The sequence below is a fragment of the Pseudomonas sp. BF-R-26 genome (assembly GCF_019947395.1).
Classification (GTDB): domain Bacteria; phylum Pseudomonadota; class Gammaproteobacteria; order Pseudomonadales; family Pseudomonadaceae; genus Aquipseudomonas; species Aquipseudomonas farris.
The window spans coordinates 57,672-113,986 of sequence record NZ_JAGYGK010000003.1; the positions used below are offsets into that span (position 1 = coordinate 57,672).

General features: G+C 60.0%; 53 protein-coding genes, 1 tRNA gene and 1 pseudogene (2 of these 55 cut by a window edge). 45 read left to right on the forward strand and 10 right to left on the reverse strand.

Annotated features, from left to right (window positions below; all coding sequences use genetic code 11):
- The 5 genes in view from KGB18_RS04445 to KGB18_RS04465 are tightly spaced (at most 41 nt apart) and all read left to right on the forward strand, a layout consistent with a single transcriptional unit that may run on beyond the window.
- Positions 1–2,365, forward strand: the 3' end of a protein-coding gene (locus KGB18_RS04445; RefSeq protein WP_223569451.1) for an Ig-like domain-containing protein. Its footprint begins 5,495 nt before the window's first position; the window shows 2,365 of its 7,860 coding nt (coding positions 5,496–7,860); its start codon lies off the left edge, out of view; the stop codon is at positions 2,363–2,365.
- 41 nt (positions 2,366–2,406) lie between these two features.
- A complete protein-coding gene (locus tag KGB18_RS04450) occupies positions 2,407–3,921 on the forward strand; it encodes a TolC family protein (protein ID WP_223569452.1) in 1,515 nt (504 codons plus the stop codon).
- A complete protein-coding gene (cysC, locus tag KGB18_RS04455; RefSeq protein WP_123719044.1) occupies positions 3,905–4,510 on the forward strand; it encodes an adenylyl-sulfate kinase in 606 nt (201 codons plus the stop codon). The genes KGB18_RS04450 and cysC overlap by 17 nt, the downstream gene beginning before the upstream one ends.
- Entirely contained in the window at positions 4,507–5,292 is a 786-nt protein-coding gene (locus KGB18_RS04460) for an aspartyl/asparaginyl beta-hydroxylase domain-containing protein (RefSeq protein WP_223569530.1), read from the forward strand. The genes cysC and KGB18_RS04460 overlap by 4 nt, the downstream gene beginning before the upstream one ends.
- A complete protein-coding gene (locus tag KGB18_RS04465) occupies positions 5,280–6,257 on the forward strand; it encodes a sulfotransferase family protein (RefSeq protein ID WP_223569453.1) in 978 nt (325 codons plus the stop codon). Before KGB18_RS04460 ends, KGB18_RS04465 begins: the two co-directional genes overlap by 13 nt.
- Before the next feature lie 44 nt (positions 6,258–6,301).
- On the opposite strand, the gene KGB18_RS04470 is transcribed toward KGB18_RS04465, so the two are convergent.
- Both KGB18_RS04470 and KGB18_RS04475 read right to left on the reverse strand, forming a co-directional pair.
- A complete protein-coding gene (locus KGB18_RS04470) occupies positions 6,302–7,060 on the reverse strand; it encodes a slipin family protein (RefSeq protein WP_123719046.1) in 759 nt (252 codons plus the stop codon).
- 2 nt (positions 7,061–7,062) lie between these two features.
- Positions 7,063–7,611: an NfeD family protein gene (locus KGB18_RS04475; RefSeq protein ID WP_123719047.1), complete on the reverse strand. Its 549-nt coding sequence runs from the start codon at positions 7,609–7,611 to the stop codon at positions 7,063–7,065.
- A gap of 212 nt (positions 7,612–7,823) precedes the next feature.
- Here KGB18_RS04475 and KGB18_RS04480 point away from each other — a divergent pair, with 212 nt between their 5' ends.
- From KGB18_RS04480 to pgaD, 14 genes are all read left to right on the forward strand, one after another.
- Positions 7,824–8,291 (forward strand): aminoacyl-tRNA deacylase, encoded by a 468-nt coding sequence (locus KGB18_RS04480; protein WP_123719048.1) that lies wholly within the window; start codon positions 7,824–7,826, stop codon positions 8,289–8,291.
- 135 nt (positions 8,292–8,426) lie between these two features.
- Positions 8,427–8,672, forward strand: coding sequence for a DUF2789 domain-containing protein (locus KGB18_RS04485; protein WP_030128603.1), 246 nt, complete (start codon positions 8,427–8,429; stop codon positions 8,670–8,672).
- A gap of 89 nt (positions 8,673–8,761) precedes the next feature.
- A complete protein-coding gene (locus tag KGB18_RS04490) occupies positions 8,762–9,007 on the forward strand; it encodes a type II toxin-antitoxin system Phd/YefM family antitoxin (RefSeq protein ID WP_201061645.1) in 246 nt (81 codons plus the stop codon).
- A gap of 126 nt (positions 9,008–9,133) precedes the next feature.
- Complete coding sequence (locus KGB18_RS04495; RefSeq protein ID WP_223569454.1) at positions 9,134–9,562, forward strand: MarR family winged helix-turn-helix transcriptional regulator; 429 nt, start codon at positions 9,134–9,136, stop codon at positions 9,560–9,562.
- Positions 9,559–11,631 carry an FUSC family protein gene (locus tag KGB18_RS04500; protein ID WP_223569455.1) on the forward strand — a complete coding sequence of 691 codons (2,073 nt, stop codon included), beginning with the start codon at positions 9,559–9,561 and terminating at the stop codon, positions 11,629–11,631. The genes KGB18_RS04495 and KGB18_RS04500 overlap by 4 nt, the downstream gene beginning before the upstream one ends.
- Complete coding sequence (locus KGB18_RS04505) at positions 11,628–11,837, forward strand: DUF1656 domain-containing protein (protein WP_030128598.1); 210 nt, start codon at positions 11,628–11,630, stop codon at positions 11,835–11,837. The genes KGB18_RS04500 and KGB18_RS04505 overlap by 4 nt, the downstream gene beginning before the upstream one ends.
- On the forward strand, positions 11,834–12,721 hold the full coding sequence (locus tag KGB18_RS04510) for an HlyD family secretion protein (RefSeq protein WP_223569456.1): 888 nt from the start codon (positions 11,834–11,836) through the stop codon (positions 12,719–12,721). The genes KGB18_RS04505 and KGB18_RS04510 overlap by 4 nt, the downstream gene beginning before the upstream one ends.
- Positions 12,718–14,166, forward strand: a complete 1,449-nt coding sequence (locus KGB18_RS04515) for an efflux transporter outer membrane subunit (protein ID WP_223569457.1) — start codon at positions 12,718–12,720, stop codon at positions 14,164–14,166. The genes KGB18_RS04510 and KGB18_RS04515 overlap by 4 nt, the downstream gene beginning before the upstream one ends.
- 81 nt (positions 14,167–14,247) lie before the next feature.
- Complete coding sequence (locus KGB18_RS04520; protein WP_123357223.1) at positions 14,248–14,883, forward strand: NADH:ubiquinone oxidoreductase subunit N; 636 nt, start codon at positions 14,248–14,250, stop codon at positions 14,881–14,883.
- Positions 14,884–15,165: 282 nt separating this feature from the next.
- The gene (locus KGB18_RS04525) at positions 15,166–16,677 is read left to right on the forward strand and encodes a YdgA family protein (protein WP_223569458.1); all 1,512 of its coding nucleotides are present in this window, start codon (positions 15,166–15,168) and stop codon (positions 16,675–16,677) included.
- Between the two features lie 410 nt (positions 16,678–17,087).
- On the forward strand, positions 17,088–19,568 hold the full coding sequence (pgaA, locus tag KGB18_RS04530) for a poly-beta-1,6 N-acetyl-D-glucosamine export porin PgaA (RefSeq protein ID WP_223569459.1): 2,481 nt from the start codon (positions 17,088–17,090) through the stop codon (positions 19,566–19,568).
- A 12-nt stretch (positions 19,569–19,580) separates the two neighbouring features.
- Positions 19,581–21,578 (forward strand): poly-beta-1,6-N-acetyl-D-glucosamine N-deacetylase PgaB, encoded by a 1,998-nt coding sequence (gene pgaB, locus KGB18_RS04535; RefSeq protein WP_201061636.1) that lies wholly within the window; start codon positions 19,581–19,583, stop codon positions 21,576–21,578.
- Between the two features lies 1 nt (position 21,579).
- Complete coding sequence (pgaC, locus tag KGB18_RS04540; RefSeq protein WP_223569460.1) at positions 21,580–22,935, forward strand: poly-beta-1,6-N-acetyl-D-glucosamine synthase; 1,356 nt, start codon at positions 21,580–21,582, stop codon at positions 22,933–22,935.
- The gene (gene pgaD / locus KGB18_RS04545) at positions 22,932–23,459 is read left to right on the forward strand and encodes a poly-beta-1,6-N-acetyl-D-glucosamine biosynthesis protein PgaD (RefSeq protein WP_223569461.1); all 528 of its coding nucleotides are present in this window, start codon (positions 22,932–22,934) and stop codon (positions 23,457–23,459) included. Before pgaC ends, pgaD begins: the two co-directional genes overlap by 4 nt.
- Positions 23,460–23,488: 29 nt before the next feature.
- Here the strand turns inward: pgaD and KGB18_RS04550 are convergent, their stop codons facing one another.
- Positions 23,489–25,018, reverse strand: a complete 1,530-nt coding sequence (locus tag KGB18_RS04550) for an FAD-dependent oxidoreductase (RefSeq protein WP_123719059.1) — start codon at positions 25,016–25,018, stop codon at positions 23,489–23,491.
- 141 nt (positions 25,019–25,159) lie between these two features.
- Here KGB18_RS04550 and KGB18_RS04555 point away from each other — a divergent pair, with 141 nt between their 5' ends.
- The 5 genes from KGB18_RS04555 (at position 25,160) to KGB18_RS04575 (ending at position 29,056) form a co-directional block, all read left to right on the forward strand.
- Complete coding sequence (locus tag KGB18_RS04555) at positions 25,160–25,720, forward strand: YbhB/YbcL family Raf kinase inhibitor-like protein (protein ID WP_223569462.1); 561 nt, start codon at positions 25,160–25,162, stop codon at positions 25,718–25,720.
- 86 nt (positions 25,721–25,806) lie between these two features.
- Positions 25,807–27,552 carry a vWA domain-containing protein gene (locus KGB18_RS04560; protein WP_223569463.1) on the forward strand — a complete coding sequence of 582 codons (1,746 nt, stop codon included), beginning with the start codon at positions 25,807–25,809 and terminating at the stop codon, positions 27,550–27,552.
- Positions 27,553–27,569: 17 nt separating this feature from the next.
- Positions 27,570–28,151: an RNA polymerase sigma factor gene (locus tag KGB18_RS04565; protein ID WP_095054474.1), complete on the forward strand. Its 582-nt coding sequence runs from the start codon at positions 27,570–27,572 to the stop codon at positions 28,149–28,151.
- A complete protein-coding gene (locus KGB18_RS04570) occupies positions 28,148–28,768 on the forward strand; it encodes a hypothetical protein (protein ID WP_123719062.1) in 621 nt (206 codons plus the stop codon). Before KGB18_RS04565 ends, KGB18_RS04570 begins: the two co-directional genes overlap by 4 nt.
- A 21-nt stretch (positions 28,769–28,789) precedes the next feature.
- Positions 28,790–29,056, forward strand: coding sequence for a hypothetical protein (locus KGB18_RS04575; RefSeq protein WP_207189013.1), 267 nt, complete (start codon positions 28,790–28,792; stop codon positions 29,054–29,056).
- Positions 29,057–29,135: 79 nt separating this feature from the next.
- Here KGB18_RS04575 and KGB18_RS04580 read toward each other — a convergent pair.
- Positions 29,136–29,212, reverse strand: a tRNA-Arg gene (locus tag KGB18_RS04580).
- Positions 29,213–29,561: 349 nt separating this feature from the next.
- Between KGB18_RS04580 and gabD the strand changes: the two genes are divergently transcribed.
- On the forward strand, positions 29,562–31,004 hold the full coding sequence (gene gabD, locus KGB18_RS04585; RefSeq protein ID WP_052962928.1) for an NADP-dependent succinate-semialdehyde dehydrogenase: 1,443 nt from the start codon (positions 29,562–29,564) through the stop codon (positions 31,002–31,004).
- 175 nt (positions 31,005–31,179) lie between these two features.
- On the forward strand, positions 31,180–32,457 hold the full coding sequence (gene gabT / locus KGB18_RS04590) for a 4-aminobutyrate--2-oxoglutarate transaminase (protein WP_008068635.1): 1,278 nt from the start codon (positions 31,180–31,182) through the stop codon (positions 32,455–32,457).
- Positions 32,458–32,742: 285 nt separating this feature from the next.
- Here the strand turns inward: gabT and KGB18_RS04595 are convergent, their stop codons facing one another.
- Positions 32,743–33,732, reverse strand: coding sequence for a GGDEF domain-containing protein (locus KGB18_RS04595; protein WP_223569464.1), 990 nt, complete (start codon positions 33,730–33,732; stop codon positions 32,743–32,745).
- A 238-nt stretch (positions 33,733–33,970) separates the two neighbouring features.
- Positions 33,971–35,155: a delta-9 fatty acid desaturase DesA gene (desA, locus tag KGB18_RS04600; RefSeq protein ID WP_007899628.1), complete on the reverse strand. Its 1,185-nt coding sequence runs from the start codon at positions 35,153–35,155 to the stop codon at positions 33,971–33,973.
- Positions 35,156–35,302: 147 nt separating this feature from the next.
- Here desA and KGB18_RS04605 point away from each other — a divergent pair.
- The 6 genes and pseudogenes from KGB18_RS04605 to KGB18_RS04630 form a co-directional block, all read left to right on the forward strand.
- Positions 35,303–35,965: pseudogene (locus KGB18_RS04605) on the forward strand (EAL domain-containing protein); the annotation flags it as partial.
- A 301-nt stretch (positions 35,966–36,266) separates the two neighbouring features.
- The gene (oscA, locus tag KGB18_RS04610) at positions 36,267–36,449 is read left to right on the forward strand and encodes a sulfur starvation response protein OscA (protein WP_123719066.1); all 183 of its coding nucleotides are present in this window, start codon (positions 36,267–36,269) and stop codon (positions 36,447–36,449) included.
- Between the two features lie 144 nt (positions 36,450–36,593).
- Positions 36,594–37,607 carry a sulfate ABC transporter substrate-binding protein gene (locus KGB18_RS04615; RefSeq protein WP_123719067.1) on the forward strand — a complete coding sequence of 338 codons (1,014 nt, stop codon included), beginning with the start codon at positions 36,594–36,596 and terminating at the stop codon, positions 37,605–37,607.
- Between the two features lie 238 nt (positions 37,608–37,845).
- Positions 37,846–38,664, forward strand: coding sequence for a sulfate ABC transporter permease subunit CysT (gene cysT / locus KGB18_RS04620; protein WP_033058556.1), 819 nt, complete (start codon positions 37,846–37,848; stop codon positions 38,662–38,664).
- Between the two features lie 12 nt (positions 38,665–38,676).
- On the forward strand, positions 38,677–39,546 hold the full coding sequence (gene cysW / locus KGB18_RS04625) for a sulfate ABC transporter permease subunit CysW (RefSeq protein ID WP_052962920.1): 870 nt from the start codon (positions 38,677–38,679) through the stop codon (positions 39,544–39,546).
- Positions 39,547–39,549: 3 nt separating this feature from the next.
- A complete protein-coding gene (locus KGB18_RS04630; protein ID WP_123357244.1) occupies positions 39,550–40,539 on the forward strand; it encodes a sulfate/molybdate ABC transporter ATP-binding protein in 990 nt (329 codons plus the stop codon).
- Between the two features lie 90 nt (positions 40,540–40,629).
- Here the strand turns inward: KGB18_RS04630 and KGB18_RS04635 are convergent, their stop codons facing one another.
- A complete protein-coding gene (locus tag KGB18_RS04635) occupies positions 40,630–41,148 on the reverse strand; it encodes a DUF962 domain-containing protein (protein ID WP_050682814.1) in 519 nt (172 codons plus the stop codon).
- Positions 41,149–41,233: 85 nt separating this feature from the next.
- On the opposite strand from KGB18_RS04635, the gene KGB18_RS04640 reads away from it, so the two are divergent.
- Together KGB18_RS04640 and KGB18_RS04645 are read left to right on the forward strand one after the other, a co-directional pair.
- Positions 41,234–41,920 (forward strand): Crp/Fnr family transcriptional regulator, encoded by a 687-nt coding sequence (locus KGB18_RS04640; protein WP_123719068.1) that lies wholly within the window; start codon positions 41,234–41,236, stop codon positions 41,918–41,920.
- Positions 41,921–42,038: 118 nt separating this feature from the next.
- Entirely contained in the window at positions 42,039–42,404 is a 366-nt protein-coding gene (locus KGB18_RS04645; RefSeq protein ID WP_030131593.1) for a response regulator, read from the forward strand.
- Between the two features lie 153 nt (positions 42,405–42,557).
- Here the strand turns inward: KGB18_RS04645 and KGB18_RS04650 are convergent, their stop codons facing one another.
- On the reverse strand, positions 42,558–43,562 hold the full coding sequence (locus KGB18_RS04650) for an AraC family transcriptional regulator (protein ID WP_223569465.1): 1,005 nt from the start codon (positions 43,560–43,562) through the stop codon (positions 42,558–42,560).
- Between the two features lie 100 nt (positions 43,563–43,662).
- Here KGB18_RS04650 and KGB18_RS04655 point away from each other — a divergent pair, with 100 nt between their 5' ends.
- Entirely contained in the window at positions 43,663–44,748 is a 1,086-nt protein-coding gene (locus KGB18_RS04655) for a fatty acid desaturase (RefSeq protein ID WP_123719070.1), read from the forward strand.
- 36 nt (positions 44,749–44,784) lie between these two features.
- On the opposite strand, the gene KGB18_RS04660 is transcribed toward KGB18_RS04655, so the two are convergent.
- On the reverse strand, positions 44,785–45,096 hold the full coding sequence (locus KGB18_RS04660) for a hypothetical protein (RefSeq protein WP_052962914.1): 312 nt from the start codon (positions 45,094–45,096) through the stop codon (positions 44,785–44,787).
- Between the two features lie 657 nt (positions 45,097–45,753).
- On the opposite strand from KGB18_RS04660, the gene KGB18_RS04665 reads away from it, so the two are divergent.
- The 7 genes from KGB18_RS04665 (at position 45,754) to KGB18_RS04695 (ending at position 51,987) form a co-directional block, all read left to right on the forward strand.
- Complete coding sequence (locus KGB18_RS04665) at positions 45,754–46,335, forward strand: alpha/beta hydrolase (protein ID WP_030131588.1); 582 nt, start codon at positions 45,754–45,756, stop codon at positions 46,333–46,335.
- A gap of 67 nt (positions 46,336–46,402) precedes the next feature.
- Positions 46,403–47,335, forward strand: coding sequence for a sigma 54-interacting transcriptional regulator (locus KGB18_RS04670; protein ID WP_123719072.1), 933 nt, complete (start codon positions 46,403–46,405; stop codon positions 47,333–47,335).
- A 258-nt stretch (positions 47,336–47,593) separates the two neighbouring features.
- Positions 47,594–48,376 (forward strand): MetQ/NlpA family ABC transporter substrate-binding protein, encoded by a 783-nt coding sequence (locus tag KGB18_RS04675; RefSeq protein WP_123719073.1) that lies wholly within the window; start codon positions 47,594–47,596, stop codon positions 48,374–48,376.
- Positions 48,377–49,024: 648 nt separating this feature from the next.
- On the forward strand, positions 49,025–49,690 hold the full coding sequence (locus tag KGB18_RS04680; protein WP_201061610.1) for an amino acid ABC transporter permease: 666 nt from the start codon (positions 49,025–49,027) through the stop codon (positions 49,688–49,690).
- Entirely contained in the window at positions 49,671–50,330 is a 660-nt protein-coding gene (locus tag KGB18_RS04685) for an amino acid ABC transporter permease (RefSeq protein WP_223569466.1), read from the forward strand. Before KGB18_RS04680 ends, KGB18_RS04685 begins: the two co-directional genes overlap by 20 nt.
- The gene (locus KGB18_RS04690; RefSeq protein ID WP_223569467.1) at positions 50,327–51,109 is read left to right on the forward strand and encodes an amino acid ABC transporter ATP-binding protein; all 783 of its coding nucleotides are present in this window, start codon (positions 50,327–50,329) and stop codon (positions 51,107–51,109) included. The genes KGB18_RS04685 and KGB18_RS04690 overlap by 4 nt, the downstream gene beginning before the upstream one ends.
- Entirely contained in the window at positions 51,106–51,987 is an 882-nt protein-coding gene (locus tag KGB18_RS04695) for a transporter substrate-binding domain-containing protein (protein ID WP_123719077.1), read from the forward strand. The genes KGB18_RS04690 and KGB18_RS04695 overlap by 4 nt, the downstream gene beginning before the upstream one ends.
- Before the next feature lie 271 nt (positions 51,988–52,258).
- Here the strand turns inward: KGB18_RS04695 and KGB18_RS04700 are convergent, their stop codons facing one another.
- Positions 52,259–53,455, reverse strand: coding sequence for an AAA family ATPase (locus KGB18_RS04700; RefSeq protein WP_123721725.1), 1,197 nt, complete (start codon positions 53,453–53,455; stop codon positions 52,259–52,261).
- Positions 53,456–53,762: 307 nt separating this feature from the next.
- On the opposite strand from KGB18_RS04700, the gene KGB18_RS04705 reads away from it, so the two are divergent.
- The 3 genes in view from KGB18_RS04705 to KGB18_RS04715 are tightly spaced (each overlapping or abutting the next) and all read left to right on the forward strand, a layout consistent with a single transcriptional unit that may run on beyond the window.
- Complete coding sequence (locus tag KGB18_RS04705) at positions 53,763–54,866, forward strand: efflux RND transporter periplasmic adaptor subunit (protein ID WP_223569468.1); 1,104 nt, start codon at positions 53,763–53,765, stop codon at positions 54,864–54,866.
- Entirely contained in the window at positions 54,863–55,930 is a 1,068-nt protein-coding gene (locus tag KGB18_RS04710; protein WP_223569469.1) for an efflux RND transporter periplasmic adaptor subunit, read from the forward strand. The genes KGB18_RS04705 and KGB18_RS04710 overlap by 4 nt, the downstream gene beginning before the upstream one ends.
- Positions 55,927–56,315 carry the beginning of an efflux RND transporter permease subunit gene (locus KGB18_RS04715; protein ID WP_223569470.1) on the forward strand. 2,665 nt of this gene lie beyond the right edge of the window, so the window shows 389 of its 3,054 coding nt (coding positions 1–389); its start codon is at positions 55,927–55,929; its stop codon lies beyond the right edge, outside the window. The genes KGB18_RS04710 and KGB18_RS04715 overlap by 4 nt, the downstream gene beginning before the upstream one ends.

Here is a 56,315-nt window from a genome sequence, read left to right on the forward strand (position 1 = left end):
GGTGCTGCCGACCGCCACCATCGTCGTTGCCGACAATGCGTTGAGCATCGGTGAAACGTCGCTGGTAACCATCACCTTCAGTGAAGCCGTCAGCGGTTTCAACAACGCCGACCTGACCATCGCCCACGGCACCTTGACCTCCGTGACCAGCAGTGATGGTGGCATCACCTGGACCGCAACCTTTACGCCGACCAATGCCATCTCCGATACCAGTAACGTCATCACCCTGGATAACAGCGGTGTGCAAAACGGCTCGGGCAACGCCGGTAGCGGCACCACCGATTCCAACAATTACGCCATCGACACCGTGCGTCCGACGGCCACCATCGTGGTCGCGGATGCAGCGCTGGCGGTGGGTCAAACATCGGTGGTGACCATTACGTTCTCGGAGGCGGTGACCGGGTTTACCACGGCCGACCTGACGGTCAGCAACGGTACCCTGAGCAATCTGAGCACTAGCGATAACATCACCTACACCGCAACCCTGACGCCGACAGCGAGCGTCACCGATTCGACCAACCTGATTACCCTGGACAACACCGGAGTGATCGATGGGGCCGGCAACACGGGCGCCGGCACCACCGATTCGAATAACTACGCCATCGACAGCCTACGTCCGACCGCCACCATCGTGCTGAGCGATACGACGCTGAAACCGGGCGAAACTGCGTTGGTGACCATCACCTTCAGCGAGGCGGTGACAGGTTTCGACAACAGTGATTTGAGCATCGCCAACGGTACCTTGAGCGCGGTGAGCAGCAGCGACGGAGGCATCACCTGGACCGGGACCTTCACCCCGACGGCCGGGATTACCGACACTAGCAATATCATCACCCTGAGTAACAGCGGCATCTCGGACGTGGCCGGCAATACTGGGGCGGGCACCACCAACTCGGCCAACTATGTGGTGGAAACCCAGGTACCGACCGCTACCATCGTGGTTGCCGACAATGCCCTCAAGGTCGGTGAAACTTCGCTGGTGACAATTACCTTCTCTGAAGCGGTCAGCGGTTTCAGCAACGCCGACCTGACCGTAGCCAACGGCACTCTTAGCAGTGTTTCGTCCAGCGATGGCGGCGTGACCTGGACCGCAACTTTTACACCTACGGCCAGCGTGACGGACACCACTAACCTGATCAGTCTGGACAACAGCGGTGTAACCAACGCGTCGGGCAACAGCGGCGTCGGCGTGACCGATTCCAACAACTACGCGATTGATACCGCCCGCCCGACCGCGACCATTGTGGTCGCGGACAATAAGCTGGGCATTGGTGAAACCACCACGGTGACCTTTACCTTCAGCGAAGCGGTGTCCGGTTTCGATTTGTCGGACCTCAGCGTGGCCAATGGTGTGCTGTCCAACCTGGTCAGCAACAACGGCGGTGTGACTTGGACCGCCACGCTCACGCCAACCGCGAACCTCAACGATGCGACCAACCTGATCCTGCTCGACACTGGCAATGTGCTCGACGCGGCGGACAATGCCGGCGCCAGCATCGCCATTTCCAACAACTATGCGCTCGATGCAACTCGCCCGACCGTCACCATCGTGGTTGCCAACCCGAACCTGGGCATTGGCCAGACGACGCTGGTGACCTTCACTTTCAACGAGGCGGTCAGTGACTTCGATTTGTCGGACCTGAGCGTGACCAACGGCGAGTTGACCAACCTGGCCAGCAGCGACGGCGGCAAGACCTGGACCGGGACCTTCACGCCCACCGCGAATATCACCGACCCGAGCAACTTCATTGCGCTGGACACCAGCAATGTGACGGACCTGGCGGGCAACATAGGCGACAGCGTCGCGGTCTCCAACAACTACACGATCAACACCGTGCCGGCGTTTGTGGTCTTACCACCTGTCACCGTGCCCGCTCAGCCTAACGTGCCATTGCAGCCAATCGTCTTTACCCCACCCACTGGCGATCTTGGCTCGCCGCTGAGCTTTTCCCCGCTGTTTGAACAACGGGTGATCGGCAATGGCATTCGCCCTCTGGGCGACATATTCATGAACCACGGGGCGCTGACGCCTAGCTTTATCGCGCAGGTGTTCAGCAGCAGTGAAAGCGGTGGCGATGGCTCAGGCCACGGCTTCCTCGGTTTTGGCGGGGGGGACGGCGGGGTCTTTGGCAGCAGCACGCTGTCGAATCTGTTCAATCAGGACACTGGCAGCGAAGGGGATTCGCTGAGCACCTTCGGCAATAACTCAATCAGGACAGGAGATGCTTCCCAAGGGCTGCGCGGCGTGTTTGGCGCACCGAGTCTTGGTCAGCAATTACAACAACTCAAAGACACCGAGCAGCGGCAGGTCGAAAGCCTGGCCGCGGCTTTGCAACAGGTCGGCATCAGTGAAATGCAGGCCTGAAAAAACCATTAAAAGCAGGGCGGCACCTGGGGGCTCCAAGGATGAAGAGAAGTCAGAAGTTATTCGGCGCCAGCCTGCTGGCGCTGGCGATCAGCGGGTGTGCAGTCACCAGTGAACCGATCGAACGCAGCGTCAGCCAACAGCGCGCCAAAAGCGATCTGCAAAACATGTACACGGGGCAGGAGCCTCTCAGCGGCCCACTGACCCTGCACCAGGCCATGGCCCGCGCGGTGAAGTACAACCTCGAAGGCCGGCTCAAGATCATGGAAGAGGCCTTGGCCAAGCGCCAACTCGACCTCGCCAGTTTCGACATGCTGCCACGCATGGCGCTGGACGCCGGGTATGTGGGGCGTAATAACGTAAACGCTTCCAGCAGCCAGAGCGTGGAAACCGGCACCCAGTCTTTGGAACCGTCGACCTCCCAGGACCGCGACCGTGAAGTGGCGGACCTGACCATGGTCTGGAACGTGCTCGACTTCGGCGTCAGTTACATCAGTGCCAAGCAGCAGGGCGATCAGCGGCTGATCGTGCAGGAGCGTCGGCGCAAGGTGATCAACACCATCGTTCAGGACGTACGCTCGGCCTATTGGCGAGCCATGGCCGCCGAACGTTTGCTCAAGCAGATCGACAGCCTGATGGCCCGGGTCGAAACCGCTCGCAACAATAGCCAGAGCATGAGCGAACAGCGCATCGGCGATCCGATTCAGTCGTTGGGTTATCAGCGCTCGCTGATCGAAGCCACTCGGCAACTGGAAGAGCAACGCCGCGCACTGTCGCTGGCGAAAACCGAACTGGCGACCCTGATCAACCTGCCTCCGAGTACCAATCTGACGCTGGCGACCCAGGACGATTACGTCATTCCGGAACTCAAGGTCGACCTCGCCAGCCTGGAACAGGAAGCCCTGACGAGTCGGCCGGAATTGCGAGAGCAGGATTACCAGACCCGCATCAGCGCCGCCGAAACCCGCAAAGCCATGCTGCGTCTGCTGCCGGGGCTGGAGTTTTCCGCCGGTGGGCATTACGACAGCAACTCGTTTTTGGTGGAGCAGGGCTGGGCGGATTACGGGGTGAAAGTCACCTGGAACCTGTTCAATGTGATTTCCGCGCCCGCCGCGATCGACGTTGCCAAGGCCGGTGAAGAAGTCGCCACGGCGCGTCGACAAGCGATGTCGATTGCCATACTGGCGCAGCTTTACGTGGCCAACGCCAACTATCGCGAGGCGATGCGGCAGTTCAAGACCAATCAGCAACTGTCGGACATCGATGGGCAAATCGTCGGCCAACTGCGCAATCGCTATCAGGCGGCCGGGCTGGGCGAACTGGATCTGATCCAGGGCGAGCTGAACACCTTGCAGGCCGATCTGCGTCGTGACCTGTCTTACGCTGACTTGCGCAACGCTTACGGGCAAATTTTCGCCAGCGCCGGTCTCGATCCGCTGCCGGATGAAGTGCAATCGACCGAAGTCCAGTCCATCGCCACCGCCTTGGCCAATCGCGAAGAGGCGTGGGCGGCGGGCAACATCTCAATGCCGGTGACCCATGCCCCGGTCCAATAACCTGCTGGCGCCGACGGCGAGCATCAGCCGCGCCCAAAGGGAGACCCGCAACGGCCATCGTGGCGCGGCGATTCTGCTGACCGGTTTACCGGCCGCGGGCAAGTCGACATTGGCCCAGGCACTGCACGCCGAGCTGTTCGAACACGGTGTGCAGAGTGTGGTGCTCGATGGCGACGGACTGCGGGTCGGGCTCAATCGCGATCTGGGGTTTACCGACAGCGATCGTCTGGAAAACATCCGCCGCGCCAGCGAACTCGCGGCGCTGTTGGTCGAGAACGGGCAGATTGTCATCCTGGCGATGATCGCGCCCTTGGTGGAGTTGCGTGAATTGTTCGCCCGACGGTTGGGCGAGGATTACCGCGAAGTCTGGTGCAACGCCTCGTTGGCGGTGTGTGAACAGCGTGATCCCAAAGGTCATTACGCCCGGGCTCGACGGGGTGAGTTGGCGGGGTTTACCGGTGTCTCCGCGCCTTACGAACCACCGCCGTCTGCGTCGCTAGTGCTCGACACGGGCGCGCAGTCGGTCGAGGCCTGTCTCGATCGTTTGCTGACCTGGCTCGGCGAATGCGCGGTGCTGCCGAAACGATGAGTCGGCCGGCCTTCTCCCGGTTGCCGGTGGCGGTGGATTTGCCGTTGCTGCTGCAGGCACTGGCAGCGATTGGCGAGGACGACTGGCACGGCCACTTCAATAGCGATTATTACGCTGGCGACTGGAGCGGCGTGGCGCTGATTTCCGCGGCCGATGCCTTGACTGAATTGTCGCCCGGTCGCGGCGAGACTCTGTTGCGTGCGCCCTGGCTGCAAGATGTTCGATGGCAGCAAGGGCTGCGGGATCTGCCGCTGCAGATCGTCTGCGCGCGTCTGCTGCGGCTCGGCCCGGGCGGGCGCATCCACGAGCATCGCGACTATGACCTGGGCGAGCCGGACGCTGATTTGCGTCTGCATATCCCGCTGCTCAGCCCGCCTCAAGTGGACTTTCTGCTGGACGGCCAACGCATGCCGATGGCCGCTGGCGAATGCTGGTTTCTCGACCTGTCGCGGCCTCATCGCGTGGACAATCGCGATATTCAGGCACGGATTCATCTGGTACTCGATTGCCGGCCTGGTGCCTGGCTCGAGCAGGCGATTATCGACGGGCTGGCAACCACGCCGTTGCCGGAACTCGGTCAGGACGCTTTGGCGCAGTTCAAGGCGTTGGTGGCCAGTGATCCGCAGCTGTGCAAGTCCTTGCAGGGTGTGCAGGACAACCAAGCCTTTATCGTCCGTACTTTGGAACTGGCCGCCGAGCGTGGACTTGCGTTCACCCGTGAAGAACTGCGCGCGGCGATGCGCGACGGTCGTCGCCAATGGAATGAACAATGGAGTGCCTGAACCTCGAAGGCTGGTTGCCGATCCGCGTCTGGCAAGAGGCCGGGCAATGGCAAGTCGACTGGTGCTGGTTCGGTGACACGCGGCTGCATCAGCCGTTTTTTCGTGATGCGGTGGAGGATGCGCTGCGGCTGCCGTTCAATCAGGCGTTTCGCCGGAAAACCGCACTGTCGACCCTTGCTGACTGGCAGGTTTGCAGCCCCGGCCTGACGCCGAGCGCCTTTATCTTTCACGCCTCCCGCTGCGGCTCGACCCTGATCAGCCAGATGCTGGCGCAACTCGACAATCACATCGTCATCAGCGAGCCACCGCCGCTGGATGCGTTGCTGCGCAGTGATTTGCCCGCCGTCGAACGCTGTGCCGCCATCAAAGGGTTGCTGTCTGCCTACGGGCAACGTCGGCTTGGCGTGGAGCAACGGCTGGTGATCAAACTCGACGCCTGGAACATCGGTGAACTGCCGTTGCTGCGCGAGTGTTTTCCTGAAACACCGTGGTTGTTTCTTTATCGCGATCCGCTGGAAATTGCTGTCTCGCATTTGCGTCGTCCGGGCATGCACATGGTGCCGGGGATGATCGGGGCGAGCATGCTGGATGAGGAATTTCCGTTCAGCAGTCGTGAGGATTACATCGCCCGGCGGTTGGGGCGATTGCTGGCGTCGGGGTTGGCGCAATGCCAGGCGTTTGGCGGATGGGCGGTGAATTACAGCGAACTGCCGCAGGCCATGGCGGGACGGTTGGCAACGTTCTTTGCGTTGGATCTCGAGCAGCGCAGGCAAGTGTTTGCGGCGGTGGGGCAACATGCCAAGCAGCCGTCGCAGGTGTTTGTTGGTGACAGTGATGGCAAGCGTCGTGAAGCCACGATGCTGCTTCGTGATCGGGTGGAACACTGGGCGCGGGAGCCTTATGAGGCATTGGAAAAAGATCGCAGCCTTCGGCAGCTCCTACAGGTGTACCCCGAGCTTTTGTAGGAGCTGCCGAAGGCTGCGATCTTTTGGGCCGGCAGATTAATGCCTCAGGATTTCGACGACAAATCCGCCATCCCCTTAAGCAACTCGATCGGCAGCGGGAAGACGATGGTCGAACTCTTGTCCCCGGCAATCGAACTCAGCGTCTGCATGTAACGTAATTGCATGGCTCCCGGCTGACGCCCGAGCATTTCAGCAGCCTGCATGAGTTTTTCCGAGGCCTGCAATTCGCCTTCAGCGTGGATCACCTTGGCCCGACGTTCCCGTTCGGCCTCGGCCTGTTTGGCGATGGCGCGAATCATCGATTCGTTGAGGTCCACGTGCTTGATCTCGACGTTGGCCACCTTGATCCCCCAGGCATCGGTCTGCGCATCGAGCACTTGCTGGATGTCGACGTTCAGGCGTTCCCGTTCGGCCAGCAATTCATCGAGCTCATGTTTACCGAGCACCGCCCGCAACGTGGTCTGCGCCAGTTGGCTGGTGGCCATGAGAAAGTCTTCGACCTGAATGATCGCCTTTTGCGGATCGAGCACGCGGAAATACAGCACCGCATTGACCTTGACCGAGACGTTGTCGCGGGTGATCACGTCTTGTGGCGGCACGTCGAGCACCACGGTACGCAGGTCGACGCGAACCATTTGCTGAACCACCGGAATCAGCAGGATCAGGCCGGGGCCTTTGACCTGCCAGAAGCGTCCGAGTTGGAACACCACGCCGCGCTCATATTCGCGCAGGATGCGGAAGGTCGACCCCGCCAGTGCAATCAGCAATAACAGCAGCGCGGCAAAACCCAGTTGCAGGCCCATAACTATTCTCCGCCATCATTGTTCATTGCGGGCGCCGCGTCAGCCGCGGCCACTTCCAGCAGTAGACCCTTGCGTGCCACCACCCGGACCTGTTGACCCGGTTGAAGCGGTGTTTCGCTCAATACCTGCCATTGTTCGCCTTGCAGATGCACCCAGCCGATATACGCATCGCCAGCCTGCAATGACGTTACCGGCGTCACGCTGCCGAGTAATGCGTCATCGCCGCTGACGTTGCGGCGCGGTCGGGTTTTCAAGGCGTGGATCAGCAGGAAAGTCAGCAGCAAGGCACTGATCAACCCCAGGCCGATCATCAAGGGAACAGGGACCTCGGTATTGGTCAGAATCACCGCGCCGATCACGAACATCACAATGCCGCCCAGACCGACCACGCCGTAATTGGGCAAGGCCGCTTCGGCAATCAGAAACGCTATGCCGAACGTGATCAGCCAGATCCCGATAGGGTTGGGAACCAGCAGGACGACGGTGTCCGCTGCGAAAACCGATCCGCTCAAGGCCAACAGCAGCGCAATTGCACAGCAACGAGTGTTCACTTGACCCTCCGGGAGAGTCATCCGTCCGCGAGCCGTTCATGACTCTGTATACAAGTTTAGTTGAGCCTGCACTTGTATGAATTTTGATCAGTTGTCGACAGCGTCCGACGGGCGGATTTCCCGCCGGATCCCACCAGCGGGCCTAGACTTTTAAGGGAGACCAAAAGCTAACCACCGTCCGCGATTCGTTGCTGCGGACACCGAGGTGCATCATGCGTATGGCAAAAACCGTGCAGAACAGCCTGGAAAAGGCTCACTGCGAATATGACATCGTTTCCCACCCGCACTCGGCCAGCAGCCTTGAAACGGCTCGGCTCGCGGGCATTCCCGCCGAACGGGTCGCCAAATCGGTGATTCTCGACGATCGCCACGGGCATTACTTAATGGCCGTGCTACCCGCCAGCCGTCATCTGGACCTGAGCAAAGTACGTGGTAGCAGCGAATGGCAAATCACCCGTGAAAGCAACCTGCCGCACCTGTTTGACGATTGCGAACGCGGTGCCGTGCCTGCACTGGGTGAATCCTACGGGATGGACATGGTCATCGACCCACAGCTGACCCGGCAGAAAGACATCTACCTCGAAGCCGGCAACCACAACAATCTGGTACACATGAGCGTGCCGGAATTTCTGAAAATGGTGCCGCATGCCGAGGTGTGCGAGTTGAGTCAGTCGGCGTAGCGTCGACATAACTGCCATCATCGCGGGCAAGCCTCGCTCCTACAGGAATTGCGAAAACCCTGTGGGAGCGAGGCTTGCCCGCGAATAGCCGCGCCACGGTCACCCATCCAACACGCAATCACGAAGGAGCCAGACATGGAATCCCCTACCCACAGCCTCCCATCTCTCTTCAAACAACTCGGCCTGCCTGATGACGCCGAAAGTATCGATAAATTCATCGCTACCCATTCACCGCTCAAACCCGAACTGCACCTGGCGGACGCGTTCTTCTGGAACGAGAGCCAGGCAGAGCTGCTGCGTGAGGAGATTCTGGATGATGCAGATTGGGCGGAGGTGGTGGATCAGCTGGATGTGCTGCTGAGGAAGGGGCGGGGTGTGTAAACGAAAAACCTCGTCACAGGTTTCTTCTGGGTCTTATTAACTTGGTTCAAGTAGCTTCCATGGCGACAAATCCAAGATGAGATTGACCCATGCAATATGTTTTGGCCGAAAGAATCATCAGCATCTCCGAGTTTGCGAAAAACGTCGGTGCTGTCTTGCGGGATACACAAGCCGGGCCAGTCGCGGTAGTGGATAACAATCGAATCAGGGCGTATCTGGTTTCGGCGGATCTCTACGAAGCGATGCTGGACCGCCTGGATGATGTCGACCTTGCAACTCTCATACGCGCTCGCAATCAGGAGACTGGCGAACCAATCAGTCTTGAGGACCTGTGAAAACTCATTGCCAGCATGAGAATTGTTTCAAAACTTGACCAACTTTCCCCTCCAATGCCATATTGATAGTTAGCAAACTAACAGTGTGTGCATCCCCTCGTGCCAAAGAACCTCGACGCTCTCCAGATGAACATCAGCAGCTCCATGGTGGTGGCCGCCAGGCATTGGCGGAAGATCTGTCAGAACACGCTGGTCAACTATGGAATCTCCGAAGCCTGTGCCGTGCCGTTGTTGATGATCGGGCGTTTGGGCGAGGGTGTGCGGCAGGTGACGGTCGCGCAGGCGGCGGGGATGGAGAGTCCTTCTCTGGTGCGTTTGCTGGATCAGCTGTGTCATGCCGGTTACGTTTGCCGTACCGAAGACACCCAAGACCGCCGCGCCAAATGCCTGAGCCTGACCGAGACCGGTCGCGAACTGGTGCAGGCAGTCGAAGTCGAGTTGGTGCGTTTGCGCCATGAAGTGCTCGAAGGGATCGCCCCGAGTGATCTGGAAGCGGCGCTGCGGGTACTGAAAGCTTTCGAAGCGGCCAATCATCCAGCGGTAGCTCAACCTTGAGCGGATTTTTCACCGGCGTGCCCCCGGCGCGGGACTGGTTCTACGGTGTGCGCACATTCGCGGCATCGATGATCGCGCTGTACATCGCCATGCTCATGCAAATGCCCCGTCCGTATTGGGCGATGGCCACGGTGTACATCGTTTCCAGCCCGTTCGTCGGTCCTACCAGCTCCAAGGCCTTGTACCGCGCCGTTGGCACTTTGCTCGGTGCGGCGGCGGCGGTTTTTTTCGTGCCAATGTTTGTGCAGAGCCCTTATGTGCTGGTGGTGGTCATCGCGCTGTGGACCGGGATTTTGCTATTCCTGTCCTTGCACCTGCGCACTGCCAACAGCTACGCCTTGATGCTCGCCGGTTACACCTTGCCGCTGATCGCCCTGCCGGTGGTGGATAACCCGCTGGCGGTGTGGGACGTGGCCGAGGCGCGCACCGAAGAGATCTTTCTCGGCATCGCCTGCGCGGCAGTGGTCGGCGCCATGTTCTGGCCGCGGCGGCTGGCGCCGGTGTTCAACGATTCGGTGAACAAATGGTTCGTCGATGCCTCGACCTACAGTCTGCGCTTCCTCAGTCGCAACGTGCAGCCGGACGAAGTCAGCGCCCTGCGTTCATCGATGGTGGCGAACTTCAACAGCCTGGAGTTGATGATCGGTCAGTTGCCCCACGAGGGCGCGCGGCCGCAGACAGTGCGTAATACCAAGGAACTGCGCGGGCGAATGATCCATCTGCTGCCGGTGATCGATGCCCTCGACGACGCACTCTATGCCCTCGAGCGGCGCACGCCGGAGCTTGTGGATAAGTTCGCGCCACTGCTGACCGCGACCGCCGAATGGCTCGACCATAAAGACGCTGACCTCAACCTCTGGCAGGCCCTGAAAAACCAGCTCGAAGCGCTGCAACCGAGTGCCGAGGCGCTGGATGACCGCAAGCAGTTGTTGTTCTCCAATGCCCTGTATCGCCTCGGCGAATGGATCGATGTGTGGCAAGACTGCCGCAGCCTGCAATACGCCATTCAGTGCGAGAGCCAGGACAGTTGGCGCGCGGTGTATCGGCACTGGCGCCTCGGTCGGCTGTCGCCGTTTCTCGACCGTGGCTTGATGCTCTATTCGGCCGCGTCCACGGTCACCGCCATCATCGTCGCCTCGGTGCTGTGGATTCTGCTCGGCTGGACCGACGGCGGTAGTGCGGTGATTCTGGCGGCGGTGGCGTGCAGTTTTTTCGCTTCGATGGACGACCCGGCGCCGCAGATCTACCGGTTCTTTTTCTGGACCGCGATGTCGGTGCTGTTCGCCAGCCTCTATCTGTTTCTGATCCTGCCGAACCTGCATGACTTCCCGATGCTGGTGCTGGCATTCGCCATCCCGTTCATCTGCGTTGGCACCCTGACGGTGCAGCCGCGTTTCTACCTGGGCATGCTGCTGACCATCGTCAACACGTCATCTTTCATCAGCATTCAGGGCGCCTACGACGCGGACTTCCTCAGCTTCGCCAACTCCAACCTGGCTGGTCCCATGGGTTTGCTGTTCGCGTTCATCTGGACCCTGATCGCCCGGCCATTCGGCGCGGAATTGGCGGCCAAGCGCCTGACCCGTTTCAGCTGGCGCGACATCGTCAGCCTCACCGAGCCGGCTTCGTTGGCCGAACACCGGCAATTGGGCGTGCAGGTCCTCGATCGCCTGATGCAGCACTTGCCGCGGCTGGCCATGACCGGCCAGGACACCGGGATCGCGCTGCGGGAAGTACGCGTGGCGTTGAATCTGCTCGACCTGCTGGCCTATACGCCGCGTGTGGTGGGCGTGCCGCAGGTGCTGCTGCAGCAAGTGGTGGCCGAAGTCGGTGAGTACTTCAAGGCCTGTCTCAAGGCCGACGAACGTCTGCCAGCGCCGAGCCCGTTGCTGATGACTCTCGACCGCACCCGTCGCGCCCTCGATACCGAGTGCGACGACGGCGCCCGTCTGCATTTGCTGCACGCCCTGAGCGGCTTGCGCCTGGCCTTGCTGCCGGGTGTGGAGTTCGTCGGCACAGGCGAGCTCGAAGAACCGCTTCCCCATGGCATCGATGGAGCGCCTTTATGATCGGTGATCTGGATATCAGCGGGGTGTTCCTGCCCACGCTGCTGGTGCTGATGGGCATTACCTACGTGTTGTACCTGTTGGTGCACGGGTTGCTGACGCGCCTGCACTTTTACCGTCTGGTCTGGCACCGGGCATTGTTCAACGTGGGTCTCTACGCCTTGCTCCTCGGCGCCGTGGATTCACTCAGTCGATACCTGATGACATGAAAAAACCTTTTTTGACCCTCGGCCGCGTGGTCTTGACGCTGTTGATCGTGACCTTCGCCGTTGTCGTGGTCTGGCGCATGGTCATGTATTACATGTTCGCGCCCTGGACCCGGGACGGGCACATCCGCGCCGACATCGTGCAGATCGCCCCGGACGTGTCGGGACTGATCCAGCAGGTGGAGGTGCGCGACAACCAATGGGTGAAACGCGGCCAGGTGCTGTTCAGTATCGATCAGGACCGTTTCAAACTGGCGTTGCGCCAGGCAAAAGCGGCCGTCGCCGACTGCCAGGAAACCCTGGCCCAGGCTCAGCGCGAGGCCAAGCGTAACCGTGGCCTCGGCAACCTGGTCCCGGCCGAACAACTGGAAGAAAGCCAGTCCCGTGTCGCCCGCGCCGAAGTGGCGTTAATGGAGGCGCAGGTGGCGGTGGACAGCGCTCAGCTCAACCTTGACCGCTCGCTGATCCGCAGCCCGGTGGATGGCTACGTTAACGACCGGGCGCCGCGTTCCCAGGAGTTCGTCACCGCCGGGCGGCCGGTATTGTCGGTGGTGGACAGCAACTCGTTCCACATCGATGGATATTTCGAAGAAACCAAATTGGACGGCATTCATGTCGGCCAGAGCGTCGATATTCGGGTCGTCGGCGACCGCGCTCGGCTGCGCGGGCATGTGGAAAGCATCGTCGCCGGTATCGAAGACCGCGACCGCAGCAGCGGCAGCAACCTGTTGCCCAACGTCAATCCGGCGTTCAGCTGGGTGCGGCTGGCGCAGCGGATTCCGGTACGAATCGCTTTCGACGAGGTGCCAGCGGACTTCCGCATGATTGCCGGCCGCACGGCCACGGTGTCGATCATCGACGATCAAGCCGGGGAGCCGGCGCAATGAGCAGGGCCTCTGGATTGGCGGTGGCCGGGTTAGGGCTGCTGCTGTCGGCCTGTCAGGTGGTCGGGCCTGATTATCACTTGCCGGACGAGGCCGCCGTGCACCGTGACGACTTTCAGGGCGATCTGGCGGTGAACGGCAAAAATGTCGTTTCGGCACCGGTGCCCAGCGATTGGTGGCGGTTGTATCAGGATCCGCGTCTGGACCAATTGGTGCAGCAGGCCATGGCCTCCAACACTGATTTGCGGGTGGCGGCGGCGAATCTTTCGCGGGCTCGCGCTCAGGTCGACGAAGCGCAGGCGGCGGGCGGTTGGAGCGGTGGCGTGAAAGTCGGTGCCCAGCGTTTGCAAGAGTCTGGCGAGGCGTTCTTGCTGGCGGATAAAGTGCCGGTGGCCAACGTCGGTGATATCGGCATCACCACGTCCTATCAGTTCGACCTGTTTGGTACATTGCAGCGCGGCATCGAAGCGGCCAAAGCCAATGCCGATGCGACTCAGGCGGCAGCGGACACCGCGCGCATCACGCTGGTGGCCGATGTGGTGCGGGCTTACACCCAAGTCTGCGCGGCCAACGAAGAGCGGGAGATCGCTCAGCATTCCCTCGACCTGCAAGCCCAGAGCACCACGCTGACCCAGCGCTTGCGCGATGCCGGGCGCGGCGATGAAACCCAGGTCACCCGTTCACAAACCCAATTCAAATCCTTGCGCGCCGAATTGCCGCGTTATGAAGCGGCACGTCAGGCCGGACTGTTCCGCTTGTCGATGCTGCTGGCCAAACCGGTCGAGCAATTGCCTGCAGGTACCAGCGACTGCGCTGAGCTGCCGAAAATTGCGCAATTGTTGCCGGTGGGTGACGGCGCCACGCTGCTAAAGCGTCGACCCGACGTGCGGCAGGCCGAGCGCAGATTGGCGGCCGCGACGGCCGGTATCGGTATTGCAACCGGCGAGTTGTACCCGGACATCAGCATCGGCGCGACCGTTGGTACGGTCGGGATTCTGGAAAACCTCGGCAAACCGGCGACCAATCGCTGGGGCTTCGGCCCGTTGCTGAGCTGGACCGTGCCGTCCAACGGCTCCCGCGCGCGAATCCGTGAGGCCGAGGCCGCGACCCAAGGCGCGCTGGCGCATTTCGATGGCGTGGTGCTCAACGCCATCCGCGAAACTCAGACCGGCCTGGCGCAATATTCCGCGCAGCTTCAGCGCCGCGATGCGTTGGCAGATGCCGAGCAATCGGCGCAACTGGCGGCCGACCAGACCCACCGCTTCTTTCAGGCCGGCCGCGCGTCGTTTTTGGCTGACCTGCAAGCCACCCGCACCTACACCGACGTACGGGCGCAACTGGCCTCGGCCAGCACCCAAGTCGCGATGAGCCAGATCGATTTGTTCCTTGCTTTGGGTGGCGGCTGGGAAAGCGGACGAACGCAAGGGTCACAACCCGGCAAACCCTGAGGCCGTTGCTATGCTTTGATTTGATGGGGGCGCGCGGCGAACCCGTCGATCAAGGCTTGCGTTGGTCATGGGGATCTAATAATGAAAAACCCTTACGCTCCCGGCTTCTGGTGCGCCATTGCAGCATTGGTTTTGCTGTCGGCCACCTATTTCTACGGCGTCATGCTGGCCCACCAGCTCGACACGGCGCTGATATTCCTCGACAGCGCAGTGGCGTTGATCGCCGTGATGGCTATCGTGGTGGTCGCCTGGGCTTCATTACAGGGCCAGCGCATCAAGAAACGACAACTCGAACAAGGCAAAACCCTGGTGCTGATCTGGGACACCAAGGTGGCTTTGCGTCGCGTCGAAACGGTGTTCGACCGGTATTTCTGGGGCAGTTACTGGCAACCGGGGCGCACCTTCCAGGAAGTCATGGGCGAACTCACCGGCACGCCGCTGGAAAAAAGCCTCGAAACCTTGAAGAAACAATGCCTGGCGCTGGACAAGCAAGTGGCCGACGAGGGGTGGCACTGGCTCAACAATGCGCGAGAGCTGTCTGATGTCGCCAACGCCATGGCCCGCGAACGCTATCAGCTGGATTTCTGCGACCCGCGCGCGGAAGTGACCGGCGGGGCGGTGATCAATCGGGATTTTGAAGTGCTGGTGTATACGTGGACAGCGCGGCTCAAGAGTTTTGATCATCAATTGGATGAGATTGAGGTTCAGTATTCCTGAATTGAGGTTGGCTGGACTGACGCCATCGCGGGCAAGCCCGCTCCCACAGGTTCAGCGCAATCCTTGTGGGAGCGGGCTTGCCCGCGATGGCAATCTTACAGCCGCTGAAACTATCGCCCCTTCTGCGCGATCCATAGACACTCTTTCACCTTTAATCATTGAGCCGCTTTGCGGCGCAAATGCTAATCTCCATCCCACTTTTAGCGCAGTCGTGACCGCAACCTGTCATGGGTTCAGGGAAGACGACCACACTTTCAACAACGGACACTGAACGGGTACTTCATGAATAAATCAGCAGGCGTGCTTCTAGGAATTGTCGTGGCCATCGGTGCAATCAGCGCTGGCGGTGCGTGGTACACCGGCTCCAAACTCGATGGGGTGCTGAACACCTCGATCGCCGACGCCAACAAAGAGCTGCAAGCCGCGCTGGCTGGTTCCAACGGTACGGCATCGCTGGAGCTGGTGTCGCTGGACCGCCATGTGTTCAGCAGCACCGCGCACTACCGCCTCAAGGGCGAGGGCGAGATGTTTGGTGAAGCGCCGGTCGAGTTGCTGTTCGTCGACCGCATCGAACACGGCCCGCTGCCGTTTTCGCGTCTGGTATCGCTGAAGTGGTTGCCGGTCCTGGCCACCAGTCACTACGAGTTGGAAAAGACTCCGCTGACCGAGAAGTGGTTTGCGGCCGCCAAGGACAATTCCCCGGTCAAAGGCGTGGTCAACATCGGCTACGACAACTCCACGAAGGGCACCCTCGAATTCCTGCCGCTGGAAACAGCACTGGATGACAAATCCAATCTGACCTTCTCCGGTATGAAACTCGACGTAGCCGCCAGTGCCCAGGCGCAAAAGGTCAAGGCTGACGGTTACATGGACAGCCTGAAGCTGACCACCGTGGCCGAAGATCAGACCCCGGTGCAGGTCGAGCTCAACGGCTTGACCGTGGCCAGTAACCTGAACAAAAGCACGTACGGCTATTACACCGGCGAAAACACCATCGAGCTGACCAACAGCAAGACCACCTTCGGCGCCAAACAGTCGATACTCGGCGTCAAGAACTTTGAAATGAAGAACAAGACTGAGGAATCGGGCACCAACGCTTCAGGGCGTGCCGATTACAAGGTTGGTGAAGTGTCCTTGAACGGCAAAGTTATCGGCTCTGCGCAGATGGCCATGAGTCTGAAAAACCTCGACATCCCGTCAACGATGTCGCTGATGCAGATCTACCAGACCAAACTGCAACCGTACGAGAAGGCCGCCGCTGAAGCCGCTGCCGCTGGTCTACCGGCGCCGGAACTGAACCTGACGCCGGCCGAAGAGGCACAGGTCAAGACCGGCCTGGAGAAACTGCTGGCCGCCGGCCCGCAGGTGGCTCTGGAAAACCTGTCGTTCAATACCAGCAACGGCGAAAGCCGCGCCAACCTGGTGCTGGACCTGACCAAACCGCAGTCCATGGACCTGCCGCCAGACCAGTTGGTCAAGCAATTGATCGCGCTGCTGGACTTCAACCTATTGGTGTCCAAGCCAATGCTGGTTGACGTGCTCACCGTGCAGTCGCAAATCGACGGCCAGACCGACGCCAAGCTCATCGCCGATCAGGCGAGCGCAACCGCCGACATGTTCAGCAGCATGGCGGTCGGCACGCAATTGGCGAAACTGGACGGCAACAACGTCGTCACCAAGCTGCACTACGCCAACAATCAGGTGGACTTCAACGGCCAGAAAATGACCCTCGAAGAATTTGTCGGCTTCGTGATGAGCAAACTCGGCGGCACGGGCGACGTCAGCATCCAGTAAAACCGAAGGCTTCAGCGCAACGCCCGGCCTCTGCAACACGCAGACGCCGGGCGTTTTGCTGTCTGGGGTTTCGAAACGGGGAGAGGGGGAGGAGGTTCCAATGCCAGTCAATCAAGCGCAATCCATGTGGGAGCGGGCTTGCCCGCGATAGCGATCTATCAGCCAACATCTTTATCGACTGACGCGCCCTCATCGCGGGCAAGCCCGCTCCCACAGGGGCTGCGCTTGGCTGACTGGCACCAGAGAACCGGAGCGTCACGAATCTGAAGAATTCTTGTGTTCTGAATAGTCGACTACGCTTGCATGCAAGACTGCATCGATAAAGCTTGGCTGGGTCTTTCGACCCGGCTTTCCGCTACGAATGGGCAAGGGACATTGCGACCCGGCTGGCCATGTAAGGATGCTGACGAATGCCGTGTATTGCTGGTCCCTTTATTCATCGTGGTTTGCGCCCCTTGTTTAGCGTTGCGCTGTGCGGCCAGTTGTTGTGGCCGATGCTGGCGCTCGCCGACACCCCCTACGACCAAATGGTTCACGATGCACGGGCCGGCAACTACACGCCTGCGCTGACTGTATTGCGCCAGGTGCCAGTCAACCAGGCCACCACCGGCCAGATCAGCGATCACTTGCAGATCGCCAGCTGGGCGGGTCTGGATGCCGAAGTGGTCCAGGTCTATGAAACCCAGGGGCACAATCGTGCGCTGCCGGTTCAGGCCCTGACCGCCACCGCGCGATCCTATCGCAACCTCAAGCGCTGGGACTCGGCGACCCGGGTGTACAACAAGGCCCTGGCCCTTGAACCGCAAAATGCCGACCTGCAGCTGGGGCTGGCGATGACCCAGGCCGATGCCGGTAAACCTGACGAGGCGGTTGCCCGCGCCAGGGCGCTGGTGGCGGCGAAACCGGATGATCCTTCCCGCCGCTTGGCCCTGGCCTACGCCTTGACCCGCGCCGGCGCCACCTACGACGCATTGTTTGAATACGACCAGGCCTTCATCCGCGCTGGCAGCAAGCCCGACGTCGCTCGGGAATACGTGATTGCCCTGCAACGCGCCCGTTTGCCGGAACCGGCCTTGCGCCTGGCGCGTCAGCGGCCGGGATTGCTGGACCCGGTTACACTGCGACGCCTCGAAGGTGACCTGGCCGCAGAACGCGTGCGGTTGGCCGAGCTGGCCACTCGCAGCGAAAAAGAACGTTATCTGATCGCTGATCGGGCTCTGGCCGATTACGACCAATTGCTGACGACATGGACGCCGGATCCTCAGGCCCACGATGACGTCATCCGCTGGCGAATCGATCGCATGGGCGCCCTCAAGGCCCGTGCACGCACCGCCGATGTGATCGCCGAATACCAGAAGCTGCTCGCCGAAGGTGTGAAGATTCCGACCTACGCCCTGCGTTGGGTGGCGTCGTCCTATCTGGACCAGCGTCAGCCAGAAATCGCCACCGATTTGTATCGTCAGGTGCTGGTGGCGCCGGATGCCGATGTCGGCGACCGCCTGGAAGACAGCACCGCGCTCTATTACGCCCTGCTCGAAAGCGATAAGGCCGATGAAGCGCGTAAGGTCGCTGAAGACCTGGCCAAGACTCAGAAGCCGCGCGTCGAGCTCAAGGGTTTGCCGGTGGGCAACCCCAACGATGAATGGATGGACGCGCAGCAACTCGCCGCCCAGGCCGGCACCTACGGCGCTGATCTGCCGTCGGGCGAGCAGCGTTTGCAGACGCTGGTGGATCAGGCCCCGGGCAACCTCGGCCTGCGTCTGGCCCAGGCCGATCTGTACCTGGCCCGGGACTGGCCACGGCGCGCCGAGAATCAGCTCAAGGAAACCGAGAGCATGGCGCCGCGGGACATCGGCCTGGAAGTTGCGCAAGGCCACACCGCCATGGATCTACAGGAATGGCGGCAGATGGATGCGCTGACCGACGATGTGGTCGCGCGTTTTCCGGACAACCGTCAGGTCCAGCGTTTGCAGCGTCAGCGTGCAGTCCATGACATGGCCGAGCTGCGGGTAGAGGCCTATGGCGGCAAGAGTTATGGCGGGGGCAACGGCGACGCCGGGGCGGTCAACGGCAGTCGCGATTTCGGCATCGAAACCACGCTGTACAGCCCGCCCATCGATGAAGACTGGCGTGTGTTCGTCGGTGCCGGTTACGCCACCGGCGACTTCCAGGAAGGCACCGGCCACCATCGCTTTCAGCGCGTCGGGCTAGAACGCCGGACTCGCGATATGACCCTGGAGGCGGAAGTCTCCAATCATTCCTATGGCTTCGGTGACAAACAGGGCGCGCGCCTGGCGATTGCCCGAGACATCGATGATCACTGGCAGTACGGCGGCAGCCTCGAATACCTGTCGGCGCAAACGCCGTTGCGGGCCTTGAACAGCGACATCACCGCCAATGGCGGCAGCGGTTTCATCCGTTGGCGCGCCAATGAGAGCCGCGAGTGGAGGCTGGCGGTCAGCCCCTCGCACTTCAGTGACGGCAACAACCGTGTCGAAGCGTTGCTCACCGGACGCGAGGGTGTTTACCGCGCACCGGGGTTGCAAGTCGACCTCGGCCTGGAGGTCGGCACCAGCCATAACTCCAAGTCCGACGACGTGCCGTACTTCAACCCAAAATCCGACTTCAGCGTGCTGCCGACGGTGAACGTCAACCATGTGCTCTATCACCGCTACGAAACCTCCTGGAGCCAGCAGTTCCAGGCCGGTGCGGGCACCTATAGCCAGCGTGATCACGGGACCGGCGGCGTCGGCCTGCTGGGTTACGGCCAGCGCTACAGCTGGAACGACGTATTCGAGGTGGGTGGCCTGCTGAGCGTGATCAACCGGCCTTATGACGGTGACCGCGAAACCGATCTGCGCCTGCTCGTCGACCTCACTTACCGCTTCTAGAAGAGTTTGAAGATGCCTTTTATTTCGCGTTTCATCCTTCTGCTGGGAGCGCTGTTGATCAGCGCCTGCGCCCAGCAAGCCCCGGCCTTCGCACCGCCGTCCGAACGCCCGGTGTCGGCCAATGAAAAGCCGTGGCCGAAAAACCACGTACTCGGGATCTCTTACCACGATGTCGAAGACCGTGATCCCGATCAGGCGGTAGTGGCCGTGCGCACCGAACGCCTGCTCGAGCAACTGGCGTGGCTGCGGGAGAACAACTACCAACCGGTCACCGTCGACCAGGTCATGGCCGCTCGCAACGGCGGCCCTGAACTGCCGCCACGGGCGATCATGCTGAGTTTCGACGACGGTTATTCGAGCTTCTACACCCGCGTGTTGCCAGTACTGCGCGCCTATAACTGGCATGCCTTGCTGGCACCGGTCGGGGTATGGATCGATACGCCGCTGAACCAGCCGGTGGATTTTGCCGGTACACCGCGTAAGCGTTCGGACTTCCTGACCTGGGAGCAGATCCGCGAGATTTCCCGATCCGGCCTGGTGGAAATCGCCGCCCACACCGACGCCAGCCACAAAGGCGTGTTGGCCAACCCGCAAGGCAACCTGCAACCGGCGGCCGCGACCCGGCGCTATGACGCTGTTAACGGACGCTATGAAACCGAAGCCCAATTCCAGGCCCGGATGCGCGCCGACGTGGCGGCCATCTCGGAGAAAATCCGCAAGGTCACCGGTTACAAACCACGTGTCTGGGTCTGGCCATACGGCGCGGCGGACGGCACCTCGCTGCAAGTGGTCAACGAACAGGGTTATCAGATGGCCCTGACCCTGGAAGACGGCCTCGATGCCCTCGACGACCTGATGAGCAGCCCGCGCTTTTTGGTGGCCTCGGACCCGGATGGCGAACACTTCGCCAACAGCATCGTCTCGGTGCAGGCTGAATCGCCGATGCGCGTGGTGCATGTGGACCTGGACAACGTCTACGACGCGGACCCGGCCCAACAGGAAATCAACCTCGGCAAACTGATCCAGCGCATGGCCGACATGGGCGCCAACACCGTATTCCTGCAAGCCTTCGCCGACCCTGCCGGCGATGGCCTGGTGCATTCGCTGTACTTCCCCAACCGTCACCTGCCGGTGCGCGCCGACCTCTTCGACCGCGTGGCCTGGCAGTTGCGTACTCGGGCTAACGTCAAGGTCTTCGCGTGGATGCCGGTGCTGAGTTTTGCCCTGGACTCGAAGTTGCCACGGGTCACTCGCTGGGACCCGAAAACCGCTACCACGTCGATTGATCCGGATCAGTACAAGCGCTTGTCGCCATTCGATCCGAACGTGCGGCGCATCATCGGTGAAATCTACGAAGACGTGGCACGCCTGACCTCGGTCGACGGCATCCTCTATCACGATGACGCGGTGCTGTCGGACTTCGAAGACGCCGGGCCTGATGCCTTGAAGGTCTATGCCGCCAACGGTCTACCCGGTTCGATTGCCGCCCTGCGTGCGGATCCAGCCATGCTGCAACGCTGGACGCGGTTCAAGAGCCGCTACCTGATCGATTTCACTCACGAACTGACTGCCAAGGTCCGCGCCATTCGTGGCCCGCAAGTGAAAACGGCGCGCAATATTTTCGCCGAGCCAATGCTCAACCCCGAGAGCGAAGCCTGGTTCGCGCAGAACCTCGATGACTTCCTGAGCGCCTACGACTGGACGGCGCCAATGGCCATGCCACTCATGGAAAAACAGAGCCTCCAGCAATCCGGCCCTTGGCTCGAAACGCTGGTGGCGACGGTGAAATCGCGCCCCGGCGCACTCGACCGCACGGTGTTCGAATTGCAGGCCCGTGACTGGACGAAAAACGCCGACGCCGACATCGACGGCGAACAGTTGGCTGACTGGATGGGCCGCCTCAAGCGTCAGGGCGCCACCAGTTTCGGCTACTACCCGGACAACTTCCTCGAGAACCAGCCGGACCTGAAAACCGTGCGGCCCGCGCTCTCCAACAAGTGGAATCCATAACATGCTGGACAGACTTTTAGCCCTGCTGGTTCTGGCGATCGTCCTTGGGGTTCCCCTCGGGCTGATCTTTCTGCTCACCGGGCAATTCCTGATGGACTTCGTGTTCTTCTATCCACTGTTCATGTCGGGACTGTGGATCGCCGGCGGCCTGTATTTCTGGCTGCATTGGGAGCGGCACTGGCCGTGGCAGGACGACACTTTGCCGCCACCGCTGGCCGGCGAACCGCTGATCTCGATCCTGATCCCTTGCTACAACGAAGGCGACAACGCGGCCGATACCATCCACGCGGCGCTGGCCCAGCATTACCCGAACATCGAAGTGATCGCGATCAACGACGGCTCCAAGGACAATACCGCCGCGGTGCTCGATGCACTGGCGTTGCAGGATCCGCGTTTGCGGGTGCTGCATCTGGCGGAAAACCAGGGCAAAGCCGTGGCCCTGCGCATGGGCGCCATCGCGGCGCGCAGCGAGTATCTGGTGTGCATCGACGGTGACGCGCTGCTGGCGCCGAACACCGCGGCGTATCTGGTGGCGCCGATGCTCGACAATGCGCGACTGGGCGCGGTGACCGGCAACCCGCGAATCCGCACCCGTTCGACCTTGATCGGCCGCGTGCAGGTCGGCGAGTTCTCGTCGATCATCGGCCTGATCAAGCGCACCCAACGGGTGTTCGGGCGGATCTTTACCGTCTCCGGGGTGATTGTCGCCTTCCGTCGCACGGCCCTGAACCGGGTCGGCTACTGGAGCCCGGACATGATCACTGAAGACATCGACATCAGTTGGAAGCTGCAACTGGATCACTGGAGCATTTTCTACGAGCCCCGCGCGTTGTGCTGGATCCTCATGCCGGAAACCCTCGGTGGCCTGTGGAAGCAGCGTCTGCGCTGGGCCCAGGGCGGCGCCGAGGTGCTGTTCAAGAACATCCGTGGCATCTGGCAATACCGCCATCGTTACCTCTGGCCGCTGCTGTTCGAATACTGCCTGTCCACCGGTTGGGCGTTCACCTTTCTGCTGTCGGTGATTTTCTGGGGCGGCGGCAAATTTGTCGAAATGCCGCCAGCCATTGCCGTCGATCACCTGATGCCGCCGGCGTTTACCGGTCTGCTATTGGCGGTGGTCTGCCTGGTGCAGTTCGCGGTCAGCATCCTGATCGACCGCCGTTATGAAAAGGGCCTGGGCAAGACCATGTTCTGGGTGGTCTGGTATCCGCTGGTGTTCTGGCTTATCAGCTTGTTCACCACCCTGGTCAGTTTTCCCAAAGTGCTGTTCGGCCAACATCAGAAGCGCGCGCGCTGGGTCAGCCCGGACCGGGGCATCAAGCCGCTGAATGACGATGAAGAGGAGGTCATCAAATGAAAATCATCAGAACCCGGCAGCGGCCCTTTCTGGTCTTGATCGATGTTTTTCTCACCGTGCTCGCCTGGGTCGGTCTGCTGTATTTGCTGGCGCGGGGTTTGTGGCCGTTGATCGATACCCATGAGGGCCCGCGCATCGATGCGTCTTTTTTCGACGCCCTCGGCACGTTGCAGATTTACCTGTGGGTAGCGTTGTTGAATGCGGTGATCCTGATCACGTGGGCGCGTTATCAACAGCGTAAAAGCAAGAGCTTCGCCCAGCGCCGTTTGCCGGCGCCGGTGGTGGATGATCAGGGGCTCAGCAAAAGCTTCAAGCTGACCGGCGACCGGCTGGCGAAACTGCGCACCTCGGGCTCGATGACCATTCATAACGATCAGGATGGCGATGTCAGTCATGTCGTTACGCACTTCTTCCCGGTCGACCCGGCTGACCTACCGCCGCCTTTGGCGCCGCTGGAGCATCCGCTGGTTATCCGCCTGTCAGCCGAAGATGACGATAACCGAGAGCCGCTGAGCCACGTCTGAGCCTGGTACGTTCCTGTTGTTTGGGTCGGTCAGCCAACGTCCCGAATCAGCCGCCAGGCCTCATCCACCGACAGCGGTTGTTTCATCCGTTCGGCGAGCATTGCCATGGCCCGCTCCTGATCGCAGGCAACGGCCGCCGCCACCACGCCGTTCTTGCCGAACAGGCCGATAAACGGTGGGTGGTCAGGATCGCCCTTGAACTCAACCTCGTCCCAAGCCTCGGCATGTCCGAGGTAGTCGTAGTTTTTGCCGAAGTGCCAGGTCCAGAAATACGGCACGTCGAGGTAGCGCTCATCGCCGCCGAGCATATTCGCCGCCGCAATTCGCGCCTGTTGCTGAGCCAGGCGCCAGTGCTCGATCCGTTGCGGCTGGCCGTTGAGCGGGAAGGTTGCAATGTCGCCGACGGCCCAGAGCCCGTCAGCCACGCGCATTCCGCCGTCGACCTTCAGTGACTGATCTTTTTCCTTCGGCAGATCGGTAAACGGGGTGGTCGCCGGGGTGACGCCAATGCCAACCAGCACCAGATCCGCCGGCAAGCGCTGACCATTATCCAGCAGCACCGCTTCGACCTTGCCTGTGCCTTCGATCTGCGCGGCTTCGCCATCGGTATGAAACACCACGCCATTGGCCTCGTGCAGGGCACGAATTGCCTTGCCGACGGCATCGCCGAATTGCGCCTCGAAAGGGATGGCATGGCGGGCCAGGACAGTGACCTCCAGGCCGTACTGACGCAGGGAAGAGGCGGACTCCAGAGCAATGAAACTGTCGCCAACAATCACTGCCCGTTGACCGGGTTTGGCGGCTGAAAGAATCTGCAGCGCCTGCGCTTTCGAACGCAATACGAACACCTGTGGCAGATCGGCGCCAGGCAGTGAAAGATGGTTGGGAGCGCCGCCGGTGGCGATCACTGCGCCGTCATAGCTCAGCGATTGACCATCGGCCAGGCGCAGAGTCCGGTTCGGTGCATCCAGGCCCATCACATCGCTATTTATCCGTTCAATGCGCTGTTCACGATAAAAATCTTCATCCCGCAGAGGCGGAACTTCGTCCAGCGGCATCTCCCCGGCAATCACGAATTTGCTCAATACCGTACGGTCGTAACCGGCCTCGGGCTCGCGGTCGATCAGCAACACCCGGCCACCGAAACCTTTCTCTCGCAGCGCCGCCGCACAAGCCGTACCTGCGGCACCGGCACCGATGATCACAAAGGTTCGCTTATCGTCCGCCGGTGGAGTGCTGGGGGTAGGCATCGGCTGGTCATCGACCCAGACCTCATCGTCGCGCAACTCCAGCGGGTAGCGCCGCAAACTGTCCAGAGACGGGGGCTCGCACAGCGCGCCGTCTTCGAGCCGATAAGCCGCCTTGTGCCACGGGCAAATCAGCCGTCCCTCACACAGCGCGCCTTTGGCCAAGGGAGCCCCGGCGTGGGGACATTTGCCCTGATAAGCGCGCAATTGATCGCCGACCCGCAGCAAGACGATTTTCATCTTGTCGATCCGAACCTCAAGACCACGGTCTTGGGGCACATCGGCGAAACGGGCGACGCGGTGCAGTGCCATGATCGATCTCCAGGCAGGTGTTTCACTTAAGAGTTTGGCGCCTATTCCGAGGTTCAGCCAATTCCTGCTGCCACCGCACGAACGGTCCGGCTATAGTTTGCCAGCCGACGACGGCCCCCACCCGCACAAAGGTGCTCCGGTATGACCCGATTGACCTCTTTGAACCCTTGGCTGGCGGCCGTTGCAGTCGCCCTTTGCGTGCAGTTTCCGGCGCAGGCCCAGGAGCGTTTCACCCTCAGCATTCCCGGTGTTTCGGACAATCGCCTGTTCACGTCGGTGGCGGCCAGCGATGCCAACGGTTGCGGCGGCAAAAACCAGTCCCCGGCCCTGAGCTGGAACGCCGGCCCTCCGGGCACCCTCAGCTACGCCATCGTCCTGCACGACCCGGACGGCCAGAAAGGCCTGGGCGTCGATCACTGGATTCATTACGGCATCAAAGCCTCGACGCGCCAGATCCCGGCCGGCGTCGGCGCCAAATCCGCCCTCGAAGGCGTGGGCGGCAGCAACAGCAAAGGTACCACCGGTTACATCGGCCCTTGCCCGCCCATCGGCGACAGCTCCCACCACTACCTCATTCAGCTTTACGCCCTGGACCTGGCGCCAGACGCCTTGCCTGCCGGCCTGACCCGCGCGCAGCTGATGGAGCAGATCAAAGGCCATGTGCTGAAAAACAGCAGCGTGGTGCGGCGTTATCACCGCTGAAGATTTTTTTGGTGAGTTAACCCGAAGCTGACGGGCTGTCCGTCTCAGAGGATGAATGAGTCAATTTCCTCCTGAGGTCAGCCCCCATGTCCCTCCCTCTGCACTACCTCTGCCCTGCAGCCCAGGGTTTCGCCGCCGGGTTGCTGCTGGCCATTGCCGGTTGCGGCGCTTCATCCACGCCAGACTCTAAGATAGACAGCCCGGCAGCGGTTGCGCCTCCGGTTCAAGGTGCGCTGAAAACTGAAGCGTTGGTGCGCGAGGCGGTCATGGCAGACACCGCGCAGGCCAAGCGCAACGCGCGACCGGCACCGTCGGCCGCTTTCGCGCCCATGCCGGCCGGTGAAGCTTATCCACAGGGCTATCGGGATGAGCAGCGGGAGCAATATCAGGCGCTGGCCGATAACCCGATTCACAGCGTGGCCGAGGCGCCGGTCTCGACCTTCAGTGCCGATGTCGACACTGGCGCTTACGCCAATGTCCGGCGCTTGCTCAATCAGGGGCGCTTGCCTCCCGAAGGGGCGGTGCGGCTGGAAGAAATGGTCAATTACTTCCCCTACGATTACGCCTTGCCCACCGATGGCTCGCCATTCGGCCTGACCACCGAGCTGGCGCCGTCGCCCTGGAACCCGCATACCCGCTTGCTGCGCATCGGCATCAAGGCATCTGATCGCGCGGTGGCGGAGCTGGCCCCGGCGAACCTGGTGTTTCTGGTGGACGTGTCTGGCTCGATGGACCGGCGCGAAGGTTTGCCCATGGTCAAAAGCACGCTGAAATTACTGGTTGATCAACTGCGCGAGCAGGACCGGGTTTCGCTGGTGGTGTATGCCGGAGAATCTCGCGTGGTGCTGGAGCCGACTTCCGGACGGGAAAAAGCGAAAATTCGTACCGCCATCGATCAATTGACCGCAGGCGGTTCGACCGCCGGCGCGTCGGGTATCGAACTGGCCTATCAAATGGCGCAACAGGCGTTTATCCCCAAAGGCATCAACCGCATCCTGCTGGCCACCGACGGTGACTTCAACGTCGGCATCAGCGACTTCGACAGCCTCAAGCAGATGGCTGTGGATAAACGCAAAACCGGCGTGTCCCTGACCACCCTGGGTTTTGGTGTGGATAACTACAATGAACACCTGATGGAACAACTGGCCGACGCTGGCGACGGCAACTACGCCTACATCGACAACCTGCGCGAGGCGCGCAAAGTACTGGTGGATCAGCTCGGCTCGACCCTGGCGGTGGTGGCGAAGAACGTGAAGCTGCAGGTGGAGTTCAATCCGGCCCAGGTCAGCGAATATCGGCTGTTGGGCTATGAGAATCGCGCCTTGAAGCGTGAGGATTTCAGCAACGACAAAGTCGACGCCGGAGAAATCGGTGCAGGGCATACGGTGACAGCGTTGTATGAAATTGTGCCCAAGGGTGAGAAGGGCTGGCTGGAACCGCTGCGCTATGGCAATCCTGCGGCCGATGTTTCCGCAAAAACCGGGGAATTGGCGATGCTGCGAGTGCGTTATCAGTTGCCGGAAGGTGGGAATAGTCGCTTGATCGAGCGGCCAATCCTGAGTGGAGAGCTGAGTGGTGAGGCCGACAAAATCTCGGCAGCCAGCAATGATCTGCGCTTTGCCGCTGCCGTCGCTGCCTTTTCCCAGCAACTCAAGGACGGGCGTTATACCGGTAATTTCAGCCTCAAGGACACCGAAGCCCTGGCCCGTGGCGCACGGGGTGATGATCAATTCGGCCTGCGCAGTGAATTCGTGCAATTGGTGGAGTTGGCGCAGAGCCTGCGAACCCCGACCGCCTCGAATCAACAGCCCAATGACAACCGGATAGAGTGAAAGAGGCCCGCGCTGACATGTCCGATTCTGCAATCAGCTCAGCCGCCAGCAGCGACGAATCGCTGCTGGCACGCTATCGCTCCGGCGACGGGCCGGCGTTCGAAGTTTTGTACGCCCGTCATCGCCAAGGCCTTTATCGATTCCTCCTCGGCCTCAGCGGTAAACCCGAACTGGCCGAAGAGGTGTATCAGGAAACCTGGCTGAGCCTGATCCGCAGCACCAGTCAGCCACAAGGCCGGGCGAACTTTCGTACCTGGCTCTACCAGATTGCCCGCAACCGACTGATCGATCACTGGCGCAAACACGGAATCCACAACCCCTTGCACGACAGCTATGACGAACAAACCCATGCCCTGATCGATGACGCAGCCGACCCCGAACAACTGCTGAGCCTGAGCCGCGACGGTCAACGCCTCGAAGCCGCCCTGCAAACCCTCCCCGCCGACCAGCGCGAAGTGTTCCTGCTGCGCGCCCACGGCGACCTCGACCTGCCGCAGATCGCCACCCTCACCGAAACACCGCTGGAAACCGTCAAAAGTCGCTTGCGCTACGCCCAGCAAAAACTGCGTCGGCTGCTGGCCGAGGAGGTACTGACATGACTGACGCCCGACAAACACCGCCACCGCCTGACGATGAAATGCTCAAGCATTTTCGCGACCACGCAACCGGCGAACCACCGGCGCATCTCGACGCCTTCATCCTGGCCGCCGCACACCGCGAAGCCCCGGCACCGAAGCCGAACCTGTGGCAACGCTGGCTCCGCGCCTGCCAACAACCCCGCTGGCAAGTGGCATTCGCCAGCCTCGTCGGCGTCGCGCTGATGCTGGCACTGGTGCAACGCACACCGGAACAACTGCCGAGTTATGACTTCGCGCCAGCGCCTAAAGCGTCCGCCCCGGCCGCCAAACCGGAAGCCGCTGCCCGGTCCCAGGCGGCACCGACCGGCGCTATATCCGCGCCGGCACCTGCTGCGCCCATGGCGGAGTTCTCGGCGCCGTTGCAGCGCGAGTCGATCAATAGCGAAATGGCGGACGAAGCAAAAGTCAGTAAACGCTTAGCCGCGCCGACCAAGTCACTGGATGATCAATTACGTGAAGTGATACGCCTGCAAGAGACCGGTCAAACCCAAGCCGCCGAGGCGCTGCTGGCGACATTGCACAAGCGCTTTCCCAAGGAAAATCTCACGGCCCGACTCAAGGATTTGCAGAAGAAATGAGGTGAACAGCGGTCGGCAAATTTGGCATCGACACCCGAAAGCGCGCACTATCGGCCTATAGCCGATGCGTTGGAGGATGCCGTGGCACAAAAAATCGACCGCATCGCCCAAATGCTCAACTGCCCGGTGAAGGGTGAGGAACTACGGCGAGCAGTGACTGAGAGTCGTAAGGAGTTTCTTCTGGCGAAGCAGGCAGAAGAAGCGCTTGAGGAAGACGTCCTTGATGATGAAGTGGTCGAGGACGAAGAGGATGATGACTACGACGAGTTTGACTGGACGACAGAATGAAAAAACCGCTTTGGCGGTTTTTTTGTGCGCACAAAAAAGCCCCAGACCCTAAGATCTGAGGCTTTCTCGTTTCTACGTATGGTGCACCAGGCGGGATTCGAACCCACGACCCCTGCCTTCGGAGGGCAGTACTCTATCCAGCTGAGCTACTGGTGCAATGCGGGCGCCATGATACTCATATGCGCTGCAGGCGTCCATGCTGCTGAATCGTCTGCCTTTTTCAAAAGCGTAACCTACGATTGCTACGCTGATCTGAAAAAATAGGCAAATGCGGCGTTTTCGTTCTTTTTTTCGAACAGCCTATTGTCCTTTACCCCCTTTGATCCTAGGATTCGTTTGAGATTTCAAACGCTCTTGTCTGGGTGCTGAACCGCACGAGTTCGATTTGTGCGCTATTTATGTGCTTCAGCCCGGTGAATGATTTCCCTGACGGCAGCCTATAAGGCGCCTTTCTACAATCATAATTCGCTCCGCGCGTGCCGCGGTGCTGTTAAGGAAAGCCGACATGCAGCTTAAAGACACCCAGTTGTTCCGCCAGCAAGCCTTTATCGATGGCGCTTGGGTCGATGCGGACAACGGTCAGACGATCAAGGTCAATAACCCGGCAACGGGCGAAATTCTGGGCACCGTGCCGAAAATGGGCGCTGCTGAAACCCGCCGTGCGATCGAAGCCGCTGATAAAGCGCTGCCGGCCTGGCGTGCACTGACCGCCAAGGATCGCGCGAACAAGCTGCGTCGCTGGTTCGAGCTGATTATCGAGAACCAGGACGACCTGGCTCGCCTGATGACTCTGGAACAAGGCAAGCCATTGGCTGAAGCCAAGGGCGAGATCGTTTACGCCGCTTCCTTTATCGAGTGGTTCGCTGAAGAAGCCAAGCGCGTCTACGGTGATGTGATTCCGGGTCACCAGCCAGACAAGCGCCTGATCGTGATCAAGCAGCCGATCGGCGTGACCGCTGCCATTACCCCGTGGAACTTCCCTGCCGCGATGATCACCCGTAAAGCCGGCCCGGCCCTGGCCGCCGGTTGCACCATGGTGCTCAAGCCTGCTTCGCAAACGCCTTTCTCGGCTTTCGCTCTGGCTGAACTGGCCCAGCGTGCCGGTATTCCGAACGGTGTGTTCAGTGTTGTTTCCGGCAGCGCCGGCGACATCGGCAGCGAGCTGACCAGCAACCCGATCGTGCGCAAATTGTCCTTCACCGGTTCGACTGAAATCGGTCGTCAGCTGATGGCTGAATGCGCCAAGGACATCAAGAAAATCTCCCTGGAACTGGGCGGTAACGCGCCGTTCATCGTGTTCGACGACGCGGACCTGGATAAGGCCGTCGAAGGCGCGATCATTTCCAAGTACCGCAACAACGGCCAGACCTGCGTCTGCGCCAACCGCCTGTACATTCAGGATTCGGTCTACGACGCATTCGCCGAAAAACTGAAAGTGGCCGTGGCCAAACTCAAGATCGGTAACGGTCTGGAAGACGGCACCACCACTGGCCCGCTGATCGACGAAAAAGCCGTGGCCAAGGTTCAAGAGCACATTGCTGACGCTGTTGGCAAAGGCGCAACCGTGCTGTCCGGTGGCAAGGTGATGGAAGGCAATTTCTTCGAGCCGACCATCCTGACCAACGTGCCGAACAACGCTGCCGTGGCCAAGGAAGAAACCTTCGGTCCATTGGCGCCACTGTTCCGCTTCAAAGACGAAGCCGACGTGATCGCGATGTCCAACGACACCGAGTTCGGTCTGGCCTCGTACTTCTATGCTCGCGACCTGGGCCGTGTGTTCCGTGTAGCTGAAGCCCTGGAATACGGCATGGTCGGCGTTAACACCGGGTTGATCTCCAACGAAGTCGCGCCGTTCGGCGGCATCAAGGCGTCGGGCCTGGGCCGTGAAGGCTCCAAGTACGGCATCGAAGATTACCTGGAAATCAAATACCTCTGCCTGGGTATCTGAGGCCATTGCTTCAAGCGCAAAGGGCACGAGAGCGCTGTCCCTTTGCGACGCTTCAAACGGAATTTCTCTGTGGCCGGGAAAGCTGTGGCAGTCGATCATCGCATGCTGCCGTAGTTACCTCCCCGCCGCATTTTCCTTGAACCACGCCGCCCGATGAGCGGTGAATGAGGACACTATGAGCAAGACGAACGCATCCCTGATGAAACGCCGTGAAGCCGCTGTACCGCGCGGTGTTGGCCAGATTCACCCGATCTTCGCCGAGTCCGCGAAGAACGCCACCGTGACCGACGTTGAAGGTCGCGAGTTCATCGACTTCGCCGGCGGTATCGCTGTGCTGAACACCGGTCACGTGCACCCGAAAATCATCGCCGCCGTGACCGAACAGCTGAACAAGCTGACCCACACCTGCTTTCAGGTACTGGCCTACGAGCCATACGTGGAAGTGTGCGAAAAAATCAACGCCAAGGTGCCGGGTGATTTCGCCAAGAAAACCCTGCTGGTGACCACCGGCTCCGAAGCCGTGGAAAACTCCATCAAGATCGCCCGCGCTGCCACTGGCCGTGCCGGCGTGATCGCGTTCACTGGCGCTTACCACGGTCGCACCATGATGACCCTGGGCCTGACCGGTAAAGTCGTGCCTTACTCGGCCGGCATGGGCCTGATGCCAGGCGGCATCTTCCGCGCGCTGTACCCTAACGAATTGCACGGTGTGAGCATCGACGATTCGATCGCCAGCATCGAGCGCATCTTCAAAAACGACGCAGAGCCGCGTGACATCGCTGCAATCATCATCGAGCCGGTTCAGGGCGAAGGTGGTTTCTACGTCGCGCCTAAAGAGTTCATGAAGCGTCTGCGCGCCCTGTGCGACCAGCACGGCATTCTGTTGATCGCGGACGAAGTGCAGACTGGCGCTGGCCGTACCGGCACTTTCTTCGCCATGGAACAAATGGGCGTTGCCGCCGACCTGACCACCTTCGCCAAATCCATCGCTGGCGGCTTCCCGCTGGCCGGTGTGTGCGGCAAGGCCGAATACATGGACGCCATCGCTCCAGGCGGCTTGGGCGGTACTTACGCCGGTAGCCCGATCGCTTGCGCCGCGGCCCTGGCCGTGATGGAAGTGTTCGAAGAAGAACACCTGCTGGATCGCTGCAAAGCGGTCGGCGAGCGTCTGGTGACTGGCCTGAAAGCCATCCAGGCCAAGTACCCGGTCATCGGCGAAGTGCGTGCCTTGGGCGCGATGATCGCGGTCGAGCTGTTCGTCGACGGCGACAGCCACAAGCCTAACGCTGCTGCCGTGGCATCGGTTGTGGCCAAGGCTCGTGATAAGGGCCTGATCCTGCTGTCGTGTGGCACCTATGGCAACGTTCTGCGCGTACTGGTACCGCTGACCTCGCCGGACGAGCAACTGGACAAAGGCCTGGCGATCATCGAAGAGTGCTTCGCCGAGCTCTGATCCATTTGTGATCTGATCGACAAAAAACCCGCTTCGGCGGGTTTTTTTATGTCGCTTGAAAACATCAGGGGGGCATTGAACTGTCCAAAAGCCGTACAGCACGATTGCTCAAGATCGGATTGCCGGAGTTGATGCGTTTGCGCAAAAAATAAGCTTCACGCAAAACCTTGTGGGAGCGGGCTTGCCCGCGATGAGGGTCTGACATTCAGCATTGATGTAGGCTGATAGTCCGCTATCGCGGGCAAGCCCGCTCCCACAAGTTTTGCGTTGAGTTTCGATTCGAGCTCAGCCAGAGATAATCCGGTTCTTGCCCTGACGCTTGGCCTGGTACATCGCCGCATCAGCGCGGGCGAACAGGGTGTCGATGCTTTCATCCTCGTGTGTGAGGCTGCTCAGGCCCTGGCTGACGGTGATGCCGAAGGTCTGGTCGTCATGGCTGAAGCTTAACCGCTGAATTTCCCGTTGCAGGCGCTCGGCCACTTGCATGGCCATGTCCGGTGCACAGCCGGGAAACACCGCTGCGAATTCCTCACCGCCGATCCGTCCGAACAGATCACCACGCCGCAGCGCCGCGCGACCGCTCTCGGCGATGCGTTGCAGCACCTTATCGCCCTCTTGATGGCCGTAGGTGTCGTTGACCACTTTGAAGTCATCAATGTCCAGCAACAGGAACGCCATTGGCGCGCCGTTCAACCGCGCCTGCTCGAATTCGTGATTCGCGCATTCGAAGAAGTGTCGGCGATTGCTGCTTTGGGTCAACACATCGGTGCTGGCCAGGCGTTGCAGCTCGGCTTCCATCTGCTTTTTCTCGGTGATGTCTTCGGCAATGCCGACGATGATCAGCGGTTGGCCCGGCTCGGCCTGACGGTTGATGAAACACTTGTCGCTGAGCCAGCGCACCTGGCCGTCGGCGGCGATGATGCGGTATTCGCGATCTTCGACGGCGCCTTTGACCAGCACTTGGGCGAGGCTGCGCTCGGCGTAGTCCAGATCGTCGGGATAGACGCTGTCGCGCCAGTGGTTGAAGTCGGACAGCAACAGGCCGGCGGGGCGGCCAAAAATCCGGTCATAGGCCGGGCTGACGTAGAGCACCTGACGGGTTTCCCAGTTGAATGCCCAAAGCACGGCGTTGACGCTGACCAGCAGCGAGCTGAACAGCTGTTCGCGTTCGCTCAGGCGTGCCACTTCACCCTGGGCATGCATCAGCGCCATCAGCGTTTGCGCGGCCTCGGGCCACTGGGGAAGGGATGTGTCTTGTAGGCTTTTATTAACCATCGGCACAAATCTCAAAGGGCGTGCCGCTATGTCGACAGCGGCCGAGAACAAAGCCCGCCTGGATGGCGAAGTGTCTTTGAGATAGGGGATTTGGAGCGAAGTTCCCGCTTGGGGGGCAGGGGCCCGCTGGGCGGTATGGCTGCTTGAATTGACGACGCGTTTTTACGGGTAAAACGCGTCGTCAGGTTTTGCGACGGCTTCGCCGCCGAACGGGGGCAAGCCCCCTCGCCACAGAGGATCAGGCGTTGGCAGGGCGAAGGGAGTAGGTTTTCAACTGGTCGGCGAAATCACGCAGGGATTGAATCCCGCTGGCCTCGGCCTCGTGTACCCAATCCTTGATAGCAGCCAGCATGTCGTGACCATTTGAGCTGGTCTTGACCCAGATCTGTTGCAAGGCCAGGCGTTTTTCGTAAATTACCTTCAGCGCCTGGCTGTGCTCGAGCATGGTCTGGATGCGCATATGGTGCTTATCGTCCAGCAGGCTGGTTTCCCGCGACAGCAAACGCTTGGCCCGGTGGAACTGGTGACGGACGGAGTGATCGACCTTTTCCAGCTCTTGCTTGACCAGCGGCGCGATCACCAGCTTGCGGTACTGAGCCATGATCTGGAAGCGGTTGTTGAGGATCGCCATGGCGGTGTCCATGTCCAGGCTGCCTTTGCCTTCGACACGGTGGGCGATCGGTGCAACCCGCTGGACCTTGGCCAGACGCAGGAAGCTGAAGACCTGGATCCAGGCCCAGCCGAGGTCGAATTCCCATTTCTTCACCGAGAGTTTGGCGGAGTTAGGGTAGGTGTGATGGTTGTTATGCAGTTCTTCGCCGCCGATCAGGATGCCCCAGGGCACCAGATTGGTCGCCGCATCGCGGCATTCGAAGTTGCGGTAGCCGATGGCATGGCCCAGGCCATTGACCACGCCGGCGGCCCACACCGGGATCCACATCATCTGGATGGCCCAGATGGTGATACCGATGGTGCCGAACAGCAGCAGGTCGATGACGCCCATGATCGCCACGCCCAGCAGCGGGAAGCGGCTGTAGAGGTTGCGTTCGATCCAGTCTTCGGGACAGTTTTTGCCGTAGATGCGCAGGGTCTCGGGGTTTTCCGCTTCGGCGCGGTACAGCTCGGCGCCTTTGCGCAGAACGGTGGACAACCCCTTGATGACCGGGCTGTGCGGGTCATCGACGGTTTCGCATTTGGCGTGATGCTTGCGGTGGATAGCCGTCCACTCGCGGGTGTTCTGCGCCGTGGTTAACCACAGCCAGAAGCGGAAGAAATGTTTCAGGCCGGCATTGAGCTCAAGCGAGCGATGGGCTGAATAACGATGCAGATAAACCGTGACGCCGACGATCGTCACGTGGGTCATCAGTAGGGTGACTGCCACCAGTGACCAGGGCGATAAGCCAAGAAAACCTTCGTACCACATAGCCTATAGGACCCTCGATAAAGAAAAAAACAGCCGTTGCATTATCACTTAGCCCACAGATAAAACCAGTCGCCCTTTCAGATAAGAGTGGCTGGATGTTTCTTTAATCTATAATTCCAGCCTTTTTGTAGGGACATGGAGGCTCTCATGTCGGCCACCTATCGCGATGCTTTGCGTGCAGCGCTGCTCTATCTGGTGCTTTCCGTAGCCTGGCTCCAGTTTAGTGGTTATTTACTGAACAGGTTCTTCGATAGTTCCACCGACCTGCTGCGCTGGCAACTGATCAACGGTTATGCCTGGGTGGCGTTCAGCGCCGGGCTGATCTTCATTGCACGGGCACGATTGTTTCGCTGCCTGGGTGTCGGCGCCAAATTGCGTGAGCGCAATGCAGACCGGGAGCGTTTGCGTCAGGCGGCAGCGGTGTTCGATTGCACCCGTGAGCATCCGCAACGTGGGCTGGTGTCGCCGGCTGAATTCATCCCCATTGCCGAACGCACCGGGCTGATTGCCGAGATCGATGCCTGGATCATGCGCCAGGCCTGCCAGCAGATGTGCCAGTGGCAAGTGGCGGGCGTGGTGTTGTCGTTTGTCGCGGTGAACATTTCTTCTCGCCTGTTCGCCCGGCGCGAGTTGTATCAGCAGGTGGCTCACGTGCTGCACGACACGGGCCTGGATCCGGCCTATCTGGAGCTGGAGGTCACTGAAAGCGCAGTAATGGAAGACCCGGAAGTGGCGCTGGAGCAGATGCATCGCTTGCGCGAGTTGGGCGTGCGGCTGGCCATCGATGACTTCGGCACAGGCTATTCGTCGCCAACGATTGGCTGAGCGCTTGATCTGCTTTTTGTGGCGAGGGGGCTTGCCCCCGTTGGGTCGAGTAGCGGCCCCCAATTTTTGCGTCTGCTACGCAGCCGAACGGGGGCAAGCCCCCTCGCCACAGGGTTTTGTGCGCCCCTTGTCCCCCGCAAACCCTTGCCTTATCAATTAATTCATTATGGTTATATAAACATTCTTAAATAGTCTTTTTAAGAATATCAGCGCCTATCTACTATTGCCCCTACGCCGTAAGCAGTGCCCGCCACTGCCAGGCATCTCTCATTAAAGGAGCAGCACCATGAGCGCATCCCTACGTAGTGTTGACGGGCAGGACGAAGCCACCATTTTGCGTGAGATCCAGAGCGCCTTGCGCGATCTGCGCTTTGGTGCGGTGGAAATCACTGTGCACAACGCCCAGGTGGTTCAGATCGAACGCAAAGAGAAATTCCGGTTGCAGAACCCGAACAACAAATCGAGCTGAAGCAAGATCAAAAGATCGCAGCCTTCGGCGGCTCCTACGGGAGGCTGATATTAGGCGCTTTCGAACGCTGCGATCTTTGAACAGGCAACCCGTTCCAGACCATAAGAAAAAGCCAACACATCAAGAATTCCAGGAGCTTTCACCATGTCGTCGATTCGTCATTTTGCTTTGGCCGCCCTGGCCAGTGCCCTTTTTGCTGGTTCCGCGGTTGCCAAGGATTACGAGCTGCTCAACGTGTCGTATGACCCGACCCGTGAGCTGTACCAGGAATACAACGCCGAGTTCATCAACTTCTGGAAAAAGGACCACGCTGGCGACAACGTGAAAATCCAGCAGTCCCACGGTGGTTCGGGCAAGCAGGGTCGGGCGGTGATCGACGGTCTGCGGGCCGACGTGGTGACCCTGGCCCTGGCCGGCGACATCGATGAAGTCGCCAAACTCGGCAAGAGCCTGCCGGTCGACTGGCAGAAGCGTCTGCCGGAAGCGAGCACGCCTTACACCTCGACCATCGTGTTCCTGGTGCGCAAGGGCAACCCGAAAGGCATCAAGGACTGGGGCGACCTGACCAAGAACGGCGTGGAAGTCATCACCCCGAACCCGAAAACCTCCGGCGGCGCACGCTGGAACTTCCTCGCGGCCTGGGCCTATGGCCTGAAAGCCAACGGCGGCAACGAAGCCAAGGCCAAAGAGTACGTGCAGACCCTGTTCAAACACGTGCCTGTGCTGGACACCGGTGCTCGCGGCTCGACCATCACCTTCGTCAACAACGGTCAGGGCGACGTGTTGCTGGCCTGGGAAAACGAGGCCTTCCTGGCGTTGAAAGAAGACGGCGGCGCTGACAAGTTCGACATCGTCGTGCCTTCGCTGTCGATCCTTGCCGAACCACCGGTGGCCGTGGTCGACAAGAACGCCGAGAAAAAGGGCAACACCGACATCGCCGAGGCGTACCTCAAACACCTGTACAGCCCGGCCGGCCAGGAAATCGCGGCGAAAAACTTCTATCGTCCACGTGACAAGGACGTGGCCGCCAAGTACGCCAAACAGTTCCCGACACTGGAGCTGGTGACCATCGACAAGGACTTCGGTGGCTGGAAAACCGCGCAACCGAAATTCTTCAATGACGGTGGCGTGTTCGACCAGATTTATCAGGCGCAGTAACCTGAAATGGATCAGTCAATGGACCTGATTCCAGTCAGTTAAGGTGCTGAACCTGTGGGAGCGAGCCTGCTCGCGATGACGGCGGTACATTCAGCATAAATGTTGGCTGACCCGCCGCTATCGCGAGCAGGCTCGCTCTCACAGGGGCTGTGGTGTCCAAATCCTTAACTGGCTGGCATTAGCCAACAGGCCCCGATTTCACCGTCGGGGCTTAGCGCGTTTTCAACCAAGGACTTTTATGTCGCGTCGTATCTCCCCCGTCATACCCGGCTTCGGGCTGACGCTGGGCTACACCTTGGTGTACCTCAGCCTGATTGTGCTCATTCCACTGGCGGCGATGTTCGTGCATGCCGCCCAACTTACCTGGGACCAGTTCTGGGCCATCATCTCGGCGCCACGGGTGCTGGCGGCGTTGAAGCTGAGCTTCGGCACCGCGCTCTATGCCGCGATCATCAACGGCATCATTGGCACGCTGCTGGCCTGGGTGCTGGTGCGCTACACCTTCCCAGGGCGCAAAGTCATCGACGCGATGATCGACCTGCCCTTTGCTTTGCCCACCGCGGTGGCCGGTATCGCTCTGACCGCGCTGTACACCCCTACCGGTCTGGTGGGTCAGTTCGCTGCGGACTTGGGCTTCAAGATCGCCTACACCCCCCTTGGCATCACCCTGGCGCTGACTTTCGTGACGCTTCCATTCGTAGTACGTACGGTACAGCCTGTACTGGCTGATATCCCGCGTGAAGTGGAAGAGGCGGCGGCCTGCCTTGGGGCAAAACCGTTGCAGGTTTTCCGCCATATTCTGGTGCCCGCGCTGCTGCCAGCCTGGCTCACCGGTTTCGCCTTGGCCTTTGCCCGCGGGGTCGGCGAGTACGGTTCGGTGATTTTCATCGCCGGCAACATGCCGATGAAAACCGAGATTTTGCCGCTGCTGATCATGGTCAAACTCGACCAGTACGATTACACCGGCGCCACCTCTATTGGTGTACTGATGCTGGTGGTTTCCTTTGTCCTGTTGCTGCTGATCAACTTGCTGCAGCGGCGCATCGAAACCCCATAAGGAGGCGCGAACATGTCCCAATCGTCTATTGCAGCAGCCTCCTCGAACGCCGCCCGACGTGGCAGCGCCACGTCGCGGCGAATCCTCATCGGCCTCGGCTGGTTAGTATTTGCGCTGTTTCTGTTGTTGCCGCTGTTCATCGTGGTGTCCCAGGGCCTGAAGCTGGGCCTGGGTGCGTTCTTCACCGCGATCTTTGAGCCAGACGCCTTGTCGGCGCTGAAACTCACCGTGATCGCGGTGCTGATTTCGGTGCCGTTGAACCTGGTGTTCGGTGTCAGCGCGGCGTGGTGCGTGAGCAAATACTCGTTCCGCGGCAAGAGCATGCTGGTGACCCTGATCGACCTGCCGTTCTCGGTGTCGCCGGTGATCGCAGGTCTGGTCTACGTGTTGATGTTCGGCGCCCAGGGGCTGTTCGGCCCGTGGTTGCAGGACCACGACATCCAGATCGTCTTCGCCTTGCCGGGCATCGTGCTGGCGACGATTTTCGTCACCGTGCCGTTCGTGGCCCGTGAGTTGATCCCGCTGATGCAGGAACAAGGTACTCAGGAAGAAGAGGCCGCGCGCCTGCTCGGCGCTAATGGCTGGCAGATGTTCTGGCACGTCACCGTTCCCAATATCAAATGGGGCCTGATCTATGGCGTGGTGCTGTGTACGGCCCGGGCCATGGGTGAGTTCGGTGCGGTGTCGGTGGTTTCCGGGCACATTCGCGGGGTGACCAACACCCTGCCGCTGCACGTCGAGATCCTCTACAACGAATACAACCACGTGGCCGCGTTCGCCGTGGCGAGCCTGTTGCTGATCCTGGCGCTCTTCATCCTGCTGCTCAAGCAGTGGAGCGAAAACCGTATTAACCGCCTGCGCGCCAGCGCCGCGGAGGAATAAGTCATGTCGATCGAAGTGCGTAACGTCAGCAAGAACTTCCACGCGTTCAAGGCGCTGGACAACATCAGCCTGGACATTCAAAGCGGCGAGCTGGTGGCGCTGCTGGGGCCGTCCGGCTGCGGCAAGACCACATTACTGCGGATCATCGCCGGCCTGGAAACTCCGGATCAGGGCAACATCGTGTTCCATGGTGAAGACGTTTCCGGCCACGACGTGCGTGATCGCAATGTCGGTTTCGTGTTCCAGCACTACGCTCTGTTCCGGCACATGACGGTGTTCGACAACGTCGCATTCGGCCTGCGCATGAAGCCGAAAAACCAGCGTCCGAATGAAAGCCAGATCGCGGTGAAAGTCCACGAACTGCTGAACATGGTGCAGCTGGATTGGTTGGCCGATCGCTACCCGGAACAACTCTCCGGCGGCCAGCGTCAGCGCATCGCGTTGGCCCGCGCCCTAGCGGTGGAACCAAAAGTCTTGCTGCTCGACGAACCCTTCGGCGCCCTCGACGCCAAGGTCCGTAAAGAGCTGCGTCGCTGGCTCGCACGGCTGCACGAAGACATCAACCTGACCTCGGTGTTCGTGACCCACGACCAGGAAGAGGCGATGGAAGTCGCCGACCGTATCGTGGTGATGAACAAGGGTGTGATCGAGCAGATCGGCTCACCAGGCGACGTCTACGAAAACCCGGCCAGCGATTTCGTTTATCACTTCCTCGGTGATTCGAACCGTCTGCATTTGGGCGAAGACCGGCATGTGCTGTTCCGTCCACACGAAGTGTCGCTGTCGCGGCATGAACTGGAAGACCACCACGCGGCTGAAGTGCGGGATATTCGTCCGCTGGGCGCCACCACGCGGGTGACGCTGAAGGTCGAAGGCCAGAGCGAGCTGATCGAAGCCGAAGTGGTGAAGGATCACGACAGCCTGGTTGGATTGGCGAAGGGTGAGACGTTGTTCTTCAAACCGAAGGTCTGGCAGAAAGTCGCCAACCTTTAAAAGCAAAAGCATCGCGGGCAAGCCCGCTCCCACAGGGGATTTGTGAGCGACACAGATCACTGTGGGAGCGGGCTTGCCCGCGATGGCGTCCTACACCGCTGCGTTTTTCTGACGCAAACGCACACCCCCCGCCCGAGCCTCGATCTGCTCTTTCAGCTCATGCCGCAACCCCAGCAAAAACGCCAACTCAACCACTACAAACAACGGCCCGACAATCAACCCCGTCACATCATCGACAAACGCCGGTTTGCGTCCCTCGTAGTGATGACCGACAAACTGAATCGCCCACCCCACCACAAACATCCCGATGCCGCTGGCCAGCCAGACCAGCGTACTTTGCTGCGCGAGAACCTGACCCGCCCAAATGCACAGACCGAGCAACACGGTCATCAACACCCCGAGACGCACCTCCAGACGCAGGTAAAACCACGCCGATGCCATCGCGACCAGCACCGCCGGCGAAATCCAGCCTCCGCCCCATTGCGGCCGCGACAGCAACACCGCGACCGCCACTACAATCAGCGGGATACCGATAAAGTGGCTGGCAATATTGCGCGGGTCACGGTGGTAGGCGGCGTATTGACTGAGATGGTCAACGAGGCTTTTCATTGTTATTCCTCCTGTAGGGTGATGGATGATGCCCCGGGCTTCATCTCTCGCTCTGTCAGCCAGGCGACAATCTCCAGGAGTTTTCATGGGCATGCAGGTTTGGCGTTCGCGCCTGGATACGGGGCAGTGGTTCAGTCATTTACCTGTTCCTTTACAGGATAGTCTGCTGGCTGCGGCCCGGGTTCGGCGCCTGCCGTCGGGGCAACTGCTATTCAAACGCGGTGATCCGCCGTGCGGGCTGTATGCAGTGCTCGAAGGTTCGGTGCGCATTGGCGCGGTGAGCGAGCAGGGCAAGGAAGCGCTGCTGAGCCTGGTGGAAGCGCCGCACTGGTTCGGCGAAATCTGCCTGTTCGATGGCCAGCCGCGAACCCACGATGCCTACGCCGTTGGCCAGTGCACCCTGTTGCACATCCCGCAGGTGACGCTGCTGAAATTGCTCGACCAACAACCGGTTTACTGGCGGCAACTGGCGTTGCTGATGAGCCACAAACTGCGCCTGACCTTCATCAACCTCGAACAGCTCAGCCTGATGCCAGCGCCGGCGCGCCTGGCCCATCGCTTGCTGATGATCGCCGAGGGTTACGGTGAAATCGACCCACCGCGCCGTGTTCTGCAACTGCCTCAGGAGCAACTGGCGTCAATGTTGTCGCTGTCGCGCCAGACCACCAACCAGCTCCTCAAGGATTTGCAGGGGCAAGGGATTCTGAACCTCAAGTATGGCGAGATCGAGATTCTGGATGCGCTGCGGTTGCGAGCGTTGGCGGTGATTTAAAAAAGATCGCTGCCCTATGTAGGAGCTGGGAAGCCTGCGATCTTTTAACAACCGACGTTATAGGTAGGCTTTATCCATGAACGCGCCTAGCCTGTGACGACGATAATCGAGGTGTGCCATGCGTGTATTGCTAGTGGAAGACGAACCCGAGACCGCCAGTCTCCTGGCCAAAGGCCTGAGCGAAGCGAGTTACGCGGTGGACGTGGCGCTCAATGGCATGGACGGCCGGCGCTTTATCGAGTCCGGCGAGTACGAATTGATCATCCTCGACGTGATGCTGCCGGGGCTCAACGGCTGGCAGTTGCTGCAGCAGATCCGCAAGCTCGGCGACACACCGGTGCTGCTCCTCACCACCAAGGACGGCATCGAAGATCGCCTGCGCGGGCTGGAGTTGCATGAGGATGATTACCTGCTCAAGCCGTTTGCCGTCAGTGAACTGGTGAAGCGGGTGCGCAAGCTGTTGCGGCGGGATCGCGGGCGATAGCGGTTTCAGTGGTGTTTGAGAAATTGCTATCGCGGGAAAGCCCGCTCCCACAGTGGTTCTGGGTGAGTCACAGTTTTGTGAGCAACCGAAAAACCTGTGGGAGCGGGCTTGCCCGCGAAGAGGCCGGAAAACTCAACACACCTCTCGGATCTGTCACCGCAAGCCATCCCGAAACTGCCCCGGCGTCATCCCGGTCCAGCGTTTGAACGCGCGGCTGAAGCTGCTGGTGTCGGCGAACCCCAGCAGATAACTGATCTCACCCAGCGAGCACAGCGGGTCGCGCAGGTGCAGTAGCGCCAGGTTTTCCCGGCTTTCGTTGAGCAGCGTATCGAACCGACAACCTTCGTCCGCCAGGTGCCGTTGCAGGCTGCGCAGACTCAAGTGCAGCGCCTCGGCGATGCGTTCGGCCGCCGGTTCGCCTTCGGGTAATTGCTCTTCAATGGCGTCGCGAACCTTGCGCTCCCAAGTCAGCGGTTTGAGTTGCGCCAGGGTGCGTTTGAGCACTGTTTCGTTGTGCTCCGCCAGTTCCGGGTTGGCGTCGTCCAGGTGGCTGTCGAAATCCAGCAGAGCGAACTCCAGTCGGTCTTCATCGGCGTTGAAATACACCGGCGAGCGGAACACTTTGTGCCATTGATGCGGGTCGGCAGGTTCCGGACGACGCAGGTAAACCGCCAGCGGGGCGTAGTCACGGCCCAAGCGATTGCGGCAAGTGCGCACGTAAATCGCCGCGAAGGCATCAATGGCTTCGAAGGCTGGCGCGGGGTTGCCTTGGGGGATTTTCAGGCGGAAGTAGTAGCGATCCTCCGCGCGGATAAGCTCCAGATCCAGCGCGTTACTGACCACTTGGTGATAACGCACGATGCGCTCGAAGACTTCCCGCAGGCTGCCGCTGGCCACCAACGCATAACCCAACGCATGAAACGTGGTGGGGCTGACGAAACGCGACACCCGCAAGCCAATCGCCGGATCGCCGCTGACCTGCACCGCGATTTGCCACAGGCGCGTGGTAGCGGACAACGGGTAACGGGCGTTCGGGTCGTCCATCAACTGCGGGTCGAGCCCCGCCTGTTGGCACAGGGCGGTGCTGTCGAGCCCCAGCGCATCGAGCTGCTTGCGCAGAGCGCGGGTCCAGCTGGCGAGGGAGGTCGGTTCTGTCATGTTGATTGGCGCGTCCGGTCAACAGGTTGGCGTTCACGGCTACCGCTCAGTAAAGCATCACGGGGCAGGATGCGAACATCAATAACCAGAGGATGGAAGCATGGACGGTACTTCTGCAAGTCCCCAGCGACTGAATGCAGCACAGCGATCAGCGCATATTCGCGAGGTGGTATTGGCCAAAGGCGTCGAACTGCGTCAACGCTACCCGATTCTCAACCATCAGGACGCCTTGGGTGCGGGCATTCTGGCCTTCGCCTTGGCCGGGATGATCGGTTCCGCAGCGCTGTACATCACCGGGTACATGGCTTGGTGGGTATGCCTGCTACTCAACGCGTTTTTTGCTTCGCTGACCCACGAGCTGGAGCATGACCTGATCCACAGCATGTACTTCCGCAAACAGCGCGTGCCGCACAACCTGATGATGGGTCTGGTGTGGCTGGCGCGACCGAGCACCATCAACCCCTGGATCCGCCGCCATTTGCACCTCAACCATCACAAGGTGTCCGGCAGCGAAGCCGACATGGAAGAGCGGGCGATCACCAACGGTGAGCCCTGGGGCATCGCGCGGCTGTTGATGGTCGGCGACAACGTGATGTCTGCGTTCATCCGCATGCTGCGGGCCAGGACCTGGGCGCACAAGTTCAGCATCATCAAGCGTTCTCTGAAAGTCTATGCGCCACTGGCGCTGGTGCATTGGGGGGCGTGGTACGTGTTTCTCGGTTTTCACGCCGCCAATGGCATTGCGCATCTGTTGGGTGCGCCTATCGAATGGTCGGCGACTACATTGACGATGATGCAGGTGATCGACATCGCTGCCGTGGTGATCATCGGCCCGAACGTGTTGCGCACGTTCTGCCTGCATTTTGTCAGCTCGAACATGCACTACTACGGTGACGTGGAACCCGGCAATGTGATCCAGCAAACGCAGGTGTTGAACCCTTGGTGGATGTGGCCGTTGCAGGCGTTCTGCTTCAATTTTGGCAGCAGCCACGGGATCCATCATTTTGTGGTGAAAGAACCGTTTTATATCCGCCAGATGACCGTCCCGGTGGCGCATAAGGTGATGCGCGAGATGGGCGTGCGGTTCAATGATTTCGGCACGTTCGGGCGAGCGAACCGGTTGACGGTTCAAGCCCGGGATGTTCCCACGCTTTGTGTGGGAACAAAATTTACCCGGTCGTCATAACTTTCAGCATGTGGTGTTCACCGCCGAAAGGTCTGCTCAGTTACCTGTAATCAGCATGCAGGTTTGTGCTTTACAGCCCTTGGCATTGCTCAGGGTGACGAACCTTATTGCGGCGTCGGGGGTGGAGGTGGAAATCGTAATGGTGGCGTTTTTGTAGTCTTGGGTTTGAAGGCGATCACCTGGCAGTACGACTCTTCTCCACTGTCCCTGAAAAACCTGCAGAGGAAAGCTGGTTTTGTTTTTGATCTCAAGTTCAACCTTGGCTGCGTCCTTAGGTGGCGCAGCGAAGAGCGGAAATGATGCTGACAGCAGTAGCAGGTAAATCAGCGGCTTGGTAATTGAATTCATAGGTACTCTTCCTGAGTGTGTTGAAGTGCAATCGCACTGTCCATTGATACAAAGTGCTGATGATGTAATGCGTCTATCGCGCGTCATGCAAGATTGATGTTGTAAGGAGGAATGTAGGTTTCCCGGTTCTCTTCCCTTTCCTCAAGCGCCTCTCGGCTGAACACCTTGCCCCATGCCTCCATGTACTGGGGTATATTTCTTTTTGATCTATAAATAACTTTAAATATTGTTTTGACGAATAATGGTTTTGATCAATGATTCATTCAACGGCGGCTAGAGCGCCAAAGCGGCAACAACGATTTCATTAAACCGAAACCTTTGCGCGCTAACGTTTTACTAAAGGCATACCGCGTGACATTACGCGGGACTCTCCACTTGAATTCATCGATTTCCGGGGCCGTCTCCTTGGCAGGGTGCGGCCCCTTTTTTATTCTTGGCAAACACCAACCCCTATGGGAGCGAGCCTGCTCGCGAGGGCGTCGCCACGTCCAGCATGGATGGTGACTGATCTACCGCTATCGCGAGCAGGCTCGCTCCCACAGGTGATCGGTTGTATATTCGATAAAGATATTAATAAATAGCTTCTTATTCCTTAACGAATATAACTCTCCTCCCTATACTCGATCAGGAACAGACACGCAGCAGGAGAGCTCCCCCATGCGCAACGAATCAATTCGCTACCTGATTGTGCCGGGCTGGCAAGGATCGCCAGAAGATCATTGGCAAACCCATTGGCAGAACAGCCTGCCCAACAGTGCGCGGGTGGAGCAGGCCGACTGGCTGACGCCTCGTCGTGAGGACTGGGTCGCGGCACTGGCCGAGGCGATTGCCGCCGACAGCACGCCAGTGATTCTGATCGCCCACAGCCTGGGCTGCATCACCGTCGCTCATTGGGCGGCCACGGCACCGCTGCCATTTTTGCGTCAGGTGCGCGGCGCGTTGCTGGTCGCGCCAGCGGACGTCGAGCGCCCGGCTTGCGCGCCGGCCCTGCGCAACTTCGCACCGATCCCGACTCATTTGTTGCCGTTCCCGAGCCAGGTCGTCAGCTCCGACAACGACAGCGCGGTGAGCGCGCCACGAGCCCTTGAATTGGCGCGCCAATGGGGCGCCGAGGCGGGGATTTTATCGGGCGCCGGGCACATCAACGTGAAGTCCGGTCACCAGCGCTGGGAGCAGGGTTTTGCGTACCTCTATCGTCTACAAAACCGCATGGAACAGCACGCCCTGCGTCGCGCCTGAACCTTTTATTTTTTCTTTTTTTTAGAATCGGCCTCCGCCTCCCGGCGGTTTTGGGCGGGAGTCTGCCATGAGCTTGCATGAAACATTCGGTCAGCCGCTGCTGACCTTTCCCGATGCGGAAAAAAGCCCGCTGAGCATTCGCGCCAAGGCGTTGGTGTTCGTCGATCCGCGTTCCCGGCAGTTGCGCCAAGAGCTGGAACAACTGGCGCCACGTTCGATTTCGGTGCTGATTCGCGGTGAAACCGGCAGCGGTAAGGAACTGCTGGCGCGACATATCCATCGCGCCAGTGACCGTGGTGGATTGTTCGTGTCAGTCAATTGCGGGGCGATCAGCCCGACCTACGCCGATGCTGAATTGTTCGGCTATGCCGCAGGCAGCTACAGCGGTTCGGCCAGCAGTCGCGCTGGCTGGTTTGGTTCGGCCAATGGCGGCACGCTCTATCTGGACGAGATCGGCGACTTGCCGTTGCCAATCCAGATCAAGTTGCTCGCCGCCCTGGAAAACCACGAAGTCACTCGCGTCGGTGCTCAGCAGCCAAGCCCGGTGGACGTACGTCTGGTGGCCGCCACCAGCATCGATCTGGCTCAGGCCGTGGCTGCCGGAAAATTCCATGAACGGCTTTATCACTACCTCGGCGAAGGCCAGCTCGAACTGCCGGCCTTGCGTGAACGGGTGGGCGATATTCTGTCGCTGGCCGAATACTTCCTTGGCATCTACAGCCAACGCCTCGACCTGCCGGTGCCATTGATCAGCGAAGCCGCGCAGCATCTGCTGGAGCAGCACAGTTGGCCGGGCAACACCCGGGAGCTGGAGAACGTCATTCACTTTGCGCTGTTGGTGAGTACCGGCGACGAGATTTTGCCGGAGCATTTGAATCTGCCCGAGGCGGCTGTGTCGCTGGTGACGATCGAGCAGCAACTCCAACAGATTCTTGGCAACGGTTCCGCCGCCGAGAAAGATGCCTTGAAAAAACTGCTCAAAGACACCGGGCTTTTGTAGGAGCTGGCGCAGCCTGCGATCTTTTGATCTTTGGTGGCGTTGAAATCGCCAAAATCAAAAGATCGCAGCCTTCGGCAGCTCCTACATCGGGCGTGGCGGTTGTATGAACAAAATGGAATATGAAAGTGAATAAAAGATATTGTTCGGGAATAAAAAATCCCGGTATTGTCCGCGTCACGCCAGCGATAGCACTTCACTGGCACTCGTACTAAACAAGCCGTCGTCGATGACGACCGTGATTTTCGATAAGGACACTGCATGAAAAAGGTTCTGTTGTTCACCGCATTGGCGGCTGCCCTGACCGCGGGCCTGGCCCAGGCTGGCGAGAAACTGGTGGTTGCGGCGACGCCGGTTCCACATGCCGAGATTCTTGAACTGATCAAGCCAACCCTCGCCAAAGAAGGCGTGGACCTGGAGATCAAAGTCTTCACCGACTACGTTCAGCCGAACGTGCAGGTTGACCAGAAGCGTCTGGACGCCAACTACTTCCAGACCCTGCCGTACCTGAAAAACTTCAACGAAGGCAAAGGCACCAACCTGGTGACCGTGATCGGCGTGCACGTTGAACCATTCGGTGGCTACTCGAAGAAGTACAAAAAACTGGCTGACCTGCCAAACGGCGCAACCATCGCCATCCCGAACGAAGGCAGTAACAGTGGTCGTGCCCTCATCCTGTTGCAGAAGGCCGGCCTGATCGAGTTGAAAGACCCGAAAAACGCCGTGGCCACCCCGAAAGACATTGCCAAGAACCCGCACAACTTCAAGTTCAAGGAACTGGAATCGGCCATGCTGCCGCGTGTTCTGGACCAGGTCGACCTGGACATGATCAACACCAACTACGCGCTGGACGCGGGTCTGAACCCGGCTAAAGACGCGCTGGTGATCGAAGGTGCCGATTCGCCTTACGTGAACTTCCTGGTGGCTCGTCCAGACAACAAGGACAGCGTCGCCATCCAGAAACTGGCCAAGGCGTTGACCAGTCCTGAAGTGAAAGCATTCATCGCCAAGAAGTACAGCGGCGCGGTACTGCCGGCGTTCTGATTGAACGCAATCTCGAACCCCTTCAAGATTTCAACGCCGACGGCTAATACAGCGTCGGCGTTTTTATTGGGGGGGGCACCTGTGGCGAGGGGCTTTTGTGGCGAGGGGGCTTGCCCCCGTTCGGCTGCGTAGCAGTCGCCGATCAGTCCATGAGGTGTGACAGAGGGAATCGGGATGCAGATTATAGGGCTGCTTCGCAGCCCAACGGGGGCAAGCCCCCTCGCCACAACAAGTCCCCAGCCACAGAGGAACCTGCTCACCTCAAGATCGTTCAGGCCACTCTGGCCTTTAGCGCCTTGCGCAACGCCACCAGCAATTTCACGATGTCCTGCGGATCCAGCCGCTGTGGCACGTTTACGTCAGCCATTTTTCTCTTCCTTGTGATGGTTCGGCCGGGAGTCTGGCCAAAAGCTGCACGTCCTTGGAGGGGCATTCTGAAAAAAAGATCCTTCCTACAGCACAAAGAAAAATAGTCGTCCTCCACTGCCGCCGCAAATCCGCAGGATAGTTTTTTGCGTGATATCAATATGCTTTAACGGTATTTAAATTCTTCTTTTTATACCTTTAAAGTCGGTGCCTGCCGGGTGGTTATCCACTGCCCATGGACTGTGCCATCGTCGCTTACCGAGCGGCGTCCAGGGATGTTCAATGACTTTCGATTACGCTTTTATCCTCAGCACCCTGCCGGCGTTTCTCAAAGCCGTGGGCGTGACGCTGCAGGTCGGCTTTATCGCCATCGGCACTTCGTCGCTGGTGGCGCTGATCAACGCGACGATTCTGGTGTTTCGCACCCCCTATCTTCAACGCCTGGTCGGGCTGTACGTGGAACTGGCGCGCAACACGCCACTGCTGATCCAGTTGTTCTTCGTCTACTTCGCCTTGCCGGCCTTGGGCATCAAAGTCTCGGGCTTCGCGGCGGCGATCATCACCATGACTTTCCTTGGCGGCGCCTACCTCACTGAAGTGCTGCGCGCCGGCGTGGATGCGGTGCCCCAGGCGCAACTCGAGTCCGGCCGTTCCATTGGCCTGTCCCACGGGCAATTGCTGCGTTACGTGATCCTGCCGCAAGCCGGCATCCTCAGCCTGCCGTCGCTGTTCGCCAATTTCATTTTCCTGCTCAAGGAAACCACCGTGGTCTCGGCGGTGGCGGTGCCGGAGATTCTCTACACCACCAAGAGCTACATCGCGCTCTATTACAAAACCTACGAAATGCTCGCCGTGCTGACGCTGATTTGCGTGCTGCTGTTTTTGCCGTTGTCGCTGCTGCTCAGTCGTCTGGAAAGGAGGCTCCAGCATGGCCAGTTCGGGTCTTGAGTTGCTCATGGTGTCGTTGCCACAGCTGGGCAAGGGCGCTGCGCAAACCCTGTCGATCTCTTTTCTGAGCATCGCCATCAGCACGGTGGGCGGCGTGCTCTACGGCGTATTGCGCACGCTGAATTCGAAATGGCTGAACGCGATTCTGCGGGTCTATCTGGAGCTGTTCCGGGCGATCCCGGTGCTGGTCTGGCTGTATTTGCTGTTCTTCGGCCTGCCGATTTTTTTCGGCCTGAGCATTCCAAGCTTCTGGTGCGCGGTGCTGGTGTTGTCGCTGTGGGGCGCCAGTGAAGTCGGTGAGGTGGTGCGCGGCGCGTTGCATTCGTTGCCGCGCGGACAACGTGAGGCGGGACTGTCGATCGGTTTGGATGGCCCGCAACTCTACGGCTATGTGCTGCTGCCCCAAGCCTTGAAACGCATGACGCCGCCGACCATCAACGTCTACACGCGCATCATCAAGACCAGCTCCCTGGCGGTGCTGATCGGTGTGGTGGACGTGATCAAGGTCGGCCAGCAGATCATCGAACGCACCTACGAATCAGTGCTGATCTACGGCGTGCTGTTTCTGTTTTTCTTTTTTATCTGCTACCCGCTATCAGCCGCTTCGCGTGTGCTGGAGCGGCGCTGGACGCAAGCATGAGTGCATTGATCGAGTTCAAGGGTTTCAACAAGTTTTTCGGCGAGCAGCAGGTGCTCGACGGCATTGATCTGAAGGTGAAACCGGGCGAAGTGATCGTCATCCTCGGCCCCAGCGGCTGTGGCAAAAGCACCTTGCTGCGTTGCCTCAACGGCCTGGAAGTCGCCCACAGCGGCAGCTTGAATTTTGCCGGGCGCGAGTTGCTGGATAAGGGCACCGACTGGCGCGAAGTGCGTCAGCAGATCGGCATGGTATTTCAAAGCTACCACCTGTTTCCGCACATGAGCGTGCTCGACAACCTGTTGCTTGGCCCGCTCAAAGTGCAGAAACGCGAACGCCGTGAAGCCCGCGCTCAGGCTGAGGCGTTCCTTGAGCGTGTCGGTCTGCTGGACAAGCGCGACGCCTTTCCGCGCCAGCTCTCCGGCGGTCAACAGCAACGCATCGCCATCGTCCGTTCGCTGTGCATGAACCCCAAGGTCATGCTCTTCGACGAAGTCACCGCCGCCCTCGACCCGGAGATGGTCAAGGAAGTGCTCGAAGTGATTCAGGGCCTGGCCCGCGAAGGCATGACGCTGCTGATCGTCACCCACGAAATGGCCTTCGCTCGCGCCGTGGCTGACCGCATCGTGTTCATGGATGCCGGGCGCATCCTTGAGCAACACCCACCCGAGATTTTCTTTACGAACCCGCAAACCGCACGAGCGCAGCAGTTCCTGGAGAAGTTCTCCTACGTCGCCGCACTACCCAAAACGACTCAAACAAAGGAATTGGAACTGCCATGAAAACTGCCAAGTCTTCTCTGCTGCTACTCCCGCTGTTCGGCCTGGCGCTGCTCGCCGGCTGCAACAAACCCGAAGAACCGACGAAGCCAAAAGTCGCAAGCGTCAGCACCGCACCGACCGGTTACCTGGAAAAAATCAAAGCCCGGGACAAGCTGATCGTCGGTGTCTTCACCGATAAACCGCCGTTCGGTTTTGTCGATGAGGCCGGGCGTTACGTGGGGTTCGATACTGACATCGGCCGCCAATTCGCCAAGGATCTGTTGGGTGATGAGAACAAAGTGGAATTCGTTGCAGTGGAGCCGGCGAGCCGGATTCCGTTCCTGCAGAGCGACAAGGTCGACCTGATCCTGGCCAACATGACGGTCACCCCGGAGCGCAAGGACGCGGTGGACTTCACCAACCCGAACCTCAAGGTTGCGGTGCAGGCACTGGTGCCGCAGGCGAGTTCGGTGAAGAACCTTGATGACCTGGCGACCCGCACCACCATCGTGACCACGGGCACCACGGCGGATATCTGGCTGACCAAGAATCATCCGGACTGGAAACTGCTGAAGTTCGAGAAAAACTCCGAGTCCCTGCAGGCCCTGGCCAATGGTCGCGGCGACGCTTATGCGCAGGACAATCTGGTGCTGTTCAGCTGGGCCAAGCAGAACCCGGGTTACCGCGTGCTGGAGGAAAAACTGGGTGCCGAAGCACCGATTGCGCCGGCGGTGAAGAAGGGCAATATCGAACTGCGTGATTGGGTGAATGTGGAGCTGGCGAAGTTGGGCGAGGAGAAGTTTTTGCTCAAGCTGTACGACCAGTATGTGCGTAAAGAATTGAGCGATGACACCAAGCCGGAAAGCGTGATTGTTGAGGGTGGGAAGTGGCAGGGGTGATTCTCTAACCTTTGCGGTGATCTCGCGGCCGTCATCGCGGGCAAGCCCGCTCCCACAGGGTTTGGTGTGGACGCAGATTTTGTGTTCACTGAAGATCATTGTGGGAGGGTGGGAAGTGGCAGAGTTGATTCTCTAACCTTTGCGGTGATCTCGCGGCCGTCATCGCGGGTAAGCCCGCTCCCACAGGGTTTGGTGTGGACGCAGATTTTGTGTTCACTGAAGATCATTGTGGGAGCGGGCTTGCCCGCGATGGCGGTTTATCAGGCTCCCTCTAATCCGGCCAATACCACGCCGGTTCATCCAGCATCCGCTGCCCGACCATCCCGGTCTGGCCGAAATTCTTTTCCAGCACAATGCAATTGCATTCCGGGTCTTGCTGCAACGCGGAGATCAAGCGCCGCGCATGGGACACCACCCACACCTGACACTGCTCGGACGCTCGAATGATCAACCGCGCCAACGCCGGCAACAGGTCCGGATGCAGACTGGTTTCCGGCTCGTTCAACACCATCAACGTCGGCGGGCGAGGGGTCAGCAATGCCGCGACCAGCAGCAGATAACGCAACGTCCCGTCCGACAACTCGGCGGCGGACAACGGCCGCAACAACCCTTCCTGATAAAACTCGATCGCAAACCGTCCGCCCTGCAATGGCGCGATGTTCAGTCGCGCGCCGGGAAAGGCATCGCTGATAGCCACCTGCAAGGCTTCGGGATCACCGATTTCGATGATGGTCTGCAAGGCTGCCGCCAGGTCGCGACCGTCGTGGTGCAGCACCGGCGTGCGGGTGCCCAGTTGCGGTTGGCGCACTGGCGCGTCGGCATCGCTGCGAAAGTGATCGTAGAAACGCCAGCGGCGGATGAACTCGCGTAACTCCAGAACCTCCGGTGAAGAACGCAAACTGCCGACCTGATCGAACAGGCTGTCGAAATTCGGCGTGTGCTGAGCCAGTACATCCCAGCTGCGATTGGCTCGGGCACGGATCATCGGGCCGTCGCGATCCACCAGCAGGCTGGCCGGCCGATAAATCGGCCCGGCCCAGACGCATTCACGCTTGATTTGCGGGTCGAGGTTGAAGCGTGACGGAATAGGTGAACTGTGTTCGGGCAGCATGAAGTGGCCGTTGGAATCGGGCAGCCCGAGGCTGATCGAATAGCTGAAATCCTCACCGGCAAACCCCAGTCGCAGTCGTTTGACGCCGTGTCTCACCGTAGCCTCGACCGGGACTTCACCATTGCGCATTCGTCGGCTGATATTTTCAGGCCCGGCCCAGAACGTCGAATCCAACCCACCCTCGCGGGCCAACGCATTGACCACCCCGCCCTGAGCGGTTTCCGCCAGCAGGCGCAGGGCGCGGTAAAGATTGGACTTGCCGCTGCCGTTGGGGCCGGTGATCAGGTTCAACCGGCCAAGCGGAATCACCAATTTATTGATCGAGCGGTAATTGGCCACCGCGAGGGTTTTGAGCATGGGTAGCTTCCTGCTGCATGGTTCGTCATTCTGCCTTATTGTCAGCAATACGGTGATCCCCTGTAGCAGCTGGCGAAGCCTGCGTTCGGCTGCGCAGCAGTCGTCAATCCGGGCTCCACGGTGTGCCTGATGCATTGCGTGCGCCTATTTTACGACTGCTGCGCAGCCGAACGCAGGCTTCGCCAGCTGCTACAAGGAAAGTGGCGTGACTGCTTTATTTGGAGCCGTCGGATGCACCTGTTGAACCCTGTTCTAAGCTCACAGTCGTATCGTCACTGGCACGTTCGTACAACGCAAAGGAGTTTGCATGGCGGGTCCCGGATTGAAATTAATGGTTGGCCTGAGCCTCATCGCCTTGCTGACCGCCTGTGGCGATAAAAAGCCCGTCGAGAAGGATCGCCCACGAGTCTTCGTGCAAGAGGTCAAACCATCGGATTACGCCGCCGCGGTGACACTCACCGGCGACGTCCAGGCGCGGGTACAAACCGAATTGTCGTTCCGCGTGGGCGGCAAGATCATCCAGCGTATGGTCGATGTCGGTGACCGGGTTTCGGCCAAACAAGTGCTGGCCAAACTCGACCCGAAAGATCTGCAAACCAATGTCGACTCGGCCCAGGCTCAGGTCGTTGCCGAACAGGCCCGGGTCAAACAAACCGCCGCGGCCTTCGTTCGACAACAAAAACTCCTGCCCAAGGGCTACACCAGCCAGAGCGAATACGATTCCGCCCAAGCCGCCTTGCGCAGCAGTCAGAGTGCATTGGCCGCTGCTCAGGCGCAGTTGGCCAACGCCCGTGATCAGCTGAGCTATACCGCGTTGATTGCCGATGCGCCGGGGGTGATTACCGCGCGCCAGGCCGAAGTCGGCCAAGTGGTGCAAGCCACGGTGCCGATTTTCAGCCTGGCCCGGGACGGCGAGCGTGATGCGGTGTTCAACGTTTATGAATCGCTGCTGACCGAGCCGCCGTCGGATAGATCGATTGTGGTCAGCCTGCTCGACAACCCGAAGATCAAAACTACGGGTACTGTTCGGGAAGTCACGCCGGCAGTGTCTGCGCAGACCGGCACGGTGCAAGTCAAAGTCACCTTGGACAGTCTTCCCGAGGGCATGCAACTCGGGTCGGTGGTGAGCGCCACCGCCAAGCCAGTCGGCAAAACCGCAGTGGAGCTGCCCTGGTCGGCCCTGACCAAAAACCTCAGTGACCCGGCTGTGTGGCTGGTGGACGCCGAGGGCAAGGCACAATTGCACACGGTCACCGTCGGCCGTTACCTGACCGGCAAAGTGATTGTCAGCGCCGGCCTCAACGGTGGCGAAAAAGTCGTCATCGCGGGCGGCCAATTATTGCATCCGGGCGTGAAGGTGGAGATCGTCGAAAACACCTATAAGACGCCAACGACAGGAGCCCAGCCATGAAGCGCCTGTTGCTGTTGTCCGCCGCTGCACTGCTGGTCGCCTGCTCCAAAGAGGAAGCGCCGCCAGAACCGGTTCGGCCGGTGCTGTCCGTGGAGGTGAAAGCGCTCAATCAGGAAGACCTCGGCCGGTTTGCCGGCAGCATTCAGGCTCGTTACGAAAGCAATATCGGTTTCCGGGTGCCGGGACGTATCGCCAGCCGTAACGTCGATGTCGGCGCCGAAGTCCAGAAGGGCGCCTTGCTCGCGACCCTCGACCCCACCGATCAGCAGAACCAGTTGCGTTCTACTCAAGGTGATCTGGCGCGTGTTCAGGCGCAGCTCATCAATGCTCAGGCCAACGCCCGGCGTCAGCAGGAACTGTTCAATCGCGGGGTTGGCGCGCAGGCGCAACTGGACATCGCCCAGACCGACCTGAAAACCACTCAGGCGTCCCTAGATCAAGCCAGGGCCGCCGTCGATCAGGCGAAGGACCAACTCAACTACGTCGAGCTGCGCACCGATCACAAAGCCATTGTCACCGCGTGGAACGCCGAAGCCGGGCAAGTGGTGACGGCCGGCCAGCAAGTGGTGACCCTGGCGCAGCCGGACATCAAGGAAGCGGTGATCGACTTGCCCGACACCCTGGTCGATCAATTGCCTGCCGACGTGGTGTTCCAGGTCGCCTCACAACTGGACCCGAGCATCACCAGCACCGCCATCGTGCGTGAAGTCGAACCCCAGGCCCAAAGCGCGACCCGTACCCGTCGCGCCCGCCTGAGCCTGACCGATACGCCGTCGGGCTTTCGCCTCGGCACGGCGATCAGCGTGACCCTCAGCTCCGCGATCAAGCCGCGCCTCGAACTGCCGGTGAGCGCGCTGCAGGAGGTCGACGGCAAACTGCGGATCTGGGTCGTTGATCCGCAGACGCAAACCGTTTCCCCACGGGACGTCAGCCTGATCAGCCGGACCGATGACACGGTGGTCCTGGCCAACGGCGTGAAGTCCGGCGAGCGGGTGGTCAGTGCCGGTGTGAACAGCCTCAAGCCGGGGCAGAAAGTGAAAATTGACGAGGACAGCCCGCAATGAAAGGGAGTTTCAACTTATCCGAATGGGCCCTCAAGCATCAGTCGTTTGTCTGGTATTTGATGTTCGTCGCGCTGCTGATGGGCGTGTTCTCGTACCTGAACCTGGGCCGCGAAGAAGACCCGTCGTTCACCATCAAAACCATGGTAATCCAGACCCGCTGGCCCGGCGCGACCCAGGAAGAAACCCTCAAACAGGTCACTGACCGGATCGAGAAAAAACTCGAAGAGCTCGACTCGCTCGACTACGTGAAAAGCTACACCCGCCCCGGCGAATCGACGGTCTTCGTCAACCTGCTCGACACCACCAGCGCCAAGGACATCCCGCAAATCTGGTACCAGGTGCGTAAGAAGATCAACGACATTCGCGGTGACTTCCCGCAGGGCCT

What these genes read in the sequence shown, in the direction of transcription:
- KGB18_RS04450 (WP_223569452.1), top strand. Translation starts at nt 2,407, where the DNA reads ATGAAGAGAAGTCAGAAGTTATTCGGCGCCAGCCTGCTGGCGCTGGCG.
- cysC (WP_123719044.1), top strand. Translation starts at nt 3,905, where the DNA reads ATGCCCCGGTCCAATAACCTGCTGGCGCCGACGGCGAGCATCAGCCGC.
- KGB18_RS04460 (WP_223569530.1), top strand. Translation starts at nt 4,507, where the DNA reads ATGAGTCGGCCGGCCTTCTCCCGGTTGCCGGTGGCGGTGGATTTGCCG.
- KGB18_RS04465 (WP_223569453.1), top strand. Translation starts at nt 5,280, where the DNA reads ATGGAGTGCCTGAACCTCGAAGGCTGGTTGCCGATCCGCGTCTGGCAA.
- KGB18_RS04470 (WP_123719046.1), bottom strand. Translation starts at nt 7,060, where the DNA reads ATGGGCCTGCAACTGGGTTTTGCCGCGCTGCTGTTATTGCTGATTGCA.
- KGB18_RS04480 (WP_123719048.1), top strand. Translation starts at nt 7,824, where the DNA reads ATGCGTATGGCAAAAACCGTGCAGAACAGCCTGGAAAAGGCTCACTGC.
- KGB18_RS04485 (WP_030128603.1), top strand. Translation starts at nt 8,427, where the DNA reads ATGGAATCCCCTACCCACAGCCTCCCATCTCTCTTCAAACAACTCGGC.
- KGB18_RS04490 (WP_201061645.1), top strand. Translation starts at nt 8,762, where the DNA reads ATGCAATATGTTTTGGCCGAAAGAATCATCAGCATCTCCGAGTTTGCG.
- KGB18_RS04495 (WP_223569454.1), top strand. Translation starts at nt 9,134, where the DNA reads ATGAACATCAGCAGCTCCATGGTGGTGGCCGCCAGGCATTGGCGGAAG.
- KGB18_RS04505 (WP_030128598.1), top strand. Translation starts at nt 11,628, where the DNA reads ATGATCGGTGATCTGGATATCAGCGGGGTGTTCCTGCCCACGCTGCTG.
- KGB18_RS04510 (WP_223569456.1), top strand. Translation starts at nt 11,834, where the DNA reads ATGAAAAAACCTTTTTTGACCCTCGGCCGCGTGGTCTTGACGCTGTTG.
- KGB18_RS04515 (WP_223569457.1), top strand. Translation starts at nt 12,718, where the DNA reads ATGAGCAGGGCCTCTGGATTGGCGGTGGCCGGGTTAGGGCTGCTGCTG.
- KGB18_RS04520 (WP_123357223.1), top strand. Translation starts at nt 14,248, where the DNA reads ATGAAAAACCCTTACGCTCCCGGCTTCTGGTGCGCCATTGCAGCATTG.
- KGB18_RS04525 (WP_223569458.1), top strand. Translation starts at nt 15,166, where the DNA reads ATGAATAAATCAGCAGGCGTGCTTCTAGGAATTGTCGTGGCCATCGGT.
- pgaA (WP_223569459.1), top strand. Translation starts at nt 17,088, where the DNA reads ATGCCGTGTATTGCTGGTCCCTTTATTCATCGTGGTTTGCGCCCCTTG.
- pgaB (WP_201061636.1), top strand. Translation starts at nt 19,581, where the DNA reads ATGCCTTTTATTTCGCGTTTCATCCTTCTGCTGGGAGCGCTGTTGATC.
- pgaC (WP_223569460.1), top strand. Translation starts at nt 21,580, where the DNA reads ATGCTGGACAGACTTTTAGCCCTGCTGGTTCTGGCGATCGTCCTTGGG.
- pgaD (WP_223569461.1), top strand. Translation starts at nt 22,932, where the DNA reads ATGAAAATCATCAGAACCCGGCAGCGGCCCTTTCTGGTCTTGATCGAT.
- KGB18_RS04550 (WP_123719059.1), bottom strand. Translation starts at nt 25,018, where the DNA reads ATGGCACTGCACCGCGTCGCCCGTTTCGCCGATGTGCCCCAAGACCGT.
- KGB18_RS04555 (WP_223569462.1), top strand. Translation starts at nt 25,160, where the DNA reads ATGACCCGATTGACCTCTTTGAACCCTTGGCTGGCGGCCGTTGCAGTC.
- KGB18_RS04560 (WP_223569463.1), top strand. Translation starts at nt 25,807, where the DNA reads ATGTCCCTCCCTCTGCACTACCTCTGCCCTGCAGCCCAGGGTTTCGCC.
- KGB18_RS04565 (WP_095054474.1), top strand. Translation starts at nt 27,570, where the DNA reads ATGTCCGATTCTGCAATCAGCTCAGCCGCCAGCAGCGACGAATCGCTG.
- KGB18_RS04570 (WP_123719062.1), top strand. Translation starts at nt 28,148, where the DNA reads ATGACTGACGCCCGACAAACACCGCCACCGCCTGACGATGAAATGCTC.
- gabD (WP_052962928.1), top strand. Translation starts at nt 29,562, where the DNA reads ATGCAGCTTAAAGACACCCAGTTGTTCCGCCAGCAAGCCTTTATCGAT.
- gabT (WP_008068635.1), top strand. Translation starts at nt 31,180, where the DNA reads ATGAGCAAGACGAACGCATCCCTGATGAAACGCCGTGAAGCCGCTGTA.
- KGB18_RS04595 (WP_223569464.1), bottom strand. Translation starts at nt 33,732, where the DNA reads ATGGTTAATAAAAGCCTACAAGACACATCCCTTCCCCAGTGGCCCGAG.
- desA (WP_007899628.1), bottom strand. Translation starts at nt 35,155, where the DNA reads ATGTGGTACGAAGGTTTTCTTGGCTTATCGCCCTGGTCACTGGTGGCA.
- oscA (WP_123719066.1), top strand. Translation starts at nt 36,267, where the DNA reads ATGAGCGCATCCCTACGTAGTGTTGACGGGCAGGACGAAGCCACCATT.
- KGB18_RS04615 (WP_123719067.1), top strand. Translation starts at nt 36,594, where the DNA reads ATGTCGTCGATTCGTCATTTTGCTTTGGCCGCCCTGGCCAGTGCCCTT.
- cysT (WP_033058556.1), top strand. Translation starts at nt 37,846, where the DNA reads ATGTCGCGTCGTATCTCCCCCGTCATACCCGGCTTCGGGCTGACGCTG.
- cysW (WP_052962920.1), top strand. Translation starts at nt 38,677, where the DNA reads ATGTCCCAATCGTCTATTGCAGCAGCCTCCTCGAACGCCGCCCGACGT.
- KGB18_RS04630 (WP_123357244.1), top strand. Translation starts at nt 39,550, where the DNA reads ATGTCGATCGAAGTGCGTAACGTCAGCAAGAACTTCCACGCGTTCAAG.
- KGB18_RS04635 (WP_050682814.1), bottom strand. Translation starts at nt 41,148, where the DNA reads ATGAAAAGCCTCGTTGACCATCTCAGTCAATACGCCGCCTACCACCGT.
- KGB18_RS04640 (WP_123719068.1), top strand. Translation starts at nt 41,234, where the DNA reads ATGGGCATGCAGGTTTGGCGTTCGCGCCTGGATACGGGGCAGTGGTTC.
- KGB18_RS04645 (WP_030131593.1), top strand. Translation starts at nt 42,039, where the DNA reads ATGCGTGTATTGCTAGTGGAAGACGAACCCGAGACCGCCAGTCTCCTG.
- KGB18_RS04650 (WP_223569465.1), bottom strand. Translation starts at nt 43,562, where the DNA reads ATGACAGAACCGACCTCCCTCGCCAGCTGGACCCGCGCTCTGCGCAAG.
- KGB18_RS04655 (WP_123719070.1), top strand. Translation starts at nt 43,663, where the DNA reads ATGGACGGTACTTCTGCAAGTCCCCAGCGACTGAATGCAGCACAGCGA.
- KGB18_RS04660 (WP_052962914.1), bottom strand. Translation starts at nt 45,096, where the DNA reads ATGAATTCAATTACCAAGCCGCTGATTTACCTGCTACTGCTGTCAGCA.
- KGB18_RS04665 (WP_030131588.1), top strand. Translation starts at nt 45,754, where the DNA reads ATGCGCAACGAATCAATTCGCTACCTGATTGTGCCGGGCTGGCAAGGA.
- KGB18_RS04670 (WP_123719072.1), top strand. Translation starts at nt 46,403, where the DNA reads ATGAGCTTGCATGAAACATTCGGTCAGCCGCTGCTGACCTTTCCCGAT.
- KGB18_RS04675 (WP_123719073.1), top strand. Translation starts at nt 47,594, where the DNA reads ATGAAAAAGGTTCTGTTGTTCACCGCATTGGCGGCTGCCCTGACCGCG.
- KGB18_RS04680 (WP_201061610.1), top strand. Translation starts at nt 49,025, where the DNA reads ATGACTTTCGATTACGCTTTTATCCTCAGCACCCTGCCGGCGTTTCTC.
- KGB18_RS04685 (WP_223569466.1), top strand. Translation starts at nt 49,671, where the DNA reads ATGGCCAGTTCGGGTCTTGAGTTGCTCATGGTGTCGTTGCCACAGCTG.
- KGB18_RS04690 (WP_223569467.1), top strand. Translation starts at nt 50,327, where the DNA reads ATGAGTGCATTGATCGAGTTCAAGGGTTTCAACAAGTTTTTCGGCGAG.
- KGB18_RS04695 (WP_123719077.1), top strand. Translation starts at nt 51,106, where the DNA reads ATGAAAACTGCCAAGTCTTCTCTGCTGCTACTCCCGCTGTTCGGCCTG.
- KGB18_RS04700 (WP_123721725.1), bottom strand. Translation starts at nt 53,455, where the DNA reads ATGCTCAAAACCCTCGCGGTGGCCAATTACCGCTCGATCAATAAATTG.
- KGB18_RS04705 (WP_223569468.1), top strand. Translation starts at nt 53,763, where the DNA reads ATGGCGGGTCCCGGATTGAAATTAATGGTTGGCCTGAGCCTCATCGCC.
- KGB18_RS04710 (WP_223569469.1), top strand. Translation starts at nt 54,863, where the DNA reads ATGAAGCGCCTGTTGCTGTTGTCCGCCGCTGCACTGCTGGTCGCCTGC.